Origin of the sequence: Aeromonas sp. FDAARGOS 1402, assembly GCF_019046925.1 — a bacterium.
Classification (GTDB): Bacteria; Pseudomonadota; Gammaproteobacteria; order Enterobacterales; family Aeromonadaceae; genus Aeromonas; species Aeromonas caviae.
The window spans coordinates 790001-846773 of the sequence record NZ_CP077201.1 but is presented as its reverse complement, the minus strand read 5'-3'; the positions used below and the strand labels follow the sequence as shown (position 1 = coordinate 846773).

55 protein-coding genes and 1 pseudogene (2 of these 56 cut by a window edge) are annotated in these 56773 nt (G+C 59.7%); 42 read left to right on the top strand and 14 right to left on the bottom strand.

Translation table 11 applies throughout. The features are described from left to right. The 7 genes from ptsP to I6L32_RS03975 form a co-directional block, all read left to right on the top strand. Nucleotides 1-2045, top strand: partial view of a phosphoenolpyruvate--protein phosphotransferase gene (gene ptsP / locus I6L32_RS04005; RefSeq protein WP_041214477.1) — the 3' portion only. 235 nt of this gene lie to the left of the window's left edge; the window shows 2045 of its 2280 coding nt (coding positions 236-2280); the start codon falls outside the window, past its left edge; it ends in the stop codon at nt 2043-2045. A 66-nt stretch (nt 2046-2111) separates the two neighbouring features. Next, complete coding sequence (gene lgt / locus I6L32_RS04000) at nt 2112-2936, top strand: prolipoprotein diacylglyceryl transferase (protein WP_043153049.1); 825 nt, start codon at nt 2112-2114, stop codon at nt 2934-2936. Then, complete coding sequence (gene thyA, locus I6L32_RS03995) at nt 2936-3730, top strand: thymidylate synthase (RefSeq protein ID WP_039039983.1); 795 nt, start codon at nt 2936-2938, stop codon at nt 3728-3730. The genes lgt and thyA overlap by 1 nt, the downstream gene beginning before the upstream one ends. Before the next feature lie 278 nt (nt 3731-4008). Beyond that, nucleotides 4009-5199: a Na+/H+ antiporter NhaA gene (gene nhaA, locus I6L32_RS03990; RefSeq protein ID WP_049636461.1), complete on the top strand. Its 1191-nt coding sequence runs from the start codon at nt 4009-4011 to the stop codon at nt 5197-5199. Between the two features lie 20 nt (nt 5200-5219). Beyond that, the gene (locus I6L32_RS03985; protein ID WP_174219042.1) at nt 5220-5600 is read left to right on the top strand and encodes a hypothetical protein; all 381 of its coding nucleotides are present in this window, start codon (nt 5220-5222) and stop codon (nt 5598-5600) included. Further along, nucleotides 5587-6519 (top strand): transcriptional activator NhaR, encoded by a 933-nt coding sequence (gene nhaR / locus I6L32_RS03980; RefSeq protein ID WP_010673095.1) that lies wholly within the window; start codon nt 5587-5589, stop codon nt 6517-6519. Before I6L32_RS03985 ends, nhaR begins: the two co-directional genes overlap by 14 nt. 48 nt (nt 6520-6567) lie before the next feature. After that, on the top strand, nt 6568-6870 hold the full coding sequence (locus tag I6L32_RS03975; protein WP_042878863.1) for a metalloregulator ArsR/SmtB family transcription factor: 303 nt from the start codon (nt 6568-6570) through the stop codon (nt 6868-6870). A 48-nt stretch (nt 6871-6918) separates the two neighbouring features. On the opposite strand, the gene rpsT is transcribed toward I6L32_RS03975, so the two are convergent. Then, entirely contained in the window at nt 6919-7182 is a 264-nt protein-coding gene (rpsT, locus tag I6L32_RS03970; RefSeq protein ID WP_005308808.1) for a 30S ribosomal protein S20, read from the bottom strand. A gap of 191 nt (nt 7183-7373) precedes the next feature. On the opposite strand from rpsT, the gene murJ reads away from it, so the two are divergent. The 12 genes from murJ (at nt 7374) to I6L32_RS03910 (ending at nt 21260) form a co-directional block, all read left to right on the top strand. Continuing rightward, nucleotides 7374-8936 (top strand): murein biosynthesis integral membrane protein MurJ, encoded by a 1563-nt coding sequence (gene murJ / locus I6L32_RS03965; RefSeq protein WP_049636460.1) that lies wholly within the window; start codon nt 7374-7376, stop codon nt 8934-8936. 210 nt (nt 8937-9146) lie between these two features. Beyond that, the gene (ribF, locus tag I6L32_RS03960; protein WP_010673098.1) at nt 9147-10121 is read left to right on the top strand and encodes a bifunctional riboflavin kinase/FAD synthetase; all 975 of its coding nucleotides are present in this window, start codon (nt 9147-9149) and stop codon (nt 10119-10121) included. Next, nucleotides 10121-12982 (top strand): isoleucine--tRNA ligase, encoded by a 2862-nt coding sequence (gene ileS, locus I6L32_RS03955; RefSeq protein ID WP_049636459.1) that lies wholly within the window; start codon nt 10121-10123, stop codon nt 12980-12982. Before ribF ends, ileS begins: the two co-directional genes overlap by 1 nt. Further along, the gene (gene lspA / locus I6L32_RS03950) at nt 12982-13485 is read left to right on the top strand and encodes a signal peptidase II (RefSeq protein WP_010673100.1); all 504 of its coding nucleotides are present in this window, start codon (nt 12982-12984) and stop codon (nt 13483-13485) included. Before ileS ends, lspA begins: the two co-directional genes overlap by 1 nt. Continuing rightward, nucleotides 13482-13934 carry an FKBP-type peptidyl-prolyl cis-trans isomerase gene (gene fkpB / locus I6L32_RS03945; RefSeq protein ID WP_041210958.1) on the top strand — a complete coding sequence of 151 codons (453 nt, stop codon included), beginning with the start codon at nt 13482-13484 and terminating at the stop codon, nt 13932-13934. Before lspA ends, fkpB begins: the two co-directional genes overlap by 4 nt. Beyond that, a complete protein-coding gene (gene ispH / locus I6L32_RS03940) occupies nt 13934-14869 on the top strand; it encodes a 4-hydroxy-3-methylbut-2-enyl diphosphate reductase (RefSeq protein ID WP_039039990.1) in 936 nt (311 codons plus the stop codon). Before fkpB ends, ispH begins: the two co-directional genes overlap by 1 nt. Before the next feature lie 110 nt (nt 14870-14979). Further along, nucleotides 14980-15387, top strand: coding sequence for a type IVa pilus pseudopilin TppA (gene tppA / locus I6L32_RS03935; RefSeq protein ID WP_039039991.1), 408 nt, complete (start codon nt 14980-14982; stop codon nt 15385-15387). A gap of 3 nt (nt 15388-15390) precedes the next feature. Then, nucleotides 15391-15954 (top strand): type IV pilus modification protein PilV, encoded by a 564-nt coding sequence (pilV, locus tag I6L32_RS03930; protein WP_049636458.1) that lies wholly within the window; start codon nt 15391-15393, stop codon nt 15952-15954. Continuing rightward, nucleotides 15951-16952, top strand: coding sequence for a PilW family protein (locus I6L32_RS03925; protein ID WP_080988614.1), 1002 nt, complete (start codon nt 15951-15953; stop codon nt 16950-16952). The genes pilV and I6L32_RS03925 overlap by 4 nt, the downstream gene beginning before the upstream one ends. Beyond that, complete coding sequence (tppD, locus tag I6L32_RS03920; RefSeq protein ID WP_049636457.1) at nt 16949-17392, top strand: type IVa pilus pseudopilin TppD; 444 nt, start codon at nt 16949-16951, stop codon at nt 17390-17392. The genes I6L32_RS03925 and tppD overlap by 4 nt, the downstream gene beginning before the upstream one ends. 65 nt (nt 17393-17457) lie before the next feature. Further along, nucleotides 17458-20979: a pilus assembly protein gene (locus I6L32_RS03915; RefSeq protein WP_049636532.1), complete on the top strand. Its 3522-nt coding sequence runs from the start codon at nt 17458-17460 to the stop codon at nt 20977-20979. Beyond that, nucleotides 20976-21260, top strand: a complete 285-nt coding sequence (locus tag I6L32_RS03910) for a TapY2 family type IVa secretion system protein (protein ID WP_041210962.1) — start codon at nt 20976-20978, stop codon at nt 21258-21260. Before I6L32_RS03915 ends, I6L32_RS03910 begins: the two co-directional genes overlap by 4 nt. Before the next feature lie 13 nt (nt 21261-21273). Here the strand turns inward: I6L32_RS03910 and I6L32_RS03905 are convergent, their stop codons facing one another. Further along, complete coding sequence (locus I6L32_RS03905; RefSeq protein WP_010673109.1) at nt 21274-21777, bottom strand: GspH/FimT family pseudopilin; 504 nt, start codon at nt 21775-21777, stop codon at nt 21274-21276. A 137-nt stretch (nt 21778-21914) separates the two neighbouring features. Between I6L32_RS03905 and I6L32_RS03900 the strand changes: the two genes are divergently transcribed. From I6L32_RS03900 to luxS, 4 genes are read left to right on the top strand one after another with little or no spacing between them, the layout of a single operon-like run. Next, nucleotides 21915-23537, top strand: coding sequence for an NAD+ synthase (locus I6L32_RS03900; protein ID WP_049636456.1), 1623 nt, complete (start codon nt 21915-21917; stop codon nt 23535-23537). Between the two features lie 9 nt (nt 23538-23546). Continuing rightward, a complete protein-coding gene (gene glnB, locus I6L32_RS03895) occupies nt 23547-23885 on the top strand; it encodes a nitrogen regulatory protein P-II (protein WP_005308848.1) in 339 nt (112 codons plus the stop codon). A gap of 46 nt (nt 23886-23931) precedes the next feature. After that, a complete protein-coding gene (locus I6L32_RS03890) occupies nt 23932-24534 on the top strand; it encodes a transglycosylase SLT domain-containing protein (protein ID WP_049636455.1) in 603 nt (200 codons plus the stop codon). Between the two features lie 18 nt (nt 24535-24552). Next, a complete protein-coding gene (gene luxS, locus I6L32_RS03885; protein WP_010673112.1) occupies nt 24553-25062 on the top strand; it encodes an S-ribosylhomocysteine lyase in 510 nt (169 codons plus the stop codon). A gap of 61 nt (nt 25063-25123) precedes the next feature. On the opposite strand, the gene I6L32_RS03880 is transcribed toward luxS, so the two are convergent. Then, a complete protein-coding gene (locus I6L32_RS03880) occupies nt 25124-26146 on the bottom strand; it encodes a GGDEF domain-containing protein (protein WP_041214487.1) in 1023 nt (340 codons plus the stop codon). Between the two features lie 133 nt (nt 26147-26279). On the opposite strand from I6L32_RS03880, the gene rnr reads away from it, so the two are divergent. The 4 genes from rnr to I6L32_RS03860 all read left to right on the top strand — a co-directional run bounded on the left by rnr (nt 26280) and on the right by I6L32_RS03860 (nt 30603). Next, on the top strand, nt 26280-28673 hold the full coding sequence (gene rnr / locus I6L32_RS03875) for a ribonuclease R (protein ID WP_010673114.1): 2394 nt from the start codon (nt 26280-26282) through the stop codon (nt 28671-28673). Next, nucleotides 28670-29419 (top strand): 23S rRNA (guanosine(2251)-2'-O)-methyltransferase RlmB, encoded by a 750-nt coding sequence (gene rlmB / locus I6L32_RS03870; protein ID WP_041214488.1) that lies wholly within the window; start codon nt 28670-28672, stop codon nt 29417-29419. Before rnr ends, rlmB begins: the two co-directional genes overlap by 4 nt. 7 nt (nt 29420-29426) lie before the next feature. After that, entirely contained in the window at nt 29427-29996 is a 570-nt protein-coding gene (locus I6L32_RS03865) for a Crp/Fnr family transcriptional regulator (protein ID WP_216944726.1), read from the top strand. A 151-nt stretch (nt 29997-30147) separates the two neighbouring features. Further along, entirely contained in the window at nt 30148-30603 is a 456-nt protein-coding gene (locus I6L32_RS03860) for a GNAT family N-acetyltransferase (protein WP_049636452.1), read from the top strand. Between the two features lie 189 nt (nt 30604-30792). On the opposite strand, the pseudogene I6L32_RS03855 reads toward I6L32_RS03860, so the two are convergent. Together I6L32_RS03855 and I6L32_RS03850 are read right to left on the bottom strand one after the other, a co-directional pair. After that, nucleotides 30793-31640, bottom strand: a pseudogene (locus I6L32_RS03855) (hypothetical protein). A gap of 100 nt (nt 31641-31740) precedes the next feature. Beyond that, nucleotides 31741-32964, bottom strand: a complete 1224-nt coding sequence (locus tag I6L32_RS03850; protein ID WP_042014875.1) for an Nramp family divalent metal transporter — start codon at nt 32962-32964, stop codon at nt 31741-31743. Nucleotides 32965-33200: 236 nt separating this feature from the next. Here I6L32_RS03850 and rpsF point away from each other — a divergent pair, with 236 nt between their 5' ends. From rpsF to I6L32_RS03830, 4 genes are all read left to right on the top strand, one after another. After that, on the top strand, nt 33201-33587 hold the full coding sequence (gene rpsF, locus I6L32_RS03845) for a 30S ribosomal protein S6 (protein ID WP_005331771.1): 387 nt from the start codon (nt 33201-33203) through the stop codon (nt 33585-33587). 32 nt (nt 33588-33619) lie between these two features. Next, a complete protein-coding gene (gene rpsR, locus I6L32_RS03840; RefSeq protein WP_005313392.1) occupies nt 33620-33850 on the top strand; it encodes a 30S ribosomal protein S18 in 231 nt (76 codons plus the stop codon). A 52-nt stretch (nt 33851-33902) separates the two neighbouring features. Next, complete coding sequence (rplI, locus tag I6L32_RS03835) at nt 33903-34349, top strand: 50S ribosomal protein L9 (RefSeq protein ID WP_010673120.1); 447 nt, start codon at nt 33903-33905, stop codon at nt 34347-34349. Between the two features lie 101 nt (nt 34350-34450). After that, complete coding sequence (locus I6L32_RS03830) at nt 34451-35194, top strand: ferredoxin--NADP reductase (protein ID WP_052814586.1); 744 nt, start codon at nt 34451-34453, stop codon at nt 35192-35194. A 54-nt stretch (nt 35195-35248) separates the two neighbouring features. Here the strand turns inward: I6L32_RS03830 and I6L32_RS03825 are convergent, their stop codons facing one another. Together I6L32_RS03825 and I6L32_RS03820 are read right to left on the bottom strand one after the other, a co-directional pair. Then, nucleotides 35249-35593: a hypothetical protein gene (locus tag I6L32_RS03825; protein WP_010673122.1), complete on the bottom strand. Its 345-nt coding sequence runs from the start codon at nt 35591-35593 to the stop codon at nt 35249-35251. A 25-nt stretch (nt 35594-35618) separates the two neighbouring features. After that, complete coding sequence (locus I6L32_RS03820) at nt 35619-35897, bottom strand: hypothetical protein (protein WP_174217461.1); 279 nt, start codon at nt 35895-35897, stop codon at nt 35619-35621. Nucleotides 35898-36143: 246 nt separating this feature from the next. Between I6L32_RS03820 and I6L32_RS03815 the strand changes: the two genes are divergently transcribed. Then, the gene (locus tag I6L32_RS03815; RefSeq protein WP_216944725.1) at nt 36144-37139 is read left to right on the top strand and encodes a Preprotein translocase subunit SecY; all 996 of its coding nucleotides are present in this window, start codon (nt 36144-36146) and stop codon (nt 37137-37139) included. A gap of 7 nt (nt 37140-37146) precedes the next feature. Here I6L32_RS03815 and fos read toward each other — a convergent pair whose 3' ends face one another. Further along, nucleotides 37147-37548, bottom strand: coding sequence for a fosfomycin resistance glutathione transferase (gene fos / locus I6L32_RS03810; protein ID WP_216944724.1), 402 nt, complete (start codon nt 37546-37548; stop codon nt 37147-37149). 29 nt (nt 37549-37577) lie between these two features. Beyond that, nucleotides 37578-37745, bottom strand: a complete 168-nt coding sequence (locus I6L32_RS03805) for a hypothetical protein (RefSeq protein ID WP_005308905.1) — start codon at nt 37743-37745, stop codon at nt 37578-37580. Between the two features lie 56 nt (nt 37746-37801). On the opposite strand from I6L32_RS03805, the gene I6L32_RS03800 reads away from it, so the two are divergent. The 4 genes from I6L32_RS03800 to gshA are packed head-to-tail and all read left to right on the top strand — an operon-like array spanning nt 37802 to nt 43706. After that, on the top strand, nt 37802-38776 hold the full coding sequence (locus I6L32_RS03800) for an NADP-dependent oxidoreductase (RefSeq protein ID WP_216944723.1): 975 nt from the start codon (nt 37802-37804) through the stop codon (nt 38774-38776). Then, nucleotides 38773-39210, top strand: a complete 438-nt coding sequence (locus I6L32_RS03795) for a YqaA family protein (protein ID WP_029313803.1) — start codon at nt 38773-38775, stop codon at nt 39208-39210. The genes I6L32_RS03800 and I6L32_RS03795 overlap by 4 nt, the downstream gene beginning before the upstream one ends. Nucleotides 39211-39235: 25 nt before the next feature. Next, nucleotides 39236-42049 (top strand): pitrilysin family protein, encoded by a 2814-nt coding sequence (locus I6L32_RS03790; RefSeq protein WP_216944722.1) that lies wholly within the window; start codon nt 39236-39238, stop codon nt 42047-42049. A 58-nt stretch (nt 42050-42107) separates the two neighbouring features. Further along, complete coding sequence (gshA, locus tag I6L32_RS03785) at nt 42108-43706, top strand: glutamate--cysteine ligase (protein WP_216944721.1); 1599 nt, start codon at nt 42108-42110, stop codon at nt 43704-43706. 118 nt (nt 43707-43824) lie between these two features. On the opposite strand, the gene I6L32_RS03780 is transcribed toward gshA, so the two are convergent. Together I6L32_RS03780 and aspA are read right to left on the bottom strand one after the other, a co-directional pair. Beyond that, the gene (locus I6L32_RS03780) at nt 43825-45144 is read right to left on the bottom strand and encodes an anaerobic C4-dicarboxylate transporter (protein ID WP_010673132.1); all 1320 of its coding nucleotides are present in this window, start codon (nt 45142-45144) and stop codon (nt 43825-43827) included. 131 nt (nt 45145-45275) lie between these two features. Further along, nucleotides 45276-46718 (bottom strand): aspartate ammonia-lyase, encoded by a 1443-nt coding sequence (gene aspA, locus I6L32_RS03775; RefSeq protein ID WP_010673133.1) that lies wholly within the window; start codon nt 46716-46718, stop codon nt 45276-45278. Between the two features lie 449 nt (nt 46719-47167). Here aspA and I6L32_RS03770 point away from each other — a divergent pair, with 449 nt between their 5' ends. Then, on the top strand, nt 47168-47647 hold the full coding sequence (locus I6L32_RS03770) for an FxsA family protein (RefSeq protein ID WP_039040009.1): 480 nt from the start codon (nt 47168-47170) through the stop codon (nt 47645-47647). Between the two features lie 22 nt (nt 47648-47669). Here the strand turns inward: I6L32_RS03770 and I6L32_RS03765 are convergent, their stop codons facing one another. Continuing rightward, entirely contained in the window at nt 47670-49004 is a 1335-nt protein-coding gene (locus tag I6L32_RS03765; RefSeq protein WP_235664804.1) for an MATE family efflux transporter, read from the bottom strand. A 242-nt stretch (nt 49005-49246) separates the two neighbouring features. On the opposite strand from I6L32_RS03765, the gene I6L32_RS03760 reads away from it, so the two are divergent. The 5 genes from I6L32_RS03760 to I6L32_RS03740 all read left to right on the top strand — a co-directional run bounded on the left by I6L32_RS03760 (nt 49247) and on the right by I6L32_RS03740 (nt 54014). Continuing rightward, nucleotides 49247-49540 carry a co-chaperone GroES gene (locus I6L32_RS03760; RefSeq protein ID WP_005309514.1) on the top strand — a complete coding sequence of 98 codons (294 nt, stop codon included), beginning with the start codon at nt 49247-49249 and terminating at the stop codon, nt 49538-49540. A 43-nt stretch (nt 49541-49583) separates the two neighbouring features. Next, nucleotides 49584-51218: a chaperonin GroEL gene (gene groL, locus I6L32_RS03755; protein WP_010673136.1), complete on the top strand. Its 1635-nt coding sequence runs from the start codon at nt 49584-49586 to the stop codon at nt 51216-51218. Nucleotides 51219-51312: 94 nt separating this feature from the next. After that, entirely contained in the window at nt 51313-51810 is a 498-nt protein-coding gene (locus tag I6L32_RS03750) for a molybdopterin-binding oxidoreductase (protein ID WP_029313815.1), read from the top strand. A gap of 25 nt (nt 51811-51835) precedes the next feature. Then, nucleotides 51836-53767, top strand: coding sequence for a bifunctional diguanylate cyclase/phosphodiesterase (locus tag I6L32_RS03745; RefSeq protein ID WP_029313817.1), 1932 nt, complete (start codon nt 51836-51838; stop codon nt 53765-53767). A gap of 58 nt (nt 53768-53825) precedes the next feature. Then, on the top strand, nt 53826-54014 hold the full coding sequence (locus I6L32_RS03740; protein WP_010673139.1) for a hypothetical protein: 189 nt from the start codon (nt 53826-53828) through the stop codon (nt 54012-54014). Between the two features lie 64 nt (nt 54015-54078). Here the strand turns inward: I6L32_RS03740 and rluA are convergent, their stop codons facing one another. Continuing rightward, nucleotides 54079-54735 (bottom strand): bifunctional tRNA pseudouridine(32) synthase/23S rRNA pseudouridine(746) synthase RluA, encoded by a 657-nt coding sequence (gene rluA, locus I6L32_RS03735; RefSeq protein WP_048209170.1) that lies wholly within the window; start codon nt 54733-54735, stop codon nt 54079-54081. 114 nt (nt 54736-54849) lie between these two features. Then, a protein-coding gene (gene rapA / locus I6L32_RS03730) for an RNA polymerase-associated protein RapA (RefSeq protein WP_216944720.1) crosses the window boundary here: on the bottom strand, nt 54850-56773 show its 3' portion. 944 nt of this gene lie beyond the right edge of the window; 1924 of the gene's 2868 nt are visible here — the last part of the coding sequence; its start codon lies off the right edge, out of view; it ends in the stop codon at nt 54850-54852.

Here is a 56773-nt window from a genome sequence, read left to right as displayed (position 1 = left end):
GTCAGCGTGAAGAGCTGATCAACCTGGCCGATGCCCCCTCTCACCCCAGTTTTAAGTTCCTGCCCGATGTGGCGGAAGAGGCGTTTCGCTCCTTCCTCGGCGCTCCCATCATGCATCAGCGTCAGGTGGTGGGGATTCTGGTCGTGCAGCAGAAGGAGAGCCGCCTCTTCGATGAGGGGGAGGAGTCCTTCATGGTCACCCTGGCGGCTCAGCTGGCTGCCCGCATCGCCCAGGCCCAGGCCAAGGGGTGGCTGCAGAAGACCGACTGGAGCAAGCCGCTGCGCGGTATTGCCGGGGCGAGTGGCATCGCCATCGCCAAGGCCTGGGTGTGGCGTCCGCGCAAGGCGCTCAATACCATCACGCCGCGCAAGGACGAGGATCATGCCAAGCAGCTTGCCCGTCTCGAGCTGGCGGTGGAGGAAGTGCGCCACGATCTGGAGAGCTTGGCACTGCGCTTTCGCGAGAGCTACAGCCAGGACTCGGTCGCCATCTTCGACATCTATCTGCACCTGTTGAACGATCCCGGCTACATCAAGCCCATCCGCAACAAGGTCAGCAAGGAACACTGGACCGCCATCTCCGCGGTCAAACTCATCAGCGATCGGCTGATAGAGCAGTTCAAGGGGATGAAGGATCCCTATCTGCGGGAGCGTTCCACCGATGTGAAAGACATCGCCCAGCGGCTCATCAGCCGGCTGGTGCAGGACGAACCCGAGCAGCTCACCATCGGCGAACCCGTGGTGCTGGTCGCCGATGAAGTGACGGCCACCATCCTTGCGGAGATCCCGAGGGAATTTCTGAGCGGTGTGGTGTCGCTCAAGGGCGGGACCAACTCCCATGCCGCCATCCTGGCCCGTGCCATGGGGGTGGCGGCCATCATGGGGGTGGATCTGCCTCTCGGTGACATCGGCGGTCGCACTCTGGTCATCGATGGCTACAGCGGCGATCTCTTCATCGAACCCAACCAAGTGATCCTGACCGAGTACCGGCAACTGCTGAGTGAGGAGCGGGCACTCGACACTCTGGTGCGCAGCGTCGACAACCAGCCCTCCGAGACTGCCGACGGCACCAAGGTCTCTCTGCTGCTCAACGCAGGGCTGAGTGCGGATACCGAGATCTCCCTCAATCATCTGGCGGACGGGGTCGGGCTCTATCGCACCGAGATCCCCTTCATGCTGCAGGACAGCTTCCCTTCGGAGTGGGAGCAGACTGCCCGCTATCGCGGGATCCTGGAAACCTATCGGGATCGCCCGGTTTGCATGCGGACTCTGGACGTGGGGGGGGACAAGCAACTGCCCTATTTCCCCATCGTGGAGGAAAATCCCTTCCTTGGTTGGCGGGGGATCCGGCTCACCCTGGATCACCCCGAGCTCTTCCTGGTTCAGCTCAAGGCCATGTTGCGGGCCAGCGAAGGGCTGGACAATCTGGCCATCATGCTGCCGATGATCAGCAGCGTCAGTGAAATCAAGGCCTCCCGTCGTCTGCTGGATCAGGCGTGGCGCGAGGTGTCGGAAGAAGCGGCCAGCCGCGATGCGGTGATCCGCTACCCCAGTCTCGGGGTGATGATCGAAGTCCCCTCCGCGCTGTACATCCTGCCGGAGATGGCGCCGCTCATCGACTTCTGGTCGGTGGGCAGCAACGACCTGACCCAGTACCTGCTGGCGGTGGATCGCAACAATGCCCGTGTCGCCAGCATCTACGATGCCTTCCATCCCGCTGTGATCCGCGCTTTGCAACTGCTGGTCGATGCCTCCCGGCGCTATCACAAGCCGGTCTCTGTTTGTGGCGAGCTGGCTGGCGATCCGGTCGGTGTGCTACTGCTGCTGGCCATGGGCTATCGCCGTTTCAGCATGAATACCCACAACATCTCCCGTATCAAATACGTGCTGCGGCAATCCGACCTTGGTGAGTTGAAGGCGCTGATGGCGGATGGTCTCAAGCATGACAATCCTCACGTGCTGCGCGGCCTGTTTGCCCGCTATCTGGAAGAACACGGTCTGGGCGGATTGCTGCGGGCTGGGCACAAGGTCAGGCTGCCCGATTGATATTCCACCTTGTTACTGCGTAAGAATGATCGGAGAATGCGGCTTTTCTTATGATTGGGGCCGCCTATGCAGCACGACGGATATTGGGTTTTCTCGCAGATTGATCCCGTAGCATTCAGTTTGGGACCATTATCGGTACGCTGGTATGGTCTCATGTACCTGTTCGGTTTTGCCTTCGCCATGTGGCTGGCTGGTCGCCGTGCCGATGCACCCAATAGCGGCTGGACCCGCAACGAGGTATCCGACCTGCTGTTTTATGGCTTCCTCGGGGTGATCCTGGGCGGGCGCATCGGTTACGTGCTGTTCTACAACTTCGATCTCTTCCTCGCCGACCCGACCTATCTGTTCAAGATATGGACCGGTGGCATGTCGTTCCACGGCGGTCTCATCGGGGTGATCACCGCCATGATCTGGTTTGCCCACAAAACCCAGCGCCACTTCTTCACCGTGGCGGATTTCGTGGCGCCGCTGATTCCGTTCGGCCTCGGTGTTGGCCGCATCGGCAACTTCATGAACGGCGAGTTGTGGGGGCGGGTCACCGATGTCCCCTGGGCCATCATCTTCCCCGAGGCGGGTCCCGAGCCGCGTCACCCGTCCCAGCTCTATCAGTTCGCGCTGGAAGGGGTGGTGCTCTTCATCATCCTGAACCTGTTCTGGCGCAAGCACCCACCCCGTGGCGCCATTTCCGGGATGTTCCTGCTGTTCTACGGTCTGTTCCGCTTCCTGGTGGAGTTTGTTCGTCAACCAGACAGCCAGCTGGGTCTCTACTTCAATGAGATCAGCATGGGTCAGATCCTTTCTACCCCGATGATAGTGGCGGGGGGGCTCATGGTCTGGGCCGCCTACAAGCAGCCCCGTCTGTTCGGCAATGCACCGAAGGAGGCGAAGTAATGCGTGCCTATCTCGACCTGATGCAGAAAATTCTGGATGAAGGGACCGTCAAATCCGATCGCACCGGCACCGGGACAGTCTCCTTGTTCGGTCATCAGATGCGCTTCAATCTGGCGGAAGGATTCCCGCTGGTGACCACCAAGAAGTGCCACCTGCGCTCCATCATTCATGAGCTGCTCTGGTTCCTCAATGGCGATACCAACACCGCCTATCTGAAAGAGCACGGTGTCAGCATCTGGGATGAGTGGGCCGACGAGCACGGTGATCTGGGGCCTGTCTATGGTGCCCAGTGGCGCTCCTGGCCAGCGGCCGATGGATCTGTCATCGACCAGATCCAGAAAGCGGTGGATGACATCAAGCACAACCCGGATTCCCGCCGCATCATCGTCTCCGCCTGGAACGTGGGCGAGCTGGACAAGATGGCGTTGGCACCCTGTCACGCCTTCTTCCAGTTCTATGTGGCGGATGGCAAGCTCTCCTGCCAGCTCTACCAGCGCAGTTGTGATGTCTTCCTTGGCCTGCCGTTCAACATTGCCAGCTATGCGCTGCTGACCCACATGATGGCGCAGCAGTGCGATCTGGAAGTGGGGGACTTTGTCTGGACCGGTGGTGATGTGCACCTCTATTCCAACCACATGGAGCAGACCGCACTGCAACTCACCCGTGAACCGCGCCCTTTGCCGCAACTGGTGATCAAGCGCAAACCTGACTCCATCTTCGATTACAGATTCGAGGATTTCGAGATCCAGGGCTATGATCCCCATCCTGGGATCAAGGCGCCTGTCGCTATTTGAGTAAGTAATGAGCCTGGGGCGAGTCCCGCCTCTCAGGTGACGATGAATTGACACTCAGCTGTTAGAGGCGCCTGCGGGCGCCTTTTGCATTTTATGTGAATTTATATGCGATGTTCCGGGTGGAGAGAAGGCTCTTGAAAGAGGGTAGTAACCGGCTTATAGCAGGCATTATATGTTTTGCTTTCGGTTTTTCCGTTGTTATCGGCCGTTAGAAACGATTTTTCATTGAGCTACTCGGGCCCTAGACTGAAAAAATGGAATCTTATGGGTAGTTAGATATGAGCGATGTATTCAAGCGTTTTCTCAAACTGGAGTCTGCTTCCGGGATCATTCTGATCCTGGCCGCCCTGCTTGCCATCGGCCTGGCCAATTCGGCACTGGCGCAACACTATCAGAGCTTCCTCAATACCGAGGTGCAGGTTCGCATCGCGGCGCTCGACATCAACAAGCCGCTGCTGCTCTGGATCAACGATGGCTTCATGGCGATCTTCTTCCTTCTGGTGGGTCTCGAGGTGAAGCGAGAGATGCTGGAGGGGGCGCTTTCCTCCCGGGTGCAGGCAACCTTCCCGGCCATTGCCGCCGTGGGTGGGATGTTGGCACCGGCCCTCATCTATAGCTTCTTCAACTACGGAGACGAGGCTACCCGTGCTGGCTGGGCGATTCCGGCCGCAACCGACATCGCCTTCGCTCTCGGGGTCATGGCGCTGCTGGGCAAGCGGGTACCGACCAGCCTCAAGGTCTTCTTGCTGGCGCTGGCCATCATGGACGATCTGGGGGTCATCATCATCATTGCCCTCTTCTACACCCAGCAACTGTCGCTGACTGCGCTGGCGATAGGTGTGGTGGCCACCCTGACCTTGCTCTGGATGAATCGCCGTGGTGAGGACAGGATTGGACTCTATATGCTAGTCGGCCTGGTGCTCTGGGTTGCCGTGCTCAAGTCCGGTGTCCATGCGACCCTGGCGGGGGTCATCGTGGGCTTCATGATCCCCCTCAACGGCAAGCGTTACGCATCGCCACTCAAGCATCTGGAGCATGTGCTGCACCCCTGGAGCGCCTTCCTGATCCTGCCGCTGTTCGCTTTCGCCAACGCCGGGGTATCGCTGGAGGGGGTCTACTTCTCGGCTCTGCTCAATCCGCTCCCCATGGGGATCATCCTGGGGCTCTTCGTCGGCAAGCCGCTCGGGATTTTCACCATCAGCTGGCTGGCAGTGAAATCAGGCATTGCCCAATTGCCGCAAGGAGTGAACTTCAGACAGATCTTTGCCGTCAGCATCCTGTGTGGCATCGGCTTCACCATGTCGATGTTTATCGCATCGCTGGCATTCGAGCATGGCGGACTGGACTACGGCAGCTACTCGCGCCTCGGGATCCTGGCAGGTTCCACACTCGCGGCCGTGATCGGTTACATCGCTCTGCGGATATCGCTGCCCAATCGGGAGGCGAATCAAAGTACGGAGGGGTTATGAGAAAACTAGGATGGTTAGTCATGCTGGCAAGCCCTGCACTCTGGGCAGATAGTCTGGCCGATTGTCAGCAGGATGCCACCTCGGCAAGTTGTTCTGCCTATCTCAACGGGGTGGTCGACAGCGCACTCATGCTGGGGGACTCACAGGTAAAAGCCCGGTTCGGAGAGACCTTCGCCGAACGGGCACTGAGCAGTCGTGCCGGCGAGCGAGTCAAGCTGTCCAACAAGCGCTACTGCACCGAGCGAATGCCGGATGCCGGTCGTCTCAAGGCCCATCTGCAGGCACAGTTCGACGCGAACAAGGTTGACTCGATCAGCGACATGTATGACATTCTGGCGGTTGAACTCAGCTGCTACCGGAGCCCGCCTGGCGCGGGAACCCCATCGGATGTCACACCTTAACTACAACCATCTCTACTATTTTTGGATGACTCAGAAGAAGGGCTCCGTCACGCAGGCGGCGGAAGCCCTCTTTTTGACCCCACAGACCGTGACCGGTCAGATCAAGCTGCTTGAGCAGCGTCTTGGCGGCAAGTTGCTGATCAGAAAGGGGCGCTCCCTTGAGGCCACCGAGCTTGGCCAACTGGTATTTCGCTATGCAGACAAGATGTTCAGCCTCTCCTACGAGATGCTGGATATCGTCAACTACCGCAAGGAGAGCCAGATCCTGTTCGACGTCGGCATCGCCGATGCACTCTCCAAGCGTCTTGCCAGCCGGGTGCTGCTCTCCGTGATCCCCAATGATGGTTCCATTCACCTGCGCTGCTTCGAGTCGACCCATGAACTGCTCCTGGAGCAGTTGAGCGAGCACAAGCTCGACATGATCCTCTCTGATTGCCCGGTGGACTCCAGCCAGCATGCCGGGTTGCTGTCCAAGCGTCTGGGGGGATGCGGCGTCAGTTTCTTCTGCAAGGCGCCTCTGCCCTCCCAGCCTTTCCCTGCCTGCCTGGAAGAGCGCAAGTTGCTCATCCCGGGCCGTCGCACCGCCATGGGTCGTCAACTGACCCAGTGGTTCGAGCAGCAGGGAATTTCCCCCAGCATTCTGGGAGAATTCGACGATGCGGCGCTGATGAAGGCGTTCGGCTTCTTTAACCAGGGCATCTTCATGGCACCGACCATTTATCGGGAGGAGATCCTGGAGGGGGAGGAGGTGATGCTGCTGGGTGAAACCCAGGATCTGATGGAGGAGTATTACGTCATCTTTGCCGAGCGGATGATCCAGCATCCTGCGGTCAAGCGGGTATGCGAGAGTGATTTCTCCTTCCTTTTTGCGGGGCAGGAGGATTTCACGGCCATTCAGCCGGCAAGCCTCTCGTTTTAAATCGAGGGTGACGGCGCTATGATGCCAGTCTTGGAAGAGGAGGGTGAGATGCGATTGGAAGAGATGGAAGCGAATGCCGGGCGTGCCGTCACCCTGCTCAAGGCATTGGCCAATGAGCGACGGCTGTTTATCTTGTGCCAGTTACTGGATAGGGAGCTGTCGGTCGGCGAGCTGAACGAGGTCTTGGGATTGAGCCAGTCAGCCATGTCGCAGCATCTGGCGGTGTTGCGCCGGGATGAGCTGGTGGCGACGAGGAAGGAAGCCCAGACGGTCTATTACTCCCTGCGCAGCCATGAGGTGCGCGAGATGATCGGATTGTTGCACAGACTGTACTGTAGCGACCCCAAATAAAAAACCGGCACTAGGCCGGTTTTTTCAGCTTTCATCAGCGGATGCTGATTAAGCCATGGCTTTGATCTGGGCAGACAGGCGGCTCTTGTGACGAGCAGCTTTGTTCTTGTGGATCAGGCCTTTGGTCGCCATACGATCCATGATCGGCTGAGCAACAGCGAAAGCGGCAGTGGCAGCAGCCTTGTCACCAGAGGCGATGGCAGCGATCACTTTCTTCAGGTAGGTACGGGTCATGGAACGACGGCTGGCGTTGTGCTGACGACGTTTCTCTGACTGAAGAGCACGCTTCTTAGCAGATTTGATGTTAGCCAAGGTAAAACTCCTAAAACTGTCTTAGCGAGTGTATTGAAAAGGCCCGGAAATATGCCTTCCCAACCACATATTGTCAAATGATTTGTGCAAATAAACACCGCCCCCCGGTGGTGTGTCAGATGGGAGACGGTTAAACTGTCGGCCGATTCTAACAGCATTCTTTTCTTTCCGACAGTTCCAGAGGCCTCGTCTTGAGTAAGAAATTGATCAAATCCGGCATGATAGTGTCCGGAATGACGCTGGCATCCCGTGTGATGGGCTTGGTGCGCGATGTGGTCATCGCCAATTTGCTCGGTGCCGGGGTGGCCGCAGACGTCTTCTTCTTCGCCAATCGCATTCCCAACTTCTTGCGCCGGCTCTTTGCCGAAGGGGCATTCAACCAGGCCTTCGTGCCCGTGATGACGGAGTACAAGAAAAACGGTGACGAGCAGGCGGTTCGCGAGTTGCTGGCGGCGGTGGCGGGCACCCTGGGTGGTATCGTCACCGTGGTCACCTTGCTCGGGGTGCTGGGTTCCGGTGTCCTGACGGCCCTCTTTGGCTGGGGCTGGTTCTGGGACTGGCTGCACGGCGGACCGGCGGCGGAGAAGTTCGAGCTGGCCAGTCTGATGCTCAAGATCACCTTCCCCTATCTCTGGTTCATTACCTTTACCGCCATGGCGGGGGCCATTCTCAATACCTTTGGCCGTTTTGCCGTGTCCTCCTTCACGCCGGTGTTCCTCAACATCACCATGATTGCAGCGGCCTGGTGGATCGCGCCCTTGATGGAGCGCCCCGAGATCTCCCTGGCGATCGGTGTCTTCCTCGGCGGTCTGGTCCAGTTTTTGTTCCAGTATCCTTTTCTGCGCCAGCTCAACATGCTGGTCTGGCCCAAGTGGGGTTGGCACCATCCCGGGGTGGTGAAGATCCGTACCCTGATGATCCCGGCCCTGTTCGGTGTGTCGGTCAGCCAGATCAACCTGCTGATCAACACCATGCTGGCCTCGTTTCTGGCCACCGGTGCCATCAGCTATCTCTATTACTCGGACAGGTTGCTGGAGTTTCCCCTCGGTCTCTTTGCGGTGGCCATCAGCACGGTGATACTGCCTGCCCTGGCCAGGAAACACGTGGATGCGGATCCGGCGGATTTCTCTCGCACCATGGATTGGGGAGTACGCATGGTGATGCTGCTCGGCTTGCCAGCCATGGTCGGTATCGCCGTGCTGCGCGAGCCCATACTGCGGGTGCTTTTCATGCGCGGTGAGTTTGGTCTGCACGAGGTGAGCATGTCGAGTGCCAGCCTGCTGGCCTCCACCACGGGGCTGCTCTCCTTGATGCTCATCAAGGTGCTGGCCCCCGGTTATTACGCCCGCCAGGACACCAGGACGCCGGTGCGTATCGGCATCATGGCCATGGTAGCCAACATGGTGTGCAACCTTATTTTCATCTATCCGCTCGGCTACGTCGGGCTGGCGCTGGCGACCGCCTGCTCCGGCACGCTGAACGCCGTACTGCTGTTCAAGGGGCTCTATCAGCAGGATGTCTATCGCCCTTCCCGCAACACCGGGCTGTTCTGCCTCAAGCTCTTGGCGGCAACGGTCTTGATGGGGGGGCTTCTGGCCTATCTGTCACCGGAGCTCGCCCAATGGGGTGCCTGGAGCATGGGCAAGGCCAGCCTGGAGTTGACCCTGCTGCTCTGCCTGGGCGGAGCGTTGTATGGCATTGTCCTCTTGGCATTGGGGATCCGGCCACGGCACCTGAGAGCCGGTCAGCAATAAGGAGCCAGCAGCAAGGGAGGGGGACAGTACAGGGGAGATGGGGGAGCGGTCTCAGGGGCTGTCGAGTTGGCCCGCCAACGAGGTGCGATGCTCCTGGCCGAGTCCGAGAAGCGAGCGGGATGGCTAAATCGGGTCAACGGCAGGGCTGACCCTGCCTGCTGCCTGATATATAATCCGCCGATTTCCATGGCAGCAACGTACAAGGCACTGATGGAGCTTATTCGCGGCATTCACAATATCAAGCCCCGTCACCGGGGCTGTGTATTGACCATAGGCAACTTCGATGGGGTTCATCAGGGGCATCACGCGGTGTTGGCCCGTTTGCAGGAGAAGGCCGCCCAACTTGGCCTGCCGGCCTGCGTCATGTTGTTCGAACCCCAGCCGCTGGAGCTGTTTGCGGGCAGTGCCGCGCCCGCCCGCCTCAGCCGCTGGCGGGAGAAGTACGAAGCCCTCAAGGGAATGCAGATCGATCGCATGCTCTGCGTGCGTTTCACCCATCGTTTTGCTGAGCAGGCGGCCAGCACCTTCATCGAGCAACTGCTGGTGGAGAAACTCGGCGTGCACTATCTGGTGGTCGGCGACGATTTTCGCTTCGGCAAGGGGCGGGAAGGGGACTTCCACCTGCTGGAGGAGGCCGGTCGGCGCTTCGGGTTCGAGGTGATCAGCACCCAGAGTTTCCAGCTTTCCCGCCAGCGGGTCAGCAGCACCCTGGTGCGCGAGGCCCTGAAAGCGGGCCGCATGGCGGAGGTGGAGTTGATGCTCGGTCGCCCCTATGCCATCAGCGGCCGGGTGGCCCATGGCGACAAGCTGGGGCGCACCATAGGTTTTCCCACCGCGAATCTGGCCCTCAAACGCCAGGTTGTCCCGGTCGGTGGCGTGTTTGCGGTGGAAGTGATATGTTCCGGCAAGACTTTCCCCGGTGTCGCCAATGTGGGTGTACGTCCGACCTTGAGCGGTACACAAGCCAGATTGGAAGTACATCTATTTGATTTTTCTGGTGATCTATATGGTCAGCAGGTCAAGGTGCTGCTTCGCCACAAGCTGCGCGAAGAGCAGAAATTTGACTCTTTCACCGCCTTGAAAGAGCAGATCGAACGAGATGCCCTGGCGGCCCGAGCCTGGTTCGGGCTGCCACAATTTCATTTACCCAGCACTCTTTTAGAAAAGAAGGGAACCCAGGACTGATGAGCGACTATAAACACACCCTGAATCTGCCGGAAACCGAGTTTCCGATGCGTGGCGATCTGGCCAAACGCGAACCCAACATGTTGAAACGTTGGTACGATCAGGATCTTTACGGCGCCATTCGCCGCGCCAAAGCGGGTAAGCCTTCTTTCATTCTGCACGATGGCCCCCCCTATGCGAACGGCAGCATTCACATCGGTCATTCGGTCAACAAGATCCTCAAAGACATCATCATCAAGTCCAAGGGCCTCTCTGGCTTCGATTCCCCCTATGTGCCGGGCTGGGATTGCCACGGTCTGCCCATCGAGCTGAAAGTGGAAGGCATGGTCGGCAAGCCGGGCGAGAAGGTTTCCGCCGCCGAGTTCCGCGCCGAGTGCCGCAAATACGCCAAGACCCAGATCGAAGCGCAGAAGACCGACTTCATCCGTCTGGGCGTGCTGGGTGACTGGGAACACCCCTACCTGACCATGGATTTTGGGACCGAAGCCAACATCATCCGTTCCATGGCCAAGATCGTTGAAAACGGCCACCTGCATAAAGGCTCCAAGCCGGTGCACTGGTGTACCGATTGCGGCTCCGCGCTGGCTGAAGCAGAAGTGGAGTACTACGACAAGAACTCCCCCTCCATCGACGTGCGCTTCAAGGCCGTCGACGAGGCTGCCGTTGCCGCCAAGTTTGATTGCGCCGAAGGCCACACCGGCAAGGGCGCGCTCTCTGCCGTGATCTGGACCACTACCCCGTGGACCCTGCCGGCCAACCGCGCCATCGCCATGCATGCCGATCTCGACTACGCGCTGGTGCAGGTTGAGGGCGACAATCCCGAGCGTCTGATCCTGGCCGCCGAGCTGGTGAAGGATGTGATGGATCGCGCAGGCATCGATCACTTCCACAACCTGGGTTACGCCAAGGGTGCCGCACTCGAGCTGCTGCGCTTCAACCACCCCTTCTACAGCTTTGACGTACCTGTGGTGCTGGGTGACCACGTTACCCTGGACGCCGGTACCGGCGCGGTGCACACCGCCCCTGGTCACGGTCAGGAAGACTTCGTGGTCGGTCAGAAGTACGGTCTGGAAGTGGCCAACCCGGTTGGCAGCAACGGCGTCTATCTGCCGGATACCGAACTGTTTGCCGGCCAGCACGTGTTCAAGGCCAACGCCTCCGTGGTCGAGGTGCTGACCGAGCGCGGTGCCCTGCTGCACCACAAGGTATTCAACCACTCTTACCCGCACTGCTGGCGTCACAAGACCCCGATCATCTTCCGTGCCACCCCCCAGTGGTTCATCAGCATGGAGCAGAAGGGTCTGCGCAAGCGTGCTCTGGAAGAGATCGAGCGTATCGAGAAAGAGGGCATTGCCGAACACGGCCAGAGCGGCTGGGTCCCGGCCTGGGGCAAGAATCGCATCCAGGCGATGGTCGAGAACCGTCCCGACTGGTGTATCTCCCGTCAGCGTACCTGGGGCGTGCCCATCTCCCTGTTCGTTCACAAGGATACCCAGGCGCTGCACCCGGATTCCGTGCGCCTGATGGAAGAGGTGGCCAAGCGGGTCGAGCAGTCCGGCATCCAGGCCTGGTGGGATCTGGACAAGGCCGAGCTGCTGGGCGTCGATGCCGACAACTACGAGAAGGTGCCCGACACCCTGGACGTCTGGTTTGACTCCGGCTCTACCCATGCCTCCGTGGTCGATGCCCGTCCCGAGTTCAACGGCAAGCCGGCCGACATGTATCTGGAAGGCTCTGACCAGCACCGTGGCTGGTTCATGTCATCCTTGATGATCGGCGTGGCGATGAAAGACAAGGCTCCCTACAACCAGGTGCTGACTCACGGCTTCACCGTGGATGGTCAGGGCCGCAAGATGTCCAAGTCCATCGGCAACGTGGTAAGCCCGCAAGATGTGATGAACAAGCTGGGTGCCGACATCCTGCGTCTGTGGGTAGCGAGCACTGACTACACCGGCGAGATGACCGTCTCCGACGAGATCCTCAAGCGCTCCGCCGACGCCTATCGTCGTATCCGCAACACTGCCCGTTTCCTCTTGGCCAACCTGAACGGCTTCAATCCGGCGACCGACATGGTGGCGCCTGCCGACATGGTCGTGGTGGATCGCTGGGCCGTAGGCCGTGCCAAAGCGGTACAAACCGAGATCGTGACCGCGTTCGATGAGTACAACTTCCACGGCGTGACCCAGAAGCTGATGCAGTTCTGCTCCATCGAGATGGGTTCCTTCTATCTGGACGTCATCAAGGATCGTCAGTATACCGCCAAGGCTGACAGCCTGGCCCGTCGCTCCTGCCAGACCGCCCTCTATCACATCGCCGAAGCCATGGTGCGTTGGATGGCGCCCATCATGAGCTTCACTGCCGACGAGATCTGGGCCCTGCTGCCGGGCGAGCGCGGCGAGTTCGTGTTCACCGAGGAGTGGTACGACGGCCTGTTCGGGCTGGAAGCGGGCGAAGTGCTGAACGACGAGTTCTGGGCCGAGATCCTCACCGTGCGCGGTGAAGTGAACAAGGCGCTGGAAGTGGCCCGTGGCGAGAAGCGCATCGGCGGTTCTCTGCAGGCCGAACTGACCCTGTTCGCCAAGCCTGAGCTGGCCGCGCGTCTGAACGCATTGGCCGATGAGCTGCGCTTCGTGCTGCTCACCTCCAAGGCCAAGGTAGTCAGCGTCGATGCCGCACCGGCAGAGGCCGTGGCAACCGAGCGCGATGACCTGTGGCTCTGCGTGGCCCAGTCTGCCGCCGCCAAGTGCGATCGCTGCTGGCACCATGTGGAAGACGTGGGCACCATCGCGGGGCACGAAGAGATCTGTGGCCGCTGCGTCACCAACGTCGAGGGTGACGGCGAAACGCGTCAATTTGCCTGATGAACATGACTCAACATAAAAGTGGCCTGCGTTGGCTGTGGCTGGCGGTGCTGGCCTTCGTACTGGACCAGGCGAGCAAGCTCGCCGTGGTCAAGCTGCTGCCGTTTGGCTACCCGGGGGTGGAGATCACCCCCTTCTTCAACCTGGTCCATGTCTACAACAAGGGAGCGGCTTTCAGCTTCCTGGCAGATCAGGGAGGCTGGCAGCGTTGGTTCTTCGCCGTGCTGGCGTTCGCCATCTGCGGTCTGCTGATCCACTGGCTACGCAAGCAGTCGGTCACCCAGCGCTGGAGCGGTATCGCCTACAGCCTGATCATCGGCGGGGCGCTCGGCAACGTGTTTGACCGGCTGGTGCTGGGCCATGTGGTCGACTTCCTCGACTTTTACTGGCAGCGCGCCCACTGGCCGGCGTTCAATCTGGCCGACAGCTTCATCTTCATCGGTGCCGCCATGATCGTGCTGGACGGCTTCCGTGGCGAGAAAAAACAGGACGCGACCTCATGAGCCAGCTGATTGCTGCGGACAGCAGTGTGCTGTTCCATTTCTCTATCAAACTGGAAGATGGCTCGGTGGCCGACAGCACGGCGCTGCACGGCAAGCCTGCCCGTCTGCGGATGGGAGACGGTAGTCTGACGCCGAGCTTCGAGCAATGCCTGCTGGGGCTGCGCGAAGGGGAGAGCAAGAGCTTTACCCTGGCGCCGGAAGAGGCGTTCGGCCTCTCCAATCCCGACAACATCTACCATCTCGATCGCGCCAAATTCGGTAACGAAGTTGAGCCCAAGGTGGGTACCATCATTCTGTTCGACCAGCCCAACGGCAGCGAACTGCCCGGGATCATCCGGGCGGTGGAAGGGATGTCGGTCACGGTCGATTTCAACCACCCCCTGGCCGGTCACACCGTCACCTTCGAGGTGGAGATCCTGGGAGTTGATGACGAGGAGAAGGTGCACTGATGGATATTCTGCTGGCTAACCCCCGTGGCTTCTGTGCCGGTGTCGACCGGGCCATCAGCATCGTCGAGAGCGCGCTGGAGAAGTTCGGTGCCCCCATCTATGTCCGTCACGAAGTGGTGCACAACCGCTACGTGGTGAACAAGCTCAAGGAGGCGGGTGCCGTTTTCGTCGAAGAGCTGGACGAGGTGCCGGATGACAGCATCGTCATCTTCTCCGCTCACGGTGTCGCCAAGGTCGTGCGCGAGATGGCCAAATCCCGCGCCCTCAAGGTGTTCGATGCCACCTGTCCGCTGGTGACCAAGGTGCACATGGAGGTCCATCGCGCCAGTCGCAAGGGCTCCGAAGCCGTGCTCATCGGCCATGCCGGCCACCCCGAGGTGATCGGCACCATGGGACAGTACGAGAACAGTGAGGGTGGCATGTATCTGGTGGAGACGCCGGAAGATGTGGCCAAACTCAAGGTGAAGAACCCGGACGACCTCTGTTTCGTCACCCAGACGACACTCAGCGTGGATGAGACGTCAGACGTCATCGATGCCTTGCGTGCGCACTTCCCCAAGATCCAGGGGCCGCGCAAGGATGACATCTGCTACGCCACCCAGAACCGCCAGGATGCGGTGCGGGAGATGGCCGGGCTGGTGGATGCCATGCTGGTGGTGGGATCGCGCAACTCTTCCAACTCCAACCGACTGCGGGAGCTGGCCGAGAAGGTGGGCGCCAAGGCCTACCTCATCGACGACGCCTCCATGATTGAGCCGCAATGGCTGGACGGAGTTGCCCGTATCGGGGTCACGGCGGGTGCGTCAGCCCCCGATGTGCTTGTTCAGAATGTCATTGCCCGTCTGCGCGAGCTGGGAGGCAAGATAGTGACCGAGCATCCTGGCCGGGAAGAGAATGTGGTGTTTGAAGTGCCGCCCGAGCTTAGAATTATTTAAATGTGGCCAGGATGGCCTGAGAATAAAGAGTTATGTTCCTGATGCCGGATTTGTCGTTGCGACCTATCCGGCATTAGACTATATGAACCGCCAGTCACCAAGGATGGGATATGATTGGGTTCTATCGAGGCTTTTCTCTCATTGAATTGATGATTGTCGTCGCAATCGTGGCGATTCTTGGCACTATTGCCTATCCCTCCTATCAGCGTTACCTGCTGTCCAGCCACCGAATTGATGCCAAAAAAATGCTGTTGGACGCCGCCAACAGACAAGAAACCTATTTTATGGATTTCAATCGGTATACCTCATCCGCAGCCGACTTGAATATCTCGGAGAACTCCGAATCCGGCTTCTATCACCTGGTCATCTCGGCCGGGGTCAATACATACATCCTGTTTGCCACGGCCTCTGGTGCACAGGGGTCAGACAGCGACTGCATCATTTTCTCCATCGACCAGGATGGTACCCGGAGTGCCACGCGGCTCGGGGATACTGTCAACAATGCTTGCTGGGACTAGGCGATGAAACCACTGCGTCATCGACACATAAGGGGATTCAGCCTGCTGGAGGTGCTGATTGCGGCCGTGGTGCTCTCCTTCGGCTTGCTGGGATTGGTTGCCATGCAGGTCACCGCCAAGTTTTCCAGCTACGAAGCGCGTCAGCGCACCATCGCCATCTGGCTAGCCAATGATCTGGTGGAACGCGCCAGGATCAACAAAGACAGCTGGGCTGGTCAGGGAACGACAGTGGTATCCGGCAACGCGATCCTGGATATGCCGAGCTGTGCCAACAACAATGGCACCATGTCGGATTGCAGCAGGACAGAGCGGCAGGCACTGGACCTCTTCTACTGGCAGCAGTCCCTGCTGGGAACCGCGGTATCCGGTGCCGCGTCACCTCTGCAATCTCCGGTAGGCTGCGTGATTCGTGGCGCCAACAACAGTTTGACCATAGGGATCTTCTGGCAGGGGCGGGAGTCTTTGTCCGATGGTGCCGGTGCAGTTGCCGCGGTGCGCAACAGTTGTGGGCTGGGCAATGCGGCAGACAGACAGAGGCGTCAGTTCGTACTGACGACCACACTATGAATGCCCGCGGCTTCACCCTGATTGAATGGTTGATTGCCATGTTGATTGGCGTATTTCTGGTCGGTGGCGGCTTGAGCATCTTCGTGGCTTCCCGTGCCACAACGGAGGATGCTTTCGATCAGAGCGAGTTGCAGGAGAATGGACGTATTGCGATGCGTCTGGTGACCCAGGACCTGAAGTGGGCGGGCTTCTGGGGGGACTACACCGGTTCCCCCATGGCAACGGGGCAAGGCGTGACTCTCAGCAGCGGGTCTACGGTGCTTTCGGCGAACGATTGTCTGGACAATTTGGGGCGTGGCAGCTTGCCACCCAGCGTGGGAACAAATCGGGGGGTCTGGGTCGCTCGGGTGGACAACAACAGGGCGATTAACGGGGGGGCTTTTGCCTGTATTCCCGTGACGTCACGTATTGCCAATACGGATGTCATCAGCATCAAGCGATTGATTGGGCAGCCCCTGGCCGATGCCGCAGCTACTGGCAATCGCTTCTATCTTGCTACTACGACGCAAGCGGCGCTGATGTTCAAAGGGGGAGAAACAGTGCCCACGATGACAGATATGCCGGCTCGTCAGCTCTGGGAATATCAGCACTTTATCTATTATCTCGCTCCCAATGCCGCAGGCAACCCGGAACTGAGAAAGCGTTATCTGACAGCCAATGGGGGCTCGGTTCTGATCGGAGGCCCCATGGCGGAAGGGATTGAGCGCATGACGGTGTTGTTTGGTGTTGACGACACTCCTGTTGCCGATGGGGTTATTGATCGCTATGTCGCGTCTACAAACGTGACCGAGCAGGAATGGAGTGAAGGGCGTGTCGTTGCTGCTCGTGTCTTTATTCTGGTGCGATCATCGCAAGCATCCAGCAGTTATGTGAACAACAACATCTATCAGGTAGGCAGTACCAGCGTATCAGGCAATGGGGATGGATTTCGTCGTTTGCTGCTGGAGAGCAGCGTGTCGCTGCGTAACCCGGTGGTCATGACTGGAGGTGGTTCATGAGGTCTCAGCATGGCGTAGCCCTGATCGTCGCTCTGATCATCCTGGTACCTCTGACGCTGATCGCCGTGGTGGTGATGCAGTCCTCCGGGCAGGATCTCAAGATGGCAGGCTCTGCGGCCAATTTCAGGCAGGCAGAACACAGACTGGAAGGCATCATCGAAGCGGCGGTACAGAGCAATAACATATCGACGGTGATTGCAGGCATGGGGTCTGCGCTGGGGGCGAGTGCTGCCATCAGTGTCAATAGCAGCAATAATTCAGCCAGTGTGGCCCTCACCAATCGTACGGAAACTGTCTGCAAACGCAAGGTGGATGCCAGCAGCAGCAATGTGATTCCTGTATGCAAATATGTCGAGCTACAGGCCGGTGTCAATTATGGAAAATATTCTCGCCCGCTGACCTGGACTGCGGGTGTGGAACAGCCACTGCTCACAAAATAGGAGCGAAGGATATGTGGTTACAACGATTCGGTTCAATTTTATGCTGGTGCAGTCTTGTTTTTGGCATGACGTCAACACGAGCCGATGACACCGAGCTTTTTATATACGACTTTAATAAGGCTGGTGATTTCAGACCTAAAGTGCTGTTGATATTTGATAACTCCGGCAGTATGGCTGACACCATGGAACAGATAAAGGAAGCTTATAATCCAGCGACTGTTTATCCAGCCTTAAGCAATGATCCCGACAAAAGCAATACTAAACAATATATCTATTTTTCAACCGATGGGAGCATTCCCGCTATTAATAGCAACAAGCGTTTCTCCGACAAACTGAACGCTTGTGCCACCTCCAAGGGACCTCTTGCAAGTATCGGTTATTTTCAGTCGCAAGTCTGGACTTATGAAGTGACAAACGGCAGTCCTCCGGGGAGAGGGAGAGGGAGCTGGTATTCAATTAGTGGTTATCAGGAAAACAACATCGACTTGGTCGATTGCAAGCAGGATGTCACCGCAAATAACCCTGCGAACCCATACACAGGCACCTGGAGTGTTGGCACCGGGTATCCGGTCAATAAAACCAGCAATAATCAAGGCTCATGGTTTTATACAGCGGCAACAAGAGATTCTGTTAATGCCAGCAATACAGCCGTAGTGCTTTATTCTGCCAACTATATCAGGTGGTATTACGGGCCTACGGGTTACTCTATAGAATCTCGTCTGCGTATTGCCAAAGATGCAGTCAAAGGATTGATATCATCTGCACCCGGGGTTGATTTTGGTCTGGCTATTTTCAACAGGAATGACAGTAGCAGTACCAATGGCGGCAGAGTTGTCCGGGATATTCTGGGTAGCGAGATCACGTTGTCGAATGGCAAGACCGGAGAACAAGACCTGCTCGACAGGGTCGAAGGACTGACCGCCAGTACCAACACACCATTATGTGAGACGTTGAGTGAGGCGTATCGCTTCTTCGGGGGACGAAGCGTTGTTTATGGCTTGCAAGGAGGCACGCGAGATACGACCGCCGAAAGCCCGACAGGTACCTATCAAGCCCCCTATGACAACTGCTCAAACAACGGTTACGTCATATACATCACCGATGGAGAGCCGACTCAGGACGGGGATGCCAATACCTTTGTCCAAGGATTGATAAATACATTGTCCAGCGATGAAAAAGCAGCTTATGGCACTACCGTTACTTATGGGTCAGGGAACAGGTCCAGCAGCTATCTGGCCGCATTGGCGGGTTATATGAAACACAAGGATGTGAATGCCGTTTCCCCTGGTACCCAGACAGTCACGACCTTTACCGTCGGGTTTGGTGACGAGGCGATAAGCGGGGCCGGTAATTTGCTTGCTGAAACTGCCCGTCGTGGTGGCGGCGTTTATTATCCGGCAACCAACGCCTCTGCCTTGAGTGATGCGTTGAAGGCATCGCTGCTGGCGATCCTGCGGATCAATACCTCGCTGGTGTCCCCCGCCATTGCCAGCAACAACTTTGACCGGACACGCAGTCTCAACAACATCTACTACGCCATGTTTGAGCCGGATGATGGTCCCAGATGGCGGGGCAATCTGAAAAAACTGATCTTTTCTCCTGACGGTTATGTGGCTGACAGCCGGGGACTGCCTGCTATCAAGTTTGATGGCACCATCATCGACAGTGCCCAGACTTTCTGGTCATCCGGCCGTGACGGGAACGTTGTGGCCGAAGGTGGGGCGCAAGAGATGTTGGCGGGAAAAAGCAACCGCAGTCTCTATGTCATCAACAATGCCCAGACCCGTCTCGATCAGCTGACCAAGGCAAATCTGGTGACGCAGGCTGGCAGTGAAGCCGCGCTCATGACCTTCATGCAGGCAGTTACGACGACTGAACTCGATTCCCTGATCAACTGGACCAAGGGGTTGGATGTCGACGATGAGGACTTTGATACATCAACCCTGATCCGCACCCATATCATGGGTGACCCCCTTCACTCACGTCCTCTGGTGCTGAACTATGGCCCGCAATCCGGCAGCCCGACGGATGCGCCGGACTTGCGTATTCTGTTTGGGACCAATGCCGGTTTTCTGCATATGTTCAAGGACATGGGGAGCACCATAGACGAAAGCTGGGCGGCGATACCTTATGAGTTCATGGCCAATCAGAAGGCGCTGCGTCTCAATGCGGAATCAGCCGAACATATCTACGGTGTTGACTCTTCTCCGGTGGCCCTTATCAAAGATGCCAATCGCAACGGGGTGCTGAAATCCTCGGAGAGCGATTTTGTATGGGTATTCACCGGCTTGAGGAGCGGCGGCAAAGCCTATTATGCATTCAACGTTTCCAGCCCGGATACGCCGACACTGAAATGGCGTCTGAACAGTCTGACGACTGGTTTTGGTGAGCTGGGGCTGACCTGGTCGGTGCCGGAAGTCGCGTTTGTGCCGGGAGTCAGTGACCCCGTGCTTATCTTTGCTGGCGGTTATGACGTGAACAAGAGCGTGCTGGGATTGGGAACCAGTGACAGCATGGGGAGAGGTATCTACATCGTCAATGCCGATACTGGGGCGCTGATATTCAGTGCGACCCCTGCTGCGACTTCAACCAGCAACCTCAGGGTCACGGGGATGACCGACAGTATGCCCGGGTCGGTAGCTACGCTTGACAGCGATGGTGATGGCAAAGTCGATCGCATCTATGTGGGTGATACGGGGGGCAATATCTGGCGCATGGATCTCCCAGGCACCAACAAATCTGACTGGAGCGTCTTCAAATTTGCCAGCCTGGGGTCGGATGTCACTCAAGCCGATGATCGCCGTTTCTTCACCCAGCCTATCGTGGTGCGTACCATCAACAAGCAGGTCACCCGCACCGTTGTGGGAGGGAATGTGGTCTACTCCTATCAGGATCGTCCCTTTGATGCAGTGCTGATTGGGAGTGGAGACCGCAATCGCCCCTCATCGGAAGCGACTGTCCGCAATGGCTATTTCATGTTGCGTGATTATGATGTCGTGCCGCGTGCCGCCAATGCGCAGGCGAGAAGCCCCATCTTGATTACTGACCTCTATGATGTGACCTCTGATCCTTTGTCTGCCCAGACAAATACGGATGGAATATTGGCGACCAAGGCGGGAATTACCACTGCCAAAGGGTGGGTCAATTGGTTGAACGAACCGGGTGAGAAATCCATGGGGGCCGGGGTCGTACTTCAGGGCAAGCTTTACTTCACCTCGTTCCTGCCGCAAGTGCAGTCGTTCCAGCAATGCACCATTCAATCCATCGGGGCTGCACGCCAATACATGGTAGACATGCATTATGGCAGTTCCTTCCGTTATGTGGTTGATCTTGAAGGCAACCAGACACCTGAGCGTTATGTCGAAGTACAGAACAAGGTTGCCGACGATTTGGTGGTGCATGCAGGAGACGATGCCAAGATCCGCATTATTGGAGGCGGTGTCGGGGAAGAGGTCATCCTGAAAGATGAAGGGGATGGTGAGCCTGAGCGTTGTACCGGAGCGGGAGAGTGCAACCAGGGGGCAGAGGAGGCTGAGATGGATATGTCGCCCAAGAAAATTTACCTCTACGAAGGAGAGGCGCAATGAAAACACGCAGCGGGGTGTTGGGTTTGTGCCTCTTGTTATCCGGGTCCGTCTTGGCAGATGACATAAAATGTTATGTCGAGCTGGTTAACGGCCAGAAGGTTGTCCTGCACGGTACTGTGGCAGACAACACGCCAAAGGCGGTGCAGGATAAATTCAAACAAAGAGGATACGAGGTGGATGGTGCGGTACAGCCTGTGAAGAAAATCCTGGAATGCCGCACTGCGGAGGAAAATTTCCAGTCAAAAGAGGGTCAGCAACAGGATGCCCGTCAACTGCGATAGCGAAGGACTTCATTCAGAGGCAGATATTTGCCTGGGTAGATTGGGTGGTGCGGCCGGAGGGAGAGATGACCAGATTTATCTGGGCATTTCCTGAACGACACAGCGTGATGGTGGCATTGGTACCCAGGCTGGTGCCATCAGGGCTGAAGGTAGTGGAAGTTCGATTGTTTGCAGCAGTCAGCGAGTCAGATAGCTGAGGGCTTCTTGCCAGAATCTGCTCACCGTTATTGAAAATGTCATTGCCATTACCGTCGACGAACACGAGGAATTGGGTCGGATTGGCGGTGACACAATTGTCACTGGCATTGGCAAGGCACACAGTGACAGATTGCTGGTTGTCGATGGCTTGGCTACGAGCAAAACGCAGATATTTCAAGAGTGTGCGAGATTCAAATTTCAAGGCATTCTCATTGAGCAGGCTCGACATGGCCGGTGCACCAATACCAAGCAAGATGACCCCCAGACTGACGGCGATCATCAGTTCCAGCAGGGTGAATCCTTTCTCGTCCTTGATCATGGCAATATCTCCCTCGATTAGTTACATCTTATCTCCAGACAGCCAGAACACCAGCGCAAAGCCCAAGTGTTGAGCTGGCACAGCCAGCGCCTTTTCTTTATCATTCCCCATCATTTTCGAATTCAAGATGCATCGCCATGGCAAAAGCCCTCTCTCTGATGCTTGCCCAGTTAAATCTGACGGTAGGCGCCATCGAAGATAACTGTGACAAGGTACTGGCGGCAGCAGCCCTGGCCGATCAGCAAGGGGCCGATCTGCTGGTTTGCTCCGAGCTGGCCTTGACAGGATACCCGCCTGAGGATCTGCTGTTGCGCGCCGACCTGATGATCCGGGTCGAGGCCGCTCTGTCCCGCATCGCGGCATGGCAGGGACAATGTGCCATTCTGGTGGGCCATCCCTGGCGCGAAGAGGGGGCGCTTTACAATACGGCGTCTCTCTATGAGCTCGGTCAACTGCGGGCACGTTATTTCAAACAGGACTTGCCCAACTACGGGGTGTTCGACGAGAAGCGCTACTTCACTGCGGCGACCGATACCTGTGTGGTGTCGTTCCGTGGCCATCAGCTGGGTTTGCTCATCTGCGAAGATCTCTGGCAGCCGGGTCCGGCGCTGGCCGCCAAGGCGGCGGGGGCCGAGCTGCTGCTCACCATCAATGCCTCTCCTTATGATCAGGAAAAACCCTGGATCCGCCGCGAACTGATGGCGGAACGCTGCGATCAGACCGGCCTACCGCTCATCTACCTCAACCAGGTATGCGGCCAGGACGAGCTGATCTTCGATGGCTGCTCCAAAGTGTTCAACAGCCAGGGCGAGCTGACCCACAAGCTTGCTCCGTTTGCCGAAGAGCTGGCGCTGGTGCGCTTTGCCGATGGTCAGCCGGTGAAGGAGCGGGAACCCGCCGCGCCGCTGGAGCCGTTGGCCGAGACCTATCAGGCCCTGGTGCTGGCGGTGCGCGACTATGTCACCAAGAACGGTTTTCAGGGCGCCGTGCTGGGCCTCTCCGGCGGCATCGACTCGGCGCTGACCCTGGCCATTGCGGCCGACGCCATCGGGGCGAACAAGGTGCAGGCGGTGATGATGCCGTTCCGCTACACCGCCCAAATGAGCGTGGAGGATGCCAAGGAGCAGGCCGAGCGGATGAGGGTGGAGTTCAACATCATCTCCATCGAACCCATGTTCGAAGGCTTCATGACCCAGCTGGCACCTCTGTTTGAAGGCACCGCCCGCGACACCACCGAAGAGAACCTGCAGGCCCGCTGCCGCGGTGTGCTCTTGATGGCGCTGTCCAACAAGCGCCGCCGTATCGTGCTGACCACTGGCAACAAGAGCGAGATGGCCGTGGGATACGCCACGCTGTATGGCGACATGGCGGGTGGCTTTGATGTGCTCAAGGACGTCCCCAAGACCCTGGTCTTCAAGCTGTGCGAATATCGCAACAGCGTGGAGTACGTGATCCCGCAGCGGGTCATCGATCGTCCCCCGTCGGCCGAACTGGCACCGGATCAGGTGGACCAGGACAGCCTGCCCCCCTATGACATTCTGGATGCCATCCTCAAGCGCTACGTGGAAGAGGATGCGTCTGTCGCCGACATGGTGGCGGAAGGTTTCGAAGAGGCGGTGGTACGCAAGGTGATCCGCCTGGTGGATCTCAACGAATACAAGCGCCGTCAGGCCGCCGTCGGCCCCCGCATCACTGCTCGCAACTTTGGTAAGGACCGCCGCTATCCCATCACGTCCGGGTTCGGCAAACAGAACTGGTAAGGAGTCACCATGAAGAAGATTGAAGCCATCATCAAACCGTTCAAGCTGGACGATGTACGCGAGGCCCTGGCCGAGATCGGCATCAACGGCATGACAGTGTCCGAGGTCAAGGGGTTCGGCCGCCAGAAGGGCCATACCGAGCTCTATCGCGGTGCCGAGTACATGGTCGACTTCCTGCCCAAGGTCAAGGTGGAGCTGGTGGTGCAGGACGAGGATCTCGATGCCTGCCTGGAAGCCATCCAGAACACAGCGCGTACCGGCAAGATCGGCGATGGCAAGATCTTCGTCTGCGAGGTGGAACGCGTCATTCGTATTCGTACTGGTGAAGAGAACGAAGACGCGATCTGATGTGGTGGATGTGCCCTGTGATGAACAGCAAGAGTCTGTCGTTCTGATGTCGTTGTACCGTATCGGGGTCGTGGCGGCGTGCTTGATGGCACTCACCGCGTGCAGTACCCGGCCGCCGGCCCAGCCGGAAAACCTGTGCCAGATCTTTCGGGAGAAACCCGAGTGGCACGAGGCGGCGCTCAAGATGAACGAGAAGTGGGGGACACCTGTCCAGGTAGTGATGGCCATGATGTACCAGGAATCTTCCTTCGTGCATGATGCCCAGCCGCCGATGCAGTATTTCCTCTTCATCCCCACCGGGCGGGCCAGTTCAGCCTACGGCTATGCCCAGGTGAAAGACGAAACCTGGGCCGACTACCAGCGGGAAACCGGCAACAGCTGGAGCGATCGCGACGACTTTGCCGACGCCATCGATTTCATGGGCTGGTACACTCACAAGGCACAGCGGCTCAACGGCACGTCCAAGTGGGATGCCTATGGCCAGTATCTCAATTATCACGAAGGCTGGGGGGGCTACCGACGTGGCAGCTACCGCAGCAAGGGATGGCTGATGAAGGTCTCCCGCAAGGTGGAGGCCCGTGCCCAGCGCTACGGTGCCCAGTATCGACAATGCAAGGATCAGCTCTCCAGCGGGGGCTGGTTCTGGTAACCAAATCAGGAGTCAGAAATGCCGTTATTGGACAGTTTTACCGTCGACCATACCCGCATGGCCGCCCCGGCAGTGCGAGTGGCGAAGACCATGCAGACCCCGAACAAGGACACCATCACCGTGTTCGACCTGCGTTTCTGCGTGCCGAACGAGGAGATCCTCTCCGAGCGCGGCATCCATACCCTGGAGCATCTTTTTGCCGGCTTCATGCGTGATCATCTCAATGGGAATGGGGTGGAGATCATCGACATCTCTCCCATGGGTTGCCGCACCGGCTTCTACATGAGCCTGATCGGTGCGCCGGATGAAGCCCGTGTTGGCGCTGCCTGGCAGGCCGCCATGAGCGACGTGCTGACCGTGCAGGATCAGGGCAAGATCCCCGAGCTGAACGAATACCAGTGCGGTACTTACAGCATGCACTCGCTGGAAGAGGCCCATGCCATCGCCCGCCATGTGCTGGAGCGCGGTATCGGTGTCAACCACAATGACGAGCTGGCCCTGCCGGAAGAGAAGCTGAAAAGCCTCTGATCCCGAGAAGGGAAGCTTGAAAAAGGCCGGTCAATGACCGGCCTTTTTGCATCTGGTGGGATCAGGAGGGCAGTGGCATCACCCGATTGCGTCCCAGCTCCTTGGCCTTGTAGAGCAGCTTGTCGGTACGCTCGATCAGGGTGTCTGCCGTCTCCTGGGGGATGTATTCCCCCACGCCGAACGAGGCGGTGATGTGATCGATGCGTCGCCCGGATTTGCGATCCAGAATCGACATCCGCTCGATGACGCGACGCAGGCTCTCGGCCATCTGGCGGGTCAGCGCCAGGGCGCGGTTTGGCACCAAGAGGGCAAACTCCTCACCCCCCAGGCGATAGGCGGTTATGCCCTCCTTGCTGGCCTCTCGCAGCCGCTTGCCGACGATGCGCAGCACCTGGTCCCCCAGCAGATGTCCGTATTCGTCGTTGAAGTTCTTGAAGCGATCGATATCGGTCAGGATCAGGGAGAAGGGCTGCTTGCTGCGAATGAGGCTGTCCATCTCGAGATCGAAGGCGCGTCGATTGAGCAGAGACGTGAGCGGGTCCTCGGTGGCGAGCTTCCTCGTCTCGTTCAGGGCCTGTTTCAGCTCCTTTATCTCTTTCTCGGCGCTGCTGAGCTGGTTGCGAAAGTGGAGGGTGGACATGCGTACGTCACGTGACTCGCGCACGAGATCCCGCAGGATCCCCATGGTGTCTTCCAGGCTGAGCCCCTCGTCATCAATCTTGCTCAGCTTGTCGAAACTCTTGTCGAGCATCTCCTGAAACAGCCCGGTATCGGAGATGGCATCCTGCATCGAGTGACTCAGCTCGCTGGCCATGGCCGCCAGATTAAGTTTCATCGCCTCCATCTGCTGCTCGTCCTGAGCCGCAAGGTGCTGGTGGTAGAGACGCTCACAGGTGGTCAGGGAGAAGGTCCCCTGTTGTTTTATCGCCTGATCGACGGCATGGTTGAGTTCGGGCATGTCGCCGGAGACATAGCTGTACCAAAGGTGATAGTTGTTCGGCGTGGTGGGAATTTGATACTTGATCATCAGGGGAACCGCCTGTTTCAAATAGGCGGCAGATTGGGCGAACGAGTCCTTGCTCATGAGTTCCGAGTCTCACATACCTGCAAACTGTGTCCAGTATGACAGAGAGAATGGCCAAAAGGCAGTCGATGGATGCCATTAGCTCCCCCCTCCGATATAATGTCTGCGTTATTACCTACCCTAAGGCCTGCTTATGTCTCAAAAAGATCCTTTCCTCCAACGCGAGGCCGAAAAATACGAAAACCCCATCGCCAGTCGCGAGATGCTGCTGGAGCTCATCAAGGGCCATGAGAAACCCATGTCCCGGGAAGAGCTGGCCAAGGTCCTCAAGCTGACCGATGAAGAGCCGTTGGAAGCCTTGCGACGTCGTCTGCGTGCCATGGAGCGCGACGGGCAGCTCGTGTTCACCCGCAACCAATGTTACGCCCTGCCGGATCGCCTGAATCTGGTCAAAGGCTATGTGCTTGGCCACAAAGATGGATTCGGTTTTCTGCGCCCCGAGGGTGGTGGAGCGGATCTCTTCCTGAACAACCGCGAGATGCAGCGCCTGATGCATGGCGACTATGCCCTGGTGCAGCCGACTGAGATCGATCGCAAGGGTCGTCAGGAAGCGCGTCTGGTGCGCCTGCTCAAATCCCGCGAGGCGGACATCGTCGGTCGTTACTTCGTCGAGAACGGCGTCGGTTTCGTGGTACCCGATGACAGCCGCATCGGCCAGGACATCATCATCCCGGAAGGGGAGAACAAGGGAGCTCGCCAGAGCCAGGTCGTGGTCGTGCGCATCAACCAGCGCGCCACTGCCCGCTTCAATGCGGTCGGCACCGTCTTGGAAGTCCTGGGTGAGAACATGGCGCCCGGCATGGAGATCGAGATCGCCCTGCGTACCCACGGCATTCCGCACACCTGGCCGGAAGAGGTGACCAAGGAGGTCGCCGGTCTCGGCGAGCAGGTGCCGGAGAAGGCCAAAGAGGGTCGCATCGATCTGCGCGCCCTGCCGTTGGTGACCATCGACGGGGAAGACGCCCGCGACTTTGATGACGCCGTCTTCTGTGAAGCCAAGCGCGGTGGTGGCTGGCGCCTGTGGGTCGCCATCGCGGACGTTTCGGCTTATGTGAAACCGGGCACGGCCCTCGACACCGAAGCCTATCAGCGCGGCAACTCGGTCTACTTCCCCGAGTTCGTGGTGCCCATGCTGCCGGAGGTGCTCTCCAACGGTCTGTGTTCCCTGAACCCGCAGGTCGACCGGCTCTGCATGGTGTGCGAGATGACCATCTCCGCCGCCGGCCGCATGTCCGGCTACAAGTTCTACGAAGCGGTAATGAACTCCCACGCTCGCCTGACCTACACCAAGGTAGCGGCGATCCTGGACGGGGATCCCAAGCTGCGTCAGCAGTATGATCCGCTGGTGGGCCACATCGAGGAGCTGAGCAACCTCTACAAGGCGCTCAAGCATGCCCGTCATCAACGCGGTGCGGTGGAGTTCGAGAGCGAGGAGACCCGCTTCATCTTCAACGCCCAGCGCAAGATCGACCGTATCGTACCGCTGGTGCGCAATGACGCCCACAAGATCATCGAAGAGTGCATGATCCAGGCGAACGTGGCAGCCGCCCGCTACATCGAGAAGAACGAGGCCGCCGCCCTGTTCCGGGTGCACGACCGCCCGGGCGAGGAGCGTCTGACCGGCTTCCGTGACTTCCTGGCCGAACTGGGTCTGGAGCTCAAGGGGGGCCTGGAGCCCGAGCCGAAGGACTTTGCCGACCTGGCCGCCAAATTCGAAGGGCGCCCGGATGCGGAACTGCTCTCCACCATGCTGCTGCGCTCCATGCGTCAGGCCATCTATCAGGCCGACAACATCGGTCACTTCGGCTTGGCCCTGAAGTCCTACGCTCACTTCACCTCGCCAATCCGTCGTTACCCGGATCTCATCCTGCACCGGGCGATCAAGTACCAGACCGCCAAGGAGCAGCAGGGCAACCTGCGCCACAAGTGGACGCCGAGCGGTGGCTACCACTACCAGCTGGAAGAAGTGGACCCGATGGGCGAGCACTGCTCCATGACGGAGCGCCGTGCCGATGATGCCACCCGCGACGTGGCAGACTGGCTCAAGTGCGAGTACATGCTGGATCACGTGGGTGACGAGTTTGACGGCGTCATCGCCAGCGTCACCGGTTTTGGCTTCTTCGTGCGTCTGGCGGAGATCCACATCGACGGTCTGGTGCACGTCAGCACCCTCACCAACGACTACTACCAGTTCGACCCGCTGCACCAGCAGCTGATCGGCGAGAACTTCCGCCGCCGCTACCGTCTGGGTGACAAGGTGCGGGTCAAGGTGATGGGCGTGAACCTGGACGATCGCAAGATCGACTTCGTGATGGTGGAAGAGCCCCTCAAGGCCACCGGCAAGAACGCCAAGGAGATGGCGCGCAAGCAGGCCGAGATCAAGAAAGAGAAGGCCAAGAGCGCCCAGCGCCACGAGAAACGCAAAGAGGGCAAGGAGAGCGGCAAATCCGACAAGGGTGGCCGTGCCAAGCCCAGCAACAGACGACCGAGCAAAAAGGCTCGCGACAAGGCCAAGAGCACTAAATGAGTACTGAACTGATCTACGGCATTCACGCCGTCTCCGCGCTGCTGGAGCGCACCCCCGAGCGCTTCATCGAGGTGTGGGCTCTCAAGGGCCGCGATGACGAGCGGCTGCATCCCCTGCTGGCCGAGCTGGAGTCCCTCGGTATCAGGGTGCAGAGCGTGAACCGCAAGACGCTGGATGACAAGGCGGAAGGCAACAATCACCAGGGCATCATGGCCAAGGTGATTGAAGCGCCCAAACTGGCCGAGCACGACCTGGCCAGCCTGCTGGACGGTCTGGCGGCGCAAGAGACAGCGCCCTTCCTGCTGGTACTGGACGGGGTGACCGATCCGCACAATCTCGGCGCCTGTCTGCGCAGTGCCGATGCGGCCGGGGTGCATGCGGTGATCGTGCCGCGGGACAAGGCCACAGGCCTCACGTCCGTGGTGCGCAAGGTCGCCTGTGGCGCCGCCGAAGTGGTGCCGCTCATCCAGGTCACCAACCTGGCCCGCAGCCTGCGCGAGCTGCAGGAGCGCGGCGTCTGGATCGTGGGTACCGCCGGCGAGGCGGATCACGATCTCTATCAGGCCAAACTCACCGGCCCCATGGCGCTGGTGATGGGGGCCGAAGGCAAGGGGATGCGCCGCCTGACCCGCGAACATTGCGACGAGCTGGTGAGCATCCCGATGGCGGGGGCAGTATCCAGCCTCAACGTCTCGGTGGCGAGCGGTGTCTGCCTGTTCGAAGCCGTGCGCCAGCGCCGCGTCTGACAAGACGATGACCGACAGACCCCCCTTTGTCTGGGAACGGGTTGCAGATGAGCAGGAGGCCGAGCGCCTCCTCTCTTTTGCCCGCTCCCTGACCTTGCCCCCTCGCACCTGCCTCTGGCATGCCGGTGACAGTCCGGCGCTGCTGGTCAGAGTGGAGGAGGGGCTGTTGCGGGCCAGGGTGGTGCTGGCGGATGGCCGCGAGTACATCAAGGAGTTCTATTGGGAGGGGGACGAGTTTATCGACTTCCACCACCTGCTCAGTGGTGAGCCCGCCCGCTACAGCGTGGAGGCGCTGGAGCCTTGCCGGCTGCAGCTTCTTCCGCTGGCGGATCTGCGCCGACTCCCTTGCTGGCCCGCCTGGTATCACCATCTCCTTGAAGTGCAACTGCGCATCAAGGAGGAGAAAGAGCTGTTGCTGCTGACCGGGGGCCCAGAGGCGCGCTATCAGCATTTTCTGCGAAGCTTCCCCGCGCTGGATGCCAGGGTCCCGGATCACCAGATTGCCGCCTATCTGGGGATCACCCCCATCAGCCTGAGCCGCATCCGCAGGCGGCTGAAAACGCGCGATCAGGGTTGAGCCAGAAGGGATTACCGATGAACCAGGGCAGAGATCGGCTCTTTGCTGGCCATGTCCGCATTGGATGAGAAGGGGGGCAACTTAACCAAGGTTAATGCCCCTCGTCGGGAGCAAGATTATGCTGTCAGACCCCATTAAACAGGAGTCATTCATGAACTGGAGTATGAAATCTTGGTCCGAGCTGACCACGGATGAATTGTATGAGCTGCTTGCCCTGCGCGCTGAGGTGTTCGTGGTGGAGCAGACCTGTCCCTTCCAGGATCTGGACGGGCTGGATCGCCGTGACGGCGTGCTGCATCTGCTCGGTCGTGAGGGGGATCACCTGGCGGCCTATGCCCGCATCATGGCACCCGGCATTGGTGATGACAGCGGCGCCGCCATCGGCCGCGTGGTCACCTCTCCCACGTCGCGGGGGGGCGGACTGGGTCACCGCCTGCTGGCGCAAGCGGTCAGAGAGTGCGAGGCACGCTGGCCTGCACACAGCATCTGGCTCGGTGCACAGGCCCACCTGCAAGGTTTTTACGGCCAGCATGGTTTCGTGGCCGAAGGGGAAGGGTATCTGGAAGATGACATCCCTCACATGGGGATGCGAAGGGAGCCTGCCTGACATCGTCAGGTGCCAGGAAAGGGGCAAGTGGCCCCTCATCCGTGGTGCATCGCATGGTTTTTTTGCTACCCCGTGGCCATGTGGTCGTCAGCCCGGGGTGAGATACCGCCGCGCTGATCTGCCTGCGGGCCTCTCTGTCGGGACACCGCCCCGGTCAGGGCGGTGCGGCATCAGGCGGGTTGGGCTAGTTCAGGGGGTGACCCGGGTGGTGAGGGTAAATCCCTCTTCACTGGGGGCCAGCGTCACCTGAACCTGGCCCAACTCGGTCAGACTGCTCACATGGGTGCCGCCACAGGGAATGGTGATCTCCCGACCCTCCACCATGCCATGCCAGTAGCGGGAATCGATGATGGCATCACCGGCCCGGCTGCGGCGGATCTCGCCTCCCTCTTTGAGCCAGCGCATCAGCTGCTCGTTGACCTGGAGCGCTATCCTGTCGAGGTCGGCCAGCAGTGCCTCGCTGTTGATTCCCTTTTTCCGAAGGCTCTTGCCGATCCGGTACTGCTCCTTTGATCCTCTGGGCTCGACCCGGGAGTGCTGGATGGCAAGGCGGTCGAAATCCGGCTGCCCGAGAGCGTCAAGCTCGCTCGTCTCCTTTCGCCAATAGGGCGTGAGCGCCCGATTGAGGGCCAGTGCCACCAGGTGGCAGGCGCTGTGGCCCAGGCTCAGGGCATGGCGTGCCTCGGCATCCACTGTCAGTTCCACAGGCGAGCCAATGGCAAGGTGATGGGAACCGGCGAGGGGATGCACCACCACGAAAGCCCACCCATCCACCCCTCGCTTGACCGGAATCTCCGTATCCACGAACAGCTCGCCCTCGGGACTGATGGCGCCCATGCGGCAGGGGCCCACGGCCGCTTCCCCCCTTCCCAGCGCACAGTGCCCACGTCACCGGGTTGATCGGGCCAGAGGTGGCTCTGGGGATGAAAGGGGGTGAGGTCGGTGACCAGCAGGGTCGGATCCCCCTGTTTGCAACAGACGACGCTGGCCTGTTCCTGATGGTGGCCCAGTACGAAGCTGGCTCGGGTATGTTCCATGGCAGGGCTCCCGCAACGAGATGATGAGAAGGGAAAGGGGCAGCATACGCGAAAGTGCGAAAAGGCTCATCAACCCGGGTCAATGAGCCTCAAGATGGCGTTAGAGGGTGGTGACCAGCAGATAGGCATTGAGGCCGATCACCAGGGCGACGATGAGGCGCCCCACGGCCTGGGTGACGGGGTGATTGCGATGTGCCCCCATCAGGGCGCGATCACCGGTCAGGATCAGCAGCGGAATAAGGGCGAGGGCGATGCCGAAGCTCAGCACTACCTGGCTCAACACCAGGATTTCAGTGGTGTTGAGACCCATGGCGATCACCACGAAGGCGGGAGCCATGGTGATGGCTCGGCGCAGCCAGAGCGGAATGGTGAAGCGCACGAAGCCCTGCATCACCACTTGCCCCGCCAGCGTTCCCACCACGGTGGAGGAGATGCCGGAGGCGACCAGGGAGAGGCCGAACAGGGTGGCGGCTGCCGGTCCCAGCAGGGGCGTGAGGGTCTGGTAGGCCGATTCCAGCTCGGCTACCTGCTGGTTGCCGGAGCTGTGGAAGGCGGCAGCCGCCATGGCCATCATGGCCAGGTTGACGAAGCCGGCGATGGTCATGGCGATGGCCACGTCGACCCGGGTGCTGTGCAGTCGCTGGGTCACCGTGCCCTGCTCCTGGGTGTGCTGGGTCAGGGCCGAGTGGAGATAGATGACATGGGGCATCACGGTGGCACCAAGCACGCCGGCGGCAAGATAGACAGCATCACCATTGGGGAGACCGGGGAAGAGTGCCCCTTCCAGCAGACTCGGCAGATGGGGGCGCGAGAAGATCAGCTCGACGATGTAGGCTGCGGCCACGAACAGCAGCAGGCCCCCCACCACGAACTCCAGTGGCTTCTGGCCGCGGGATTGAAGCATCAGGATCCCCCAGGTGACCACGGCGGTGATGCAGGCCCCTTCCAGCAGGGTGATGCCGAGCAGCAGTTTGAAGCCGACCGCAGCGCCGATGAACTCGGCGAGATCGGTGGCCATGGCGATGATCTCGGCCTGCACCCAATAGGCCCAGACTGCGGGCCTGGGCAGACGATCACGAATGTGTTCCGCCAGGTTCTTGCCAGTGACGATACCGAGCTTGGCCGAGAGGGTCTGCACCAGCATGGCCATCAGATTGGCCCACACCACTACCCACAGCAGTTGATAGCCGAAGGTGGAGCCGGCCTGGATGTTGGTCGCAAAATTGCCCGGGTCGATATAACCGATGGCGGCGATGAAGGCGGGGCCGAGCAGGGTCAGCTTGAATTTGCGGGCCGGGATGGCCGTGGTGAGCGCAGGTTGCATACTGTCATCCTCCGTGGGGATATGAGGAGAGTATGGATCTAAATGATAATTGTTATCAATTAAAGTTTTGTATCGGGCTCATCGAGAAAAACATCTTGCTTCGCCAGTTGCAGTGGGAGAGGTGATTTCGTACAATACTCCGCCCTAGAAAGCAGCGTCTAAACATCACTATGTTCCTTGCCTCCGAGGTCTGGCTGCACCTGGGCGGAGGCTGAATTAATCCGTAAGGAGCTAAAATGCGTCATTACGAAATCGTCTTCATGGTTCATCCGGACCAGAGCGAGCAAGTACCTGGCATGATCGAGCGTTACACCGGCGCTATCACCACCGCTGGTGGTACCATTCATCGCCTGGAAGATTGGGGCCGTCGTCAACTGGCTTACCCGATCGACAAGCTGCACAAGGCTCACTACGTTCTGATGAACGTAGAAGCTGAACAGGCCGTTATCGATGAGCTGGAAACCAACTTCCGCTTCAACGATGCCGTTATCCGCAACATGATCATGCGCACCAAGCACGCCGTGACTGAAGTTTCTCCGATGGCCAAGGCCAAGGAAGAGCGCTTCACCCGTCGTGACGACGAGCGTCGCGAAGATGCTGTTGAAGCGTCTTCCGAAGAGTAATTCTTAGATCACCGCATTAGAGGATAAAGGCCATGGCACGTTATTTCCGTCGTCGTAAGTTCTGCCGCTTCACCGCCGAGAACGTTACCGAGATCGACTACAAAGATATCGTTACTCTGAAAAACTACGTCACTGAATCTGGCAAGATCGTACCGAGCCGTATCACCGGTACCCGCGCCAAGTATCAGCGTCAGCTGGCACGCGCCATCAAGCGTGCTCGTTACCTGGCTCTGCTGCCGTACACCGATCTGCACAACAAGTAAGAATCGGCCCGGCGCTTACGCCTAACTCAACGAAATTTATAGAGGAAAGGTAATGCAAGTTATCCTGCTCGATAAGATCGCCAAACTGGGCGGTCTGGGTGACCAAGTTTCCGTTAAAGCTGGTTATGCCCGTAACTACCTGATCCCGCAAGGCAAAGCTGTTATGGCCACCAAGGCCAACATCGAAGCCTTCGGTGCTCGTCGCGCTGAGCTGGAAGCCAAACTGGCTGCCAACAAGGCTGCTGCCGAAGAGCGCGCTGCCAAGCTGGGTGAGCTGGCTGCCGTTGTCATCGCCTCCAAGTCTGGCGACGAAGGCAAGCTGTTCGGTTCCATCGGTACCCGTGACGTGGCTGAAGCCATCACTGCTGCCGGCGTAGCCGTTGCCAAGAGCGAAGTCCGCATGGGCAACGTTCTGCGTAACACCGGTGAGTACGAAGTTGTTGTTCAGCTGCACGCTGACGTCAAAGCAACCGTACAAATCCAGGTTGTTGCTCTGTAATAGCGTTCCGCTCTTGCAGAAAAACCCGCGCACATGCGCGGGTTTTTTATTTTCAGATCAAGGGGTAAAGTGAAGGTCTGTTCCTCTGGAGGAGAACCTTTATGGCTGCCTGGGTTGAAGGTCGGGTCATCGAGCGCATCGAGTGGACACCCACCCTACTCTCCCTGCGTGTGGAGGCGGAACTTGCCCCCTACAAGGCGGGTCAATTCACCAAGCTGGCCCTGGAGCAGGGCGAGCGTCGAGTCCAGCGTGCCTACTCCTTCGTCAATCCTCCCGGCACGCCCTATCACGAATTCTATCTGGTGGAGATCCCCGGCGGTGAACTGAGCCCCTCTCTCGGTTCCCTGCAGGTGGGCGACGGCCTGCTGGTGCAGTCCCAGGCCACCGGTTTTCTGACCCTGGATGAGATTCCCCCGGGACGGGATCTCTGGCTGCTCTCAACCGGCACCGCCATCGGCCCCTTCCTCGCCATGCTGGCAGAAGGACAGGTCTTCGACCGCTTCGAGCATCTGGTGCTGGTACATGGGGTGAGAAAAGGGGAAGAGCTCAGCTATCAGCCGCTTATCGCCAGTTTTGCCGAGCAGCATGGCGAGCGTTTTCGCTATGTTCCCTTCGTCAGTCGTGAGACCTGGCCGGAGGCGATGGCAGGGCGCATCCCGGCAGCCATCGTCGATGGCAGCTTGCAGGCGAGGGTGGGGCTGAACTTCTCCCCCGAGTTGAGCCAAGTGATGATCTGCGGCAACCCCGCCATGGTGAAAGAGACTCAGCAGACCCTGCTCGGGCTGGGGCTTGCCAAGAACCTGCGTCGCGCCCCCGGCAATATCAGCATGGAAAACTACTGGTAGGGGACATGACTCCAGGGGCCACAGGCCCCTCAACCATGTCCATGGGCATGCTGGTCAGTGTTTTTGGTGGCCGTTGCCGCCGTGCTTGTTCCTGGGCTTGTCATGGCCCTGACCCGGGTTGTTGCCACTGTGAATGCTGCGGTTGTAATGGTCGCGGTATTTTCCATCCATGTTGTCGCAGTTGAGCTGGATGCGGCTGGTCCGGGTGCTGACATCCAGGCAGTTGTGCTGCCACCACTCGTACTCCTTGTCGTCCCAATCCAGGCTTACCCGGCCCTGGTCGGTGGAGATCCGGATGTCGTCATCGTGTTTGGAAGGGGGGGCAGCAAAGGCCATTCCCTGAACCAGAAGCAGGGAGAGCAGCAGTGCGCCGCGGGAAGTCATGGTCATGTGGGTCATCGCATCAAGGCTCCTGTCAGGGGGATCATTGATCCGGTTGCGTGCTGATCTGATTGGTGCTGGGGGGCTGGTTGCGCTGCGTCTCGTCCTCCAGATTGAGGTTGGTCCTCTTGCAGTCGGCGGCGGCCGTGTCACCGCTCCCGAGATCGAAGCAGTTGCTCTGGGACCAGTCAAACTGCGTGTCATTCCAGTCCAGATTGAAGGTCAGCGCATCCACGGAGAAGGTCTGGCTCCCTTCGTCCTGTGCCAGGGCGCTACCGGTTATCAGAAAAAGAGAGAGCAACAAAGCCGTCGTTCTGTTCATGATGTCCTCGAGTCGTGTTCGGTGGAAATGAGTGTAATGCGGCGGGCTTAACCCGAGCATAACCGCAGATGTCCTTCAGGTACGGGGTCGATTGTAGTGTTTTTCTGCTGCCGATTTGCACGTTTTGGTCGCACTCTGGGCAGCTGATCATCCATGGGCGGGAATTCGGGGATTTGCCCTTCTCTCCGGGGGAGTGGCGACTATAATCGGCAGCCAACTTTTCCTGCAGATGTTTCCCGTTTCATCATGACTACTCATGCTTGCGCCGCATTGCGTTACCCCAAGGGATGGTTCGCCCTCACGACTGTCTACAGTTTCACCGGGCTGGCCATTCTGGCTTCCATCGTCTTCTCCCTGCTGCTGTTTCTCTCCATCGACGAAAACCCCCTGATGAAGTGGCTGTTCGGCGGGCTGGCCATCATCTTCGAGCTGGGCAAGTTCTACGTCTGGTACGAGTACGGCGAGTGCAAAGCGAGGCGGGATCTGGGCGGCGCCTTCTGGTCGCTGCTGTTCTACAGCGTGCTGGCCGCCATCTCCATCGGGGGCAGTATCGGCGGCATCAACAGCGCCACCAACACCATCCTGAGCCAGCAGGCGCGTCACGAGCGGGAGATAGCCCGTTTCGACGAGCAGATAGCCAGCATAGAGCGGCAGATCCAGCTCAACGAAGAGGCGGCCCGCAAATACATCGAGATGGCGCGTATCTCGAGCGGCGTCAGCGGTCTGCAGCAGGCCAACACCAAGCTCAGGCTGCGTCAGGACGAGCTGCGCCAGGAGCGGGACGCCAAGCCGCTGGGGGAGCAGTCCTCCATGCTGGGGCTGATGAGCAGTCTGGCGGACGGGGTGGGCATGAGCATCGGCCAGGTGCAGTTCCTGCTGGTCTGCTTCCTGTCTATCCTGCTCGATGCGTTTGGTGCCTTTTTCGTCAGCCTGATCGGTGAGGAGAACCGCTTCCGCCGTCAATGGATGTGGCAACGGGAGAAGGCGCAAGCCGAGGCCCGGGTCGCAGTGCCGACCCCGGAGCCGCCAGCCATCAGCAGACCCATGCCCGAGCCAGCCGTGGTCGCCCAGGTGCGCGGCGCGCTGGAGAGCGGCGAGCTCAAATGCAGCAAACGCAAGGTGGCAGAGGCATTGTCACTGTCTCTGGAGGAGGTGGACCGGGTGTTCCAGCATCTGCTGGCGCAGGGCGTGCTGGGGCAGGGCAGCAATCGTCACTACCATCTTCGTGCCGAGCAGGGGTGAATCCGGCTCAGTCGAACCAGATAAGACCCTCATAGGGTTGCTGTCTGAGAGAGGCGAGGCGGCTATCCAGGTTGCCTGCATGGATTTCCAGTCGGTGCCCGTCGGGATCCAGCAGATAGAGTGAATCCCCTTCGCTGCTGTTCTTCTTCCACTCCACGACGCCCGCCGCGCGCAGACTGGCGCAGAAGGCTGGAAACTGTTCAGGCGAGATGCCAAACGCGACATGGCTGTAATCTCTGGCCGGTTGGGGAGGATCGCAGGAGAGACAGAGCCAGAGATCGCCGAGGGTGAGATAGGCTCCCCGTGCCCATCTCACCCTGGGGCGACATCCCAGCAAGTCGACATAAAAGGCAACGCTTCTGTCGAGATCGCCGGTTGCCAGCGTGAGATGGTTCAGTCCATGCAGCATCTTCTCTTCTTCCCCCTTGTCCCCGAACCCTAGTGAGTGAGCACCATCATCAGGCTGAGGAAGGCGGCAAGCCCGCCGCCGATGCCGATGATCCAGTAAAAGCCCTTGGCCCCCTGTTTGAGCGGAATGCGGAAGTAGAGCAGAAACGCCCACCACCCCAGGGCCAGCAACAGAGGAATAAGAAACATTCGAGCCATGGTGTCCTCGCTGTTATTCTGTTGACCCTTGATCAATCAACAGGATGGATTGTGCAATGACGCAGCTACAGATTACCGCATTCGGCGACCCCTCGGTACTCAGGCTCAACCCTTCCCTGGACAAGGTGCCCGCGGAGGGAGAGGTCCGGGTGCGCATCTGCTTTGCGGGGGTCAACCCCATCGATGCCAAGACCCGGGCCGGTCTCGGCTGGGCGGCCGCCCAGAACAAGGACAACCTGCCCTGGACGCCGGGTTATGACGTCTCCGGCGTGGTGGAAAAGGTGGGGCCCGGCGTGACCTCCCTGGCCGAGGGGGATCAGGTGTGCGGCATGGTGGGTTTCCCCCTCGCCGCCGGTGCATATGCCGAATCCGTGGTGGCCCGCGAGGAGGAGCTGGTCAAGCTCGATGGGGTGAGCCTCAGGCAGGGAGCGGCCCTGCCGCTGGCGGGTCTCACCGCCTGGCAGGGGCTGCTGGAGCACGGTGGCCTGCAGTCGGGGCAACGGGTACTGATCCTGGCCGGTGCCGGTGGCGTCGGCCACCTGGCGGTGCAGTTTGCCGCCGCCTATGGTGCTCACGTGGTTGCCACGGCAAGCGGCGACAATCACAGCTTCCTTCATAGTCTCGGGGCGAGCCGGATGGTGGATTACCACCAGGCCGGGTGGTGCACCGAAGCGATCACCGATGGTCCGTTCGATCTGGTGCTGGATCTGGTGGGGGGCGAGAGCGGCAAGGCGGCGCTGGCCTGCGTCAAGCCGGGCGGCCGTCTGGTGACGGTCCCCACCATCACGGCCCAGCAGATCAAGGACGCGGGGGCCGAGCTCGGCGTCGAGGTTGTCGGCATGCTGGTCCATCCCGATCGAACGCAGCTGACCCAGATGCTGACGCTGCTTCGCCAGGGGGAGGTGAAGATCACTGTCTCCGGTGAATACACGCTGGCAGAAGGGGCGCTGGCCCATCAGGCCATCGAGCTGGGCCATGTGCGCGGCAAGCTGTTGCTGCGCATGTCCGCCGCAGACGGCCAGCCCGGATGATAGACTTCACCGGGATGGGGCTGGGAGGGTTGTTTCTGAGCGCCTTCACCTCCGCCACCCTGTTGCCCGGCAGCTCGGAAGTGCTGCTGGGCGCCATGGCGGTCAAGGGGGAGTGGAGCATGACCAGCCTGCTTTTCTGGGCGACGCTGGGCAATACCCTGGGTTCCATGACCACCTGGTGGCTCGGCTGGCTCGCCACCCACAAGAAAAAACCGGAAGATTTTCAAGGCCGTGGGGAACAAAAAGCCCTTGGTTGGCTCAAACGTCATGGCCACTGGTGTCTACTGCTTGCCTGGACGCCTGTGGTCGGCGATGGTCTCTGTCTGCTGGCTGGTTGGCTGCGCCTCTCCTTCTGGCGCTCCCTCATCTTGATCGGGCTCGGCAAATTGCTTCGTTATGCCCTGGTGTTTCTGCTGGCCAGTCAGATCTTCTAGCCCTTTTGTCACTCACGAGGTACCCGTGAACAAACTCATTCCATTAAGCATGCTGCTGGGCTTCTCCCTTCCCGTGCTGGCGGCCCCGACCCTGGTGTCCGAGCAGGTCAAGCAGGAGGGCAAGCTCGGCATTCCCTACCAGATGTACAAGCTGGACAACGGTTTGACCGTGATCCTGGCCCCCGACCACTCCGATCCCCTGGTGCATCTGGACGTCACCTATCACGTCGGCTCCTCCCGGGAAACCGTGGGCAAGTCGGGCTTTGCCCACTTCTTCGAGCACATGATGTTCCAGGGCTCCAAGCACGTTGGTGATCAGGAACACATGCGGATCATCAACGAGGCGGGCGGTGACATGAACGGCACCACCAACAAGGATCGTACCAACTACTACGAAACCGTGCCGGCCAACCAGCTGGAGAAAGTGCTCTGGCTGGAGGCGGATCGCATGGGCTTCCTGCTCGATGCGGTGAGCCAGAAGAAGTTCGAGATCCAGCGCGCCACCGTCAAGAACGAACGGGCCCAGCGCATCGACAACCAGCCTTATGGCCTGGTGGGCGAGCGGGTGGGGGAGGCACTCTATCCGCGCACCCACCCCTACTCCTGGCAACCCATCGGTTATGTGGAGGATCTCGACCGGGTCGACGTCAACGACCTCAAGCAGTTCTTCCTGCGCTGGTACGGCCCCAACAATGCGACCCTGACCCTGGGCGGCGACTTTGATACCAAGCAGGCGCTGGCCTGGATTGAGCAGTACTTCGGTTCCATCCCGCGCGGTCCGGACGTGGCCGAACCGACGCATCAGCCTGCCACCCTGCCGGCAACCCGCTACGTGACGCTGGAAGACAAGGTGCATCTACCGCTCCTGTATATCAGCTACCCGACCGTCTCCCTGGGTGACCCGCAGGAGCCGGCGCTGGACATCTTTGCCGATGTGCTGGGGGGCTCTGCCAGCTCCATGCTCTACCAGTCCCTGGTGAAAACCGGCAAGGCCATCGAGGCGGGTGCCTCCCACTCCTGCGAAGAGCTTGCCTGTACCCTGACGGTCTATGCCTACCCCAATCCGGCGGCGGATGGCAGCCTCAAGACCCTCAAGGGCGAGGTGGACAAGGTGATCGGCGAGTTCGCCCAGCGCGGCATCAAGCCCGCGGATCTGGAGAAGGCCATCAGCAGCTATCGCGCGTCCGCCATCTGGGGACTCGACAGCATCGAGGGCAAGGTAAGCCAGCTTGCCATGGGGCAGGTGCTGGCCCGGGATCCCGACTATGTGTTCAAGAATCTGGATGCCATCGCCCGGGTCAAGGGGTCTGACGTCAAGGCTGCCTACGACAAGTTCATCCAGAACAAGCCTGCCGTGGTGCTGAGCGTGGTGCCCAAGGGCAAGAGCGACTGGCAGGCCGCGACCCCGAACTTCACCCCCGCCAAGCGGGAGCTGCCGGATTACAGCAAGCATGACAAGGTGCTGGCCGAGCGGCCGGTGAAAGATGACTTCGATCGCAGCGTGCAGCCCAAGGCGGCCGATGCGGTGAGCGTCAAGGTGCCCGCCATCTGGCGTGGCAAGCTCGACAAGGGGATCGAGATCATTGGCACCCACAGCGACGAGATCCCGGCCGTCTCCATCATGATCGCCCTGCCGGGTGGCATCCGGGCCGAAGGCAAGGGAGAGCTGGGGCTGGCCAGCCTCACCGCCGCCATGTTGGAGCAGGGGACGACGCGCCTCTCCGAGGCCGAGCTGAGCGACGAGCTGCAAAAACTCGGCGCCAGCATCAGCGTCTCCAGCGCCCAGTACAACAACCTCATCACCATCAGCAGTCTGGCGGACAAGCTGCCCGAAACCCTGGCGCTGGTGCGGGAAGTGCTGCTGCAACCCGGCCTGCGGGAAGCGGACTTCGAGCGGCTCAAGACCCAGATGCTGCAAGGGATGAAACAGAGCGAGCAGCAACCCGAGTGGCTGGCGGGTCAGGCGTTCCGCGAACTGGTCTATGGCAAGCAGAACCGCCTCGGCCAACCCTCTGACGGGGTGCTGGCGGACGTGGAGAAGCTGACCCTGGCGGATGTGAAGCGCTTCTATGAGGCCTATTACAATCCGACCAATGCCAAGGTGGTGGTGACAGGTGATGTGACCGCCCAGCAGGTGGAATCCGGTCTCGCCTTCCTGACCCAGTGGCAGGGGGCCGCCCCGACCCTGGGGGATCTCAAGCCAGGGGGAGAGCAGGCCAAGCCAGGCATCTATCTGGTGGACAAGCCGGGGGCCCCTCAGTCGGTGATCCGCATCGGCCGCCGCGCCATGCCGTTTGACACCACGGGAGACTATTTCATCGCCAACCTGATGAACTTCAACCTGGGCGGCAACTTCAACAGCCGCATCAACCTCAACCTGCGGGAAGACAAGGGCTACACCTATGGTGCCAGCTCGGGCTTCCAGGCCAACCGCGAAGCGGGGGTCTTCGCGACCGGCGCCAACGTGCGCACCGATGCGACCGTGGATGCTATCCGCCAGTTCCTCAAGGAGATGGACGGCTACCGCAAGAGCGGGCCGACCCCGGTGGAGCTGGCCTACATGCGCAGCGCCGTCTCCCAGCAGGATGCGCTCTCCTACGAGACCCTGGGGCAGAAGGCTGGCTTCCTGCTGCAGATGATCATGTACGACCTGAAGCCGGACTATGTGCAGGCCCAGAACAACCTGATCAAAACGGTGTCACCCGAGACGCTGAAGGCCAGTGCAGCCCGCTGGCTGGATCCGGCCGAGATGGTGATTGTGGTGGTGGGAGACAAGCAAAAGCTTGAAAAACCCCTGAGCGAGCTTCATCTTCCCATCTATCCACTGCAACTGCCCTGAGGGGCGTCGCAACAATAAGTGCCGCCCCGGGTGGGGCGGCCACACATGAGCCGTGAATATGACTACTACTAGCTTGTCGCTCACCGAGTTGCTGGCTGCGCTGGGCACCCCGGAACGGGTGACCGCCCTCAAGGGGATCCGGCGCGGGATCGAGCGCGAATGTCTGCGCATCACCCCCGAAGGGACCCTGGCCCAGACCGATCACCCCAGGAGCCTGGGGTCGGCCCTGACCCATGCCAACATCACCACCGATTACTCCGAGAGCCTGCTGGAGTTCATCACGCCGGCCACCGACTCCATCGAGAGCCTGATCGAGCAGCTCGGCGACATTCACCGCCACACCATTCATCATCTGGGAGAGGAGCGGATCTGGCCCCTCTCCATGCCCTGCTTCGTCGGTGACGAGGAGAGCATCCGCCTGGCCCAGTACGGCAGCTCCAACATCGGGCGGATGAAGACCCTCTATCGCCAGGGGCTGAAGAACCGCTATGGCAGCCTGATGCAGGTGATCGCCGGGGTGCACTTCAACTTCTCCATGCCGGACAGCTTCTGGTGCGAGTGGCAGGATCTGGTGGGAGAGGGCTGCTGCAGCCAGCGCTTCATCTCCGACAAGTACATGGGGCTTATTCGCAACGTCTACCGCTTCGGCTGGCTGGTGCCCTATCTGTTCGGCGCGTCTCCTGCCATCTGCGACTCCTTCCTCAAGGGGCGCAAGAGCAGCCTGCCGTTCCAGAAGACCGGCAAGGGCACCCTTTACCTGCCCTATGCCACGGCTCTGCGCCTGTCCGATCTCGGTTACACCAACAGCGCCCAGGCGGGGCTCAAGATCAGTCATGACAGCCTGCCCGCCTATGTGAGCAGCCTGCGCCGGGCCATCAACACCCATGATCCCGACTTCGCCAGGATAGGGGTCAAGGTGAACGGCGAGTACCGCCAGCTCAACGACAACGTGCTGCAGCTGGAGAACGAGCTCTACGCGCCGATCCGCCCCAAGCGCACCCCCCGCAGCGGCGAGAAGCCCTCGGATGCGCTGGAGCAGCGCGGCATCGAATACATCGAGCTGCGCACGGTGGACGTCAATCCCTTTACCCCGTTCGGTATCGAGGTGGATCAGATCCGCTTCTTCGATCTCTTCCTGGTCTGGTGCCTGTTGCGCCCGTCCCCCGTGCTCTCGGATGACGAGGTTGCCCGCAACCGCCGCAACCAGAACAAGGTGGTGCTGGAGGGGCGTCGCCCCGGCCTGATGCTTGAAGATGAGCAGGGCAATGCCATCGGCCTCAAGGAGTACGGCCTCAAGCTGTTCGACGAGCTGGCCGAGGTCGCAGCGCTGCTGGATCGCTGCTGCGGTCGCAACCGCTATCGCGAGACGCTGGCGATGCACCGTGAGAAGCTGCTCGACCCCGAGCAGACCTACTCCGCCCGCCTGCTCAAGCAGTTGCTTTCAAGCGGCCAGGACAACGGCTGCTTCGGCGATGCGCTGGCGAGCCGCTACCGGGAGGAGATGCTGGCCGGCGAGCTGCAGTACTGGGACGAGGCCTACTTTGCTGGCGAGGCACGGGACTCCCTGGCTAAGCAGCGGGAGCGGGAACGCAGTGACAGTCTGTCGTTCGACGACTTCCTGGCTGACTATTTCGGTACCCGCCAGACCACGGTCTGAGGATGCCGCCAGGATGACGAAAGCCGCTCCCGGGAGCGGCTTTTTCATGGGAGCCCGGCGGTGGCCTGGCATAAAAAAACGGCCCGTTCGGGCCGTTTTGCATGGGGTGGTTCACCGGTCAGAGGATGAGACCACCGAAGAAGAAGCCGAGCGCCACAGCCATGGCGATGGTGGCTACACCCGGGATGAAGAAGGGGTGGTTGAACACGGCCTTGCCGATGCGGGTGGAGCCGGTGTCGTCCATCTCGACCGCGGCCAGCAGGGTCGGGTAGGTCGGCAGTACGAACAGGGCGCTCACGGCGGCGAAGGAGGCGATGGCCGCCAGCGGGCTGACACCCAGTGCCAGGGCGGCAGGCATCAGGGCCTTGGTGGTGGCACCTTGCGAGTAGAGCAGCATGGAGGAGAAGAACAGCACCACGGCCAGCAGCCAGCTGTATTGGCTCAGCAGATCGCCGGCGAACGCCTGGATCTCCACCATGTTGCCCTTCACGAAGACGTTGCCCAGCCAGGCCACGCCCAGCACGCAGATACAGGCGGACATGCCGGACTTGAAGGTCGGCATGTTGGTGATCTGGGCCGCGTCCAGTTTGCAGAACAGGACCATCAGGGTAGCGGCGGAGAGCATGATGCCCATGATGGCGCCATCGCGGGGGATCGGCGGATTGCTGATGAGGCCGACGTTGCCGGAGATGGCGGTGGCATAGGCCATCACGGCCACGATGGAGGCGACGAAGATGCCGACGGAGAGCTTGGCATAAGGCTTGATTTCAACCTGGCTGGTACCGCGCAGCTTGATGAGTCCCTTGGCTTTGCGCTCCAGATAGACTTCGTCCTGATCCAGCGGCTTGCCCAGCAGGTTGGCGATGAAGGCCCCCAGCAGACAGGCGATGAAGCTGGACGGGATGCAGATGGCCAGCAGGGTCAGGTAGTCGACGCCAAGCGGCTCCAGCATGCCGGAGAAGGCGACCACGGCCGCCGAGATGGGGGAGGCGGTGATGGCGATCTGGGAGGCGACGACCGCGATGGAGAGCGGACGGGACGGGCGAATGCCCTGCTCCTTGGCCACTTCGGCGATCACCGGCAGGGTGGAGAAGGCGGTGTGACCGGTACCGGCCAGCATGGTCATCAGGTAGGTGACGACCGGCGCGGCGAAGGTGATGTGCTTGGGATTCTTGCGCAGGGCTTTCTCGGCCAGGTGCACCAGATAATCCATCCCGCCGGCCAGCTGCATGCAGGCGATGGCGCAGATGACGGACGCGATGATCATGATCACGTCCCACGGGAGATAGGTCACCAGCTGATCGCTCGGGATGGGCATGCCCAGCCCCCAGGTCAGCACCAATACCCCCAGACCACCGGCAAAGCCGATACCTATGCTGCCTATCCGGGCCCCCAGATAGATAGCGGCGAGCACGACAAGTAACTCGATTCCAATCATAGCGAACACTCCATTTTCCAGTTTTTTTTAGGTTTTATTAGGCTGAAAAGCCAATTCCCGATGGGGCTGTGGGGAGACCGCTCGGGAATTGACTTTAAATGGGCCGGGATAACCCCGGCCCATCTGCTCGCTTATACGGTGGCTTCGCGGGTGTAACGCTTGGCTTTGTATTGCGGGTTCATCAGGTTCTCGATGGAGAGGATCTCGTCCAGCTGTTCGGCGGTCAGCAGGCCGCGTTCCAGCACGACTTCGCGGACGTTCTTGCCGGTCTGGGCACAGATCTTGCCGACGATGTCGCCTTCATGGTGACCGATGAAGGGGTTCAGGTAGGTCACGATGCCGATGGAGTTCAGCACGTGGTTCATGCAGATGTCCGGGTTGGCGGTGATGCCTTCCACGCACTTCTCGCGCAGGGAGATGCAGGCTTTTTCCATCAGGCTCAGGGATTCGAACATGGCCTGACCAATCACCGGCTCCATGACGTTCAGCTGCAGCTGACCGGCCTCGGCGGCGAAGGTGATGGTGACGTCGTTGCCGAATACCTTGAAGCAGGACTGGTTGACCACTTCCGGAATGACCGGGTTGACCTTGGCCGGCATGATGGAGGAGCCTGCCTGCATTTCCGGCAGGTTGATCTCTTTGAGCGCGGTGCGCGGGCCGGAGGAGAGCAGACGCAGGTCATTACAGATCTTGGAGAGCTTCATGGCTAGGCGCTTGACCGCACCGTGCAGCATCACATAGGCGCCGCAGTCGGAGGTCGCTTCGATGAGGTCCTCTGCCGGCACGTAGGCACGACCGGTGATCTCGGCCAGACGCTTGATGGCAAGACCGGAGTACTCGGGCGGAGTGTTCAGACCGGTACCGATGGCGGTGGCGCCCAGGTTCACTTCCAGCAGCAGCTCCTGGCAACGCTTGATGGATTTGATCTCTTCACGCAGGGTGACGGCGAAGGCGTGGAACTCCTGACCCAGGGTCATGGGCACGGCGTCCTGCAACTGGGTACGGCCCATTTTCAGGATATGTTTGAATTCCTTGGCTTTGACATCGAAGGCGGCGATTAGGGCTTCCAGAGCGTGCAGGGTGGTGTCGGTGCTGTTGACCACGGCCACGCGGAAACCGGTGGGGTAGGCATCGTTGGTGGACTGGCACTTGTTGACGTGATCGTTGGGGTTGATGACGTCGTAGCGACCCTTTTCAAGTCCCATCAGCTCGAGGGCGATGTTGGCCAGCACTTCGTTGGTGTTCATGTTGACGGAGGTACCGGCGCCGCCCTGATAGACATCGACCGGGAACTGATCGAAGCACTTGCCGGTGTTCAGCATCAGGTCGCAGGCTTCGACAATCTTGTCTGCGATCTCGGGACGGATGGTGCCCAGCTCACCGTTGGCCAGTGCAGCCGCCTTCTTGGTCAGGACCATGCCACGAACAAACTCGGGAACGTCAGAAATCTTCTGAGTGCTGATCTTGAAGTTTTCAACAGCGCGCAGGGTGTGCACGCCGTAGTAGAGGTCGTTGGAAACTTCTTTGGTGCCCAGCAGGTCTTCTTCAATGCGGACGTTCTTGATGTCGCTCATTGTTATGCCTCAGAAATCAAATAAATGGAAACGATCCTCACCGAGTGGTCGCGATTTCCCTACGCACATTTCATCCTGAAGCACCACACATCGGGTGGGGCAGTTGGGAGCCAGTTGCTCCCTGTGCAATGACTGGTGTTGATGTTACCCCAATTGAGGTATCCGGTATTAGACCTGGATCACTAAATTTGAGGCAACCTCAAATTTCTTGTGGTCATTAAACAGATATTGCAATCGGGCGATTAACTTTGACAGAACAACCACCTCAATCCCAGTTGGGCGGACAAATATTTATCCGTATTCCGGGGCCTGCGGCAGGAGAGGCTTGAAAAATGATCAAGCAGCCCCATTTTAATGTCAGAAGACCTGAACCCGGCGCGTCAGCATCAGCGATGTGCGGCTGCCGACCGGACACCCCGGGTCCATTCATTCATCGCTCCGAGGTTGCTATGGGCAAGTTGTTACTGTTGTTGGTCGGGCTGGTATTGCTGGAGCTCACCGTCATGATCAAGGTGGGCTCCGTGATCGGGGCCTTGCCGACCGTTGGCTTGCTGGTACTGACCGCCGTGCTGGGATCGTCGCTGGTGCGCAGCGAGGGGATCAAGACCCTGCTCACTGCCCAGCAGAAGATGCAGCTGGGGGAGATGCCCGGCCGCGAGGTGATGGGGGGCATGATGCTGGCGCTGGCGGGCTTGCTGCTGATTATCCCGGGGTTTGTGAGCGATATTGTCGGCATCCTGCTGCTGCAGCCCTGGCTGCGCAACATGCTGGCCGACAAGCTGATTGGCAGCAATCAGTTCAGGATGCAGATGGGGGGCTTCCAGGCTCGCCAGCAGCCGTTCGAGCCGGGTCCCGGAGATGACAGGCCCGGACAATCCCCGCGAGGGGGTGGCAACACCATCGAAGGGGAGTTCGAACGCAAAGAGTAATCGCGAGCCTCGGGCTGTGCCGTCAGGATCTCCCCTGATGGCACAGCCGCTCGAATCTGTGGCGGGCATACCCCCATGCCAGCAATCCGGCGGCCAGGTTCGCCAGCAGCATCCCCAGATAGATCCCCTGTTCTCCCCCCAGTTTTGCCCCCAGCCAGGCCCCTGGCAGCAAGAAGACAAACAGTCTGATGCCGTTTATCAGCAGTGACACCGCCGATGCCCTGACGCCGTTGAGGGCCGAGGCCAGCAGCATCACCATGCCCTGAAAGCCGTAGCCGATGGGGACCAGATGCAGATAGAGCACGATGAGGCGCACCACTTGCGGATGATCGCTGAACAGATCGGCGATGAAGGGGGCGAGAAGCCAGGTCAGCACGTAGACCCCAAGCTGGAACAGCAGGGCAAAGCGCATGCAGAGCAGCAGGGCGGCCTTGGCTCGGGCCGGATTCCCGGCGCCGCAGTTCTGCGAGATGAAGGGGGCCAGCACGGAAGAGAGCGCCATCATCACGATGAGCAGCAAGGCCTCGACCCGGGATGCCGCGCCGTAGGCGGCGACCACCTCGGTTCCGAGCCCGGCGAAAATGATCATCAACACGGCGTTGGCCAGTGGGTTGAGCATGTTGGTAAACGATGCGGGCACAGCCACATGGAGCAGGGCGCGCCAGTGGGCCAGCAACTGCGGGCGCGGGGAGAGGCGCCAGCGCAGCAGGCCCTCGCGGTGGCGCAATATATAGAGGCTGACCAGCATGGCCATCAGCCAGGAGAGGGAAGTGGCAATGGCGGCTCCCCGAATGCCCCACTCAGGGAAGGGGCCTGGCCCGAAGATGAGCAGAGGATCCAGCACGCCGTTGACCAGACCGGCGACCCCCATCACCAGACTGGGGGTCTTGGTATCCCCCGTGGTCCGGATGGCCGCATTGCCGACCATGGGCACGACCAGCATGGGGACGGTCAGATACCAGATGAGCATGTAATCGTGGATGAGGGAGATGAGCTCGGGGCTGGCCCCCAGCAGGGTGAACAGAGGGGTAATGGTCATTGCCCCCAGTCCGGCAAGCAGACTCACCAGGATGACGGCGAGGAACAGGCAGTCTGTGGTGATGCGGGCAGCCTCGTCATGGCGACCCTGCCCCAGGGCATGACCGAGCAGGGCGCACAGGCCCGCTCCCAGCCCCATGGTCAGGGAGGTGACGACAAAGGTGACCGGGAAGGTGAAGCTGATGGCGGCCAGCGCCTGGGTACCCAGCATGCCGATAAAGAAGGTATCGACCAGGTTGAAGGCGAGGATGGCGATGATGCCCAGGATCATGGGGCCCGTCATGCGCAGCAGCATGGGTGTCATGGGGGCGGTCAGCATGGGGTTGGGTCGGCTCAAGGCAGAGTCTCTAGGTGCTTTGGGCCTGAATGCTGGCCGTCTCCATCCGCCTTCCTGATTGGGGATGGGTGATCCATCGAAGGTGTTCATAGTACGTGAAAATATTTTTTTTGTATTTGCCCTTGAAGGGCTAGCCCTGTTGCCCCAGATCAGGGACATGACAAATTTGGCCGATTGCGGCCATTCCTCAAGCAACACAGAGACTCATTTTGGGAGAGTTATCGATGAAAATTCGTCCACTGCACGACCGCGTCATCATCAAGCGCATCGAAGCTGAAGCCAAATCCGCTGGCGGCATCGTCTTGACTGGCACTGCGGCCCAGAAGTCCACCCGTGGTGAAGTTCTTGCCGTGGGGACTGGTCGAATTCTGGACAATGGGGATGTCAAAGCACTGGCCGTCAAGGTGGGTGACAAGGTGATCTTCAACGAAGGCTACGGCGTGAAGACCGAAAAGCTGGATGGCCAGGACGTACTGATCCTGTCCGAGACCGACATCCTGGCGATTGTCGAAGAGTAATCACCCTCCCTCTTTTCCCGAATTGATTTAAGGATTGAAGAACATGGCAGCTAAAGAAGTTAAGTTTGGCAACGAAGCTCGCATCAAAATGCTGGAAGGCGTCAACATCCTGGCCGATGCCGTCAAGGTGACCCTGGGCCCGAAAGGCCGCAACGTGGTGCTGGACAAGTCCTTCGGCGCCCCGACCATCACCAAGGATGGCGTCTCCGTTGCCCGTGAAATCGAACTGGAAGACAAGTTCCAGAACATGGGTGCCCAGATGGTCAAGGAAGTCGCTTCCAAGGCCAATGACGCCGCCGGTGACGGTACCACCACTGCCACCGTACTGGCTCAAGCCATCGTCAATGAAGGCCTGAAGGCCGTTGCCGCCGGCATGAATCCCATGGATCTGAAGCGTGGTATCGACAAGGCCGTTGTGGCTGCCGTTGCCGAGCTGCAAGCACTGTCCACTCCCTGTGCCGACAACAATGCCATTGCCCAGGTAGGCACCATCTCCGCCAACTCCGACGAGAAGGTCGGCAAGCTGATTGCCGAAGCCATGGACAAGGTCGGCCGTGACGGCGTCATCACCGTGGAAGACGGTCAGGGCCTGGACGACGAGCTGGCGGTGGTAGAAGGCATGCAGTTCGACCGCGGCTACCTCTCCCCTTACTTCGTGAACAAGCCGGAAACCGGCTCCGTCGAGCTGGATGACCCCTTCATCCTGCTGGTGGACAAGAAAGTCTCCAACATCCGCGAAATGCTGCCGGTGCTGGAAGGTGTGGCCAAGGCGGGCAAACCGCTGATCATCGTGGCCGAAGACGTGGAAGGCGAAGCGCTGGCGACCCTGGTGGTCAACACCATGCGTGGCATCGTGAAAGTGGCCGCCGTCAAGGCGCCGGGCTTCGGTGATCGCCGCAAGGCCATGCTGCAGGATATCGCCATCCTGACCGGTGGTACCGTGATCTCCGAAGAAGTGGGCATGGAGCTGGAAAAAGCGACCCTGGAAGATCTGGGCCGTGCCAAGCGCATCGTCATCACCAAAGAGAACACCACCATCATCGATGGCGTGGGCGATGCTGCCCTGATCGAAAGCCGCGTGGCCCAGATCCGTCAGCAGATCGAAGAGACCTCTTCCGATTACGACCGTGAGAAGCTGCAAGAGCGCGTGGCCAAGCTGGCCGGCGGTGTTGCCGTGATCAAGGTGGGTGCTGCCACTGAAGTTGAAATGAAAGAGAAGAAAGCCCGTGTTGACGATGCCCTGCACGCCACTCGCGCAGCCGTGGAAGAAGGCGTGGTTGCCGGTGGTGGTGTAGCGCTGGTGCGCGTTGCTGCCAAGCTGGCCTCCCTGCGTGGTGACAACGAAGACCAGAACGTCGGTATCAAGGTTGCCCTGCGCGCCATGGAAGCCCCGCTGCGTCAAATCGTCATCAACGCCGGCGAAGAAGCCTCCGTCATCGCCAATGCCGTGAAGAACGGTGAAGGCAACTACGGTTACAACGCCTACACCGAACAGTACGGCGACATGCTGGCCATGGGTATCCTGGATCCTACCAAGGTAACCCGTTCTGCCCTGCAGTTCGCCTCGTCCGTCGCTGGCCTGATGATCACCACAGAGTGCATGATCTCCGAGCTGCCGAAGAAAGATGCACCTGCCATGCCTGATATGGGTGGCATGGGCGGTATGGGTATGATGTAATCCCGTCAAGTCATCAAACGGCTCGCTTTTGCGGGCCGTTTTTTTTAGTGCTACTAAGCTGAAGTTGTTGATAGTGAAATGATCTGAGGTGAACATGCGATACTTAGGGCTTCTCCCGTTACTCCTTTCCCTGGCCTTGCCGGGCATGGCGCAGGCGACACCGCAGGGGCCGGTCATTCTCAAGGTGACGGGGAATCTGGACCCTGCCGACCCGGCAGATGGAGAGGTGCTGTTCGATATGGCCATGATCCAGGCGCTGCCGCAGCATGAGGTGGTGACGAGCAATCCCTGGGTGGACAAACCGCACAAATACGTAGGGCCGAAACTGGCGGACGTGCTGACGGAGGTGAAGGCCAACGGCAAGAGCATCACGCTCACCGCCCTGAACAGTTTCCAGATCCGGATCAACTGGGATAAGGTCAAGCAATACGATCCTATTCTGGCCTGGCAGGATGACGGGATGACCATGCGGGTACGTGACAAGGGGCCGCTCTGGTTTATCCTGCCACTGGATCAGCATCCCGAACTCAGGCGTTCCGAGTTCACCGACATGATGATCTGGCAACTGAGTGCGATCGACATTCAGCAGTAAAAACGGTGGTTTACGGGAGTACTGGGTGAAAGCGAAGACCAGGGCCTGGCCCTTACTCGGCGTTCTTTATCTATCCATTCTGTTGTTCACGGGTAGCACCCTCTATTGCCTGGTGCAGATACAAAATGCGACCCGGGTGATGGAGAAGTACACCTATGACGTCTCCTGGGCATTGATGCAGTTGCAGCTCGAGCTGGGCCGCTTTCTCAATGCCGTCGAGATTTACCACTATGGCGGCATAGACCAGGAAGCCCTGCTGCTCCGCTATGACATTCTCTGGAGTCGTACCCCCATCCTTCTGAGCGGCCAATTGAGAAAAAGCCTCGCGGACAATCCAAAGACGCTGCGGCTGGTGAAACTGACCGAAAGCAGTATCCGCAAGCTGGAGCCTGATTTGGTCAGGCTCAAACCGGGGACGCCGGATTACCAGCAAGTCATGATGACACTGGCGCCCTTGCAGGAACCCCTCTCTTACTCTCTTGCTTCCGTCATGCAGAACAACATCAACGTCTATACGGGCAACGACGCGCGTTTTGGCCAGTTGCGCAATGCCCTGCTGTTCATGGTGTCGGGGCTGGTGGTGTCCGTCATTCTGCTCAGCGGCCTGCTGGTGCGAGAAGCCAGGCGCCATTTCAGGACCGCTAGGATCGATCCTCTCACCGGGCTCGCCAACCGGCTGGCGCTGCTGGAAAAGATGGATGCCTATGTCACCCGTGACACCTCCTTCGGACTGGTGCTGGTCGACATCAACGACTTTCGCGATATCAACAGCAAGTTTGGCTACAACACAGGGGACCTTCTGCTGCAAGAGGTGGCAAAGCGGCTGCGCGCCCTGTGCGAAAACGGGGAGTGGGTGGCGCGTTTGGGGGGAGATCAGCTTGCCATGCTGCAACGGGAGGGGAGCGATCTTCGCCAGGTCAGGGAGCTCGTGGCTAGAGTACTCCACTCGATCAAGCAAGACATCATCATCGACAACTACCCTTTCCGGCTTGAGGTCGGTATCGGTATCGCCTTCTTCCCGACCGACAGCAACCAGACCCAGGAGTTGCTCAGCCGGGCGGAGCAGGCCCTCTCTCACAGCCGCAAGACCCATGTTCCATATGTCATCTATGACAGTTCCCTGCTCAACGAGACGGCCAGGCGCAAGCATCTTGCGTCTGACATGGTGATGGCGCTGGAGCACAATGCGCTCGAGCTCTATTACCAGCCCATCGTCAATCTGGAAAGTGGCCGCTGTGAAGCCGTGGAGGCGCTGCTGCGCTGGCGCCATCCCGAGCTTGGCTTTATTCCCCCCAACGAGGTGATCCAGGTGGCGGAAGAGTTCCAGCTGGCCGAGAAACTGGGTGGCTGGGTATTGAATACCGCATGTGAACAACTGCATCAGTGGCAGCACCTGGGTTTGGTGGACTTGCAGATGTGCGTGAATATCTCCCCGGGCATGTACCAGCGCAACCTGTTGAAGCTGGTGGCCAGAGCGCTGATGGAGCACCATATTCCCGCGTCCAGCCTGGTGCTGGAGGTGACGGAAGACACCACCATGCGCGAGGTCAAGAACTCGCTGCAGTTGATGCAGGATCTCAGCCAGCAGGGTGTGCATCTGGCCCTTGACGACTTCGGCACCGGCTACTCCTCCCTCAGCTATCTGCAGAAGCTGCCGGTGAGCAAGGTGAAGATAGACAGGTCCTTCATTCAGGGTATCGACACCTCTATCGAGGCGGCCGAACTGGTCGCCAACATCTGCCGTATGGGCTCCATGCTTGGCAAGAAACTGGTATGTGAAGGGATCGAGACTCAGGGGCAGCTCGATGTGCTGCGTTCATTGACCGACATACATCTGTATGGGCAGGGATATCTGTTCAGTCGCCCGGAGCATGCCGAAAAGGCCTATCAGACATTGCTGGAGATGGAAGAGCGCTGGTTGGCCCGGCGCTCGCCGGACAAGGCATATCTGCGTTGAACGATATGGCTCATGTCTCACCGGGCCTGGCCGATAGTCTCTTGGCAGGAGGTACACAATGGATATTTCTAGTTCTGCAAATGCGTCGTTCGGTTCTGCACTGATGGTGGCCAGCCTGGCCAAAAAGCAGCAGACCCAGGAAGGCGAATCCGCACTGAAACTGCTGGAAACAGCAGCGCAATCCGCTCCGGCTGCGCCGACATCGGCCAGCGCTTCCCTCGGAAGCAAGATCGATATCCGCGTCTGAGCGATAAAAAAGCCCCCATCTCTCGATGGGGGCTTTCTTTTTATTTGGTTGTTACCTGTCAGGCTCAGACCGGGAAAGGGGCCGGTGCCTCGAAGGTCATCCGCTCGCCGCTGCGGGGGTGGCTGATGGTCAGGCTGGCCGCATGCAGATAAAGGTGCGGTGCAGCCGCCAGCGCATCCGGGTTGGCGTAGAGGTTGTCACCGAGGATGGGGTGACCCAGCTCCAGCATGTGTACCCGCAACTGATGGGAGCGACCGGTAATCGGGGTCAGCTTGATCAGGCTGTTGCCGTTCTCCACCTTAAGTTTTTGCCACAGTGTCAGGGCATGACGCCCCTCCTCAAAATCCACCTTCTGCTTCGGCCGGTTGGGCCAGTCGACGCAGAGCGGCAGATCCACTTCGCCCGCATCCAGCTCCGGTTCACCCCACACCCAGGCGAGGTAGTGCTTCTCGGTCTCCCGCTCGCGGAATTGCCGGCTCAGCTCCCGGTGGGAGTTGGGGTTGAGCGGGATCACCAGCACGCCTGTGGTCGCCATGTCGAGGCGATGGGCGGCTGCCGCCTTGGGGTGCTGCTGCTTGACCCGATGGAGCACGCTGTCTTCATTCTCGGGGCCGCGCCCGGGGACGCTCAGCAGGCCAGTGGGCTTGTTGACCACCATGATGTCCTTGTCCTTGAACAGGATATCGAGCCAGGGTTCAAGGGGCGGTGAGTATACAAACATAGTGTCTCGCATCTTTGGTCAAAGCGGGGGCAAGCCCCCATCAGTTATGGGTAACCACGATAAAAAAGTGCATGGCAGCCAACTCGCGTTGGGTTTGGCCATTTCACCGTTTTATCAGTTATGGGTAACCACAATAAAGCGGATGGCATCCAGCTTGAGCTGGGTCTGGTCGATCAGGTGGTGCAATTCTGCCTGCAGATTGCGCAGATATTCCAGCTCGCTGTCGCGCACGTTCGGGTTGACCGCCTTGAGCGCTTCCAGACGATCGAGATCCTGCTGCAGGGTCTGCGCCATCTGGGCGCGGGCTTTGTCGACAATCCCGGCCTTCAGCTCTTCGGCAATGGCCTGGCCCTTGCCAATCAGACCGTGGATCACTGGCTGGGACGCAGTCACCAGCTTGCTGCCGAGGTGGCGGTTGACCGGCGTCAGCTGGCGGTTGAAGGCATCGAATGCCACTTTCTCGCCCAGATTCTGGCCGTTCTTGTCCATCAGCAGACGGATCGGCGTCGGCGGCATGAAGCGGTAGAGCTGGGGATGAGCTGCGGACTCGGCAACGAAGATCAGCTCAAGCAGGATGGAGCCGACCGGCAGCGCCTTGTTCTTGAGCAGTGCCACCGAGGTGGCACCGATCTCGGAACCCAGGATCAGGTCGATACCGCCGCGCATCATGGGGTGATCCCAGGAGAGCAGCGCCATGTCATCCCGTGACAGGGCGGTGTTGCGATCGAAGGTGATGGTCATGCCGTCTTGCGGCAGGCCCGGGAAGCTCGGCACCAGCATGTGATCCCCGGGAGTCAGCACCAGCGCATTTTCACCGCGATCATCCTGGTTGACGCCGATCTCGTCGAACATCTTGAGGGCGAAGGAGATCATGCCGGTGTCGTCATCTTCGGCGGCGAGCTTGTCGACCAACTGCTGGGCGGCCTCGCCACCGCTGGAGTGGATTTCCAGCAGGCGATCGCGACCCTGTTCCAGCCGGGCCTTGAGCGGCTCGTGCAGTTCGCGGGTCTTGGCCAGCAGGGCGTCGAGGGGGCCCTGCTCGCCGGTGTTGGCGGCCAGCAGCTCGAACAGCTCGTCACGTACCGCTTCGAACACCGGGCGGGCCGTCGGGCAGGTCTGCTCGAACGCATCCAGACCATCGTGATACCAGAGCTGCAGGGCGCGCTGGGCAGTCCCTTCCAGATAGGGGACGTGGATCTCGACGGTATTCTGCTGACCGATACGATCCAGTCGGCCGATACGCTGTTCCAGCAGATCCGGGTTGAGTGGCAGATCGAACAGCACCAGATGGCTGGCAAACTGGAAGTTGCGACCTTCTGAGCCGATCTCGGAGCAGAGCAGCACCTGAGCGCCCCCCTCAGCTTGAGCGAAATAGGCGGAGGCCTTGTCCCGCTCGAGGATCGACATCCCTTCGTGGAACACGGCGCCACGGATCCCTTCACGGGTGCGCAGCGCCTCTTCCAGGGCGATGGCGGTGGCTGCTTCGGAGCAGATCACCAGCACCTTATGCTGACGGGCGGAGAGCAGCAGTTCCAGCAACCATTCGACGCGCGGGTCGAACTGGGTCCAGGTAGCGTTGTCGCCTTCGAACTGCTGGAAGATCTTCTCGGGATAGAGGTAGCGCAAGGCACGGGTCTGCAGATCGCCGCCATTGCCACCCATCATGCCCATCACCTTGATGGCGGTCTTGTACTGCTCCGGCAGCGGCATGGGGTAGATGTTGAGATGGCGCTCCGGGAAGCCCTGAATATTGGCGCGGCTGTTACGGAACAGCACCCGGCCGGTGCCATGTTGATCCAGCAGCTTGGCGACCGCCTGCTGACGGGCGGCTGCATCGTTTAAGTCCAGCCCTTCCAGCTGGCTGGCGAGGATTTGCTTGGCTTCATTGCTCAGGGTCTCGCCATCCAGCAGCTCTTGCGCGGCGCTGGCAACCTGACCATAGGCCTGCTCCTCGGCGAGGAAGGCGTCGTAGTCGTAGAAACGCTCGGGGTCGAGCAGGCGCAGACGGGCAAAGTGGCTCTGGTGGCCCAGCTGATCC

Bases quoted from the DNA above. Each gene is read 5' to 3' on its own strand.
- lgt (WP_043153049.1), top strand. From the start codon at position 2,112: ATGCAGCACGACGGATATTGGGTTTTCTCGCAGATTGATCCCGTAGCA.
- thyA (WP_039039983.1), top strand. From the start codon at position 2,936: ATGCGTGCCTATCTCGACCTGATGCAGAAAATTCTGGATGAAGGGACC.
- nhaA (WP_049636461.1), top strand. From the start codon at position 4,009: ATGAGCGATGTATTCAAGCGTTTTCTCAAACTGGAGTCTGCTTCCGGG.
- I6L32_RS03985 (WP_174219042.1), top strand. From the start codon at position 5,220: ATGCTGGCAAGCCCTGCACTCTGGGCAGATAGTCTGGCCGATTGTCAG.
- nhaR (WP_010673095.1), top strand. From the start codon at position 5,587: ATGTCACACCTTAACTACAACCATCTCTACTATTTTTGGATGACTCAG.
- I6L32_RS03975 (WP_042878863.1), top strand. From the start codon at position 6,568: ATGCGATTGGAAGAGATGGAAGCGAATGCCGGGCGTGCCGTCACCCTG.
- ribF (WP_010673098.1), top strand. From the start codon at position 9,147: ATGGAGCTTATTCGCGGCATTCACAATATCAAGCCCCGTCACCGGGGC.
- ileS (WP_049636459.1), top strand. From the start codon at position 10,121: ATGAGCGACTATAAACACACCCTGAATCTGCCGGAAACCGAGTTTCCG.
- lspA (WP_010673100.1), top strand. From the start codon at position 12,982: ATGAACATGACTCAACATAAAAGTGGCCTGCGTTGGCTGTGGCTGGCG.
- fkpB (WP_041210958.1), top strand. From the start codon at position 13,482: ATGAGCCAGCTGATTGCTGCGGACAGCAGTGTGCTGTTCCATTTCTCT.
- ispH (WP_039039990.1), top strand. From the start codon at position 13,934: ATGGATATTCTGCTGGCTAACCCCCGTGGCTTCTGTGCCGGTGTCGAC.
- tppA (WP_039039991.1), top strand. From the start codon at position 14,980: ATGATTGGGTTCTATCGAGGCTTTTCTCTCATTGAATTGATGATTGTC.
- pilV (WP_049636458.1), top strand. From the start codon at position 15,391: ATGAAACCACTGCGTCATCGACACATAAGGGGATTCAGCCTGCTGGAG.
- I6L32_RS03925 (WP_080988614.1), top strand. From the start codon at position 15,951: ATGAATGCCCGCGGCTTCACCCTGATTGAATGGTTGATTGCCATGTTG.
- tppD (WP_049636457.1), top strand. From the start codon at position 16,949: ATGAGGTCTCAGCATGGCGTAGCCCTGATCGTCGCTCTGATCATCCTG.
- I6L32_RS03915 (WP_049636532.1), top strand. From the start codon at position 17,458: ATGACGTCAACACGAGCCGATGACACCGAGCTTTTTATATACGACTTT.
- I6L32_RS03910 (WP_041210962.1), top strand. From the start codon at position 20,976: ATGAAAACACGCAGCGGGGTGTTGGGTTTGTGCCTCTTGTTATCCGGG.
- I6L32_RS03905 (WP_010673109.1), bottom strand. From the start codon at position 21,777: ATGATCAAGGACGAGAAAGGATTCACCCTGCTGGAACTGATGATCGCC.
- I6L32_RS03900 (WP_049636456.1), top strand. From the start codon at position 21,915: ATGGCAAAAGCCCTCTCTCTGATGCTTGCCCAGTTAAATCTGACGGTA.
- glnB (WP_005308848.1), top strand. From the start codon at position 23,547: ATGAAGAAGATTGAAGCCATCATCAAACCGTTCAAGCTGGACGATGTA.
- I6L32_RS03890 (WP_049636455.1), top strand. From the start codon at position 23,932: ATGTCGTTGTACCGTATCGGGGTCGTGGCGGCGTGCTTGATGGCACTC.
- luxS (WP_010673112.1), top strand. From the start codon at position 24,553: ATGCCGTTATTGGACAGTTTTACCGTCGACCATACCCGCATGGCCGCC.
- I6L32_RS03880 (WP_041214487.1), bottom strand. From the start codon at position 26,146: ATGAGCAAGGACTCGTTCGCCCAATCTGCCGCCTATTTGAAACAGGCG.
- rnr (WP_010673114.1), top strand. From the start codon at position 26,280: ATGTCTCAAAAAGATCCTTTCCTCCAACGCGAGGCCGAAAAATACGAA.
- rlmB (WP_041214488.1), top strand. From the start codon at position 28,670: ATGAGTACTGAACTGATCTACGGCATTCACGCCGTCTCCGCGCTGCTG.
- I6L32_RS03865 (WP_216944726.1), top strand. From the start codon at position 29,427: ATGACCGACAGACCCCCCTTTGTCTGGGAACGGGTTGCAGATGAGCAG.
- I6L32_RS03860 (WP_049636452.1), top strand. From the start codon at position 30,148: ATGAACTGGAGTATGAAATCTTGGTCCGAGCTGACCACGGATGAATTG.
- I6L32_RS03850 (WP_042014875.1), bottom strand. From the start codon at position 32,964: ATGCAACCTGCGCTCACCACGGCCATCCCGGCCCGCAAATTCAAGCTG.
- rpsF (WP_005331771.1), top strand. From the start codon at position 33,201: ATGCGTCATTACGAAATCGTCTTCATGGTTCATCCGGACCAGAGCGAG.
- rpsR (WP_005313392.1), top strand. From the start codon at position 33,620: ATGGCACGTTATTTCCGTCGTCGTAAGTTCTGCCGCTTCACCGCCGAG.
- rplI (WP_010673120.1), top strand. From the start codon at position 33,903: ATGCAAGTTATCCTGCTCGATAAGATCGCCAAACTGGGCGGTCTGGGT.
- I6L32_RS03830 (WP_052814586.1), top strand. From the start codon at position 34,451: ATGGCTGCCTGGGTTGAAGGTCGGGTCATCGAGCGCATCGAGTGGACA.
- I6L32_RS03825 (WP_010673122.1), bottom strand. From the start codon at position 35,593: ATGACCCACATGACCATGACTTCCCGCGGCGCACTGCTGCTCTCCCTG.
- I6L32_RS03820 (WP_174217461.1), bottom strand. From the start codon at position 35,897: ATGAACAGAACGACGGCTTTGTTGCTCTCTCTTTTTCTGATAACCGGT.
- I6L32_RS03815 (WP_216944725.1), top strand. From the start codon at position 36,144: ATGACTACTCATGCTTGCGCCGCATTGCGTTACCCCAAGGGATGGTTC.
- fos (WP_216944724.1), bottom strand. From the start codon at position 37,548: ATGCTGCATGGACTGAACCATCTCACGCTGGCAACCGGCGATCTCGAC.
- I6L32_RS03805 (WP_005308905.1), bottom strand. From the start codon at position 37,745: ATGGCTCGAATGTTTCTTATTCCTCTGTTGCTGGCCCTGGGGTGGTGG.
- I6L32_RS03800 (WP_216944723.1), top strand. From the start codon at position 37,802: ATGACGCAGCTACAGATTACCGCATTCGGCGACCCCTCGGTACTCAGG.
- I6L32_RS03795 (WP_029313803.1), top strand. From the start codon at position 38,773: ATGATAGACTTCACCGGGATGGGGCTGGGAGGGTTGTTTCTGAGCGCC.
- gshA (WP_216944721.1), top strand. From the start codon at position 42,108: ATGACTACTACTAGCTTGTCGCTCACCGAGTTGCTGGCTGCGCTGGGC.
- I6L32_RS03780 (WP_010673132.1), bottom strand. From the start codon at position 45,144: ATGATTGGAATCGAGTTACTTGTCGTGCTCGCCGCTATCTATCTGGGG.
- aspA (WP_010673133.1), bottom strand. From the start codon at position 46,718: ATGAGCGACATCAAGAACGTCCGCATTGAAGAAGACCTGCTGGGCACC.
- I6L32_RS03770 (WP_039040009.1), top strand. From the start codon at position 47,168: ATGGGCAAGTTGTTACTGTTGTTGGTCGGGCTGGTATTGCTGGAGCTC.
- I6L32_RS03765 (WP_235664804.1), bottom strand. From the start codon at position 49,004: ATGCTGACCGCCCCCATGACACCCATGCTGCTGCGCATGACGGGCCCC.
- I6L32_RS03760 (WP_005309514.1), top strand. From the start codon at position 49,247: ATGAAAATTCGTCCACTGCACGACCGCGTCATCATCAAGCGCATCGAA.
- groL (WP_010673136.1), top strand. From the start codon at position 49,584: ATGGCAGCTAAAGAAGTTAAGTTTGGCAACGAAGCTCGCATCAAAATG.
- I6L32_RS03750 (WP_029313815.1), top strand. From the start codon at position 51,313: ATGCGATACTTAGGGCTTCTCCCGTTACTCCTTTCCCTGGCCTTGCCG.
- I6L32_RS03740 (WP_010673139.1), top strand. From the start codon at position 53,826: ATGGATATTTCTAGTTCTGCAAATGCGTCGTTCGGTTCTGCACTGATG.
- rluA (WP_048209170.1), bottom strand. From the start codon at position 54,735: ATGTTTGTATACTCACCGCCCCTTGAACCCTGGCTCGATATCCTGTTC.